Raw genomic sequence first — 57671 nt, forward strand, 5'->3', positions numbered from 1 at the left:
AATCCAGATTTCCCCCTACCTTAAGGAGGTGTCCATCTTCAACCTCCTTAACCAAAAAAATCCAGATTTCCCCCTACCTTAAGGAGGTGTCCATCATCAACCTCCTTAACTAAAAAAATCCAGCCTTCCACCTACCTTAAGGAGTTGTCCATCTTCCCCCCTACGTCCCGCGGCTTGTCCGCGGGATCCAGGATATTCAAAAAAAACCTTTTGAACTAACCTCTGTGGGAGAAAGGTGGTAATAAAGAAACTGTTGATTTGCAACTGAGCCAGTCAAAGAAAAAATTAATTTTTCCAATGTAATACAATTTCATATAATGCTGATATCAATCGAAGAAAAGGCATGTACAAATGATTATTGTAGTTTGCGGCACTTCCTCTTCAGGGAAGTCCACTGTGTGTCAAGAATTACAGAAGCGACTAGGTGACGGTTGGCTTAGTTTTAGTACCGATGGCTATTTAGGAATGCTGGGTGATAAATTTTTGGAATTACATCCCAACAATTCCCAGGTTTGTATTCCCAATGATATTTGTTATGCACAACAGCATGCCGATGGAACCTATGAAATTATTCCTGGGGCACTCTGTTCTAAACTCTATCTCACCATACCCAAAGTACTCAGACTGATTGCACAAGAGGGTTTCAATATCATCGTTGATTCATTTATTACGACTCAGGAAGATTTTGAACTGTACCAGAAAATTTTAAAAGAATATCAAATTGTATTTATTTATCTTGATGCCTCTGAAGCAGCAATCACTCAAAGGGAAGAAGCAAGAGGTGATCGGTTGAAAGGTTCCGCACTTCATTGGTTAAAAAGATTCGATTTTCAAAAACATTGTGACTTATGCTTGGATACTGAAGAATTAAGTATCCAGCAAATCTGTGATGAAATTTGCCGTATTGAATTTCCCCCGCCATCGCGGCAATGACACGGTGCTTCTGGTGAATACAAGGAACAATATGACACAATCTGATCATATTTATTCCAAATGATTTGTTTTATAATCGACTACTGCTAAAATGCTTCTCGCTTTCTCGGTAATGTTGAGAAGTAGTCTTTACTATTAAAAACAAGAGAGGTAGAAAATGGGTTTCAATCTATGGAATTGGGGAGCAAAAAACGTAGACAAAATGAAAAATGGACTTGAAGATTTGGCGAGCAACAACCCCAGGATCCGTTATAAAATTACTGAGTTAATAACTGAATTGACATCGGTAGAACGTGATCACAAAAGTGGGAATGAAATTCTTCCTGATGATGTTATCAATGCAGTGCAACAACTTAAAATTCAATTACAAGCGTCTGTTGACAGATTTGATAAAGAATTTAAACAAGGAATTCCCCTTTTCTTATTTAAGAATCGTGTTCAGCAAATGGCTCAAGAGTGCCGTTCATCCATTTATAGTTGGGAACCTTCCTTAACTGCAGCTCCAGGAATTCTCAATAAATTGAAAGCATACATCAATGCTTTCTTAGAAGAATACTTTGCCGTTACTTATTTCGAACCACAGAAAAATATCCTTGAAAAAAACAACAGGGAGTTTACTAAGAAATATAACGAAGTCAAAAATCACCTCACAACGGAAGTTTCTAAAGATTCTGAAGACATTTGTATCCCTGGATGTTTCTGATTGTGATTCATCTATAGAAGCTTCGGATTTCTAATCCGGAGCTTCTATATTTTCAAATAATTTTTAAATTAAAATTAAATAATATTTAAATTCTGTTTTTTTTTAATCACTGCTAATATGGAATAAATATTGATTAAAAAGGACTTTTCACATGTATCAGATAAGAAAGTTAACGCTGTTCCACTCCTTGAATTTCGGGGGTTAAGCTTATGAGCCGCATGCTTCTGTTTACCTCAGGATTAATCATATTATTTATTGTGGGTTATTTTCTGATCATTGGAAGTCATGTGCTTATTCCTTTAGTCATGGCTGTACTTATTTGGCATCTACTCAATACCATAAGTAACATCATTCAACAAATTCCTACTGTGGGATCCCGTCTGCCTAATTGGCTTAGTATGATTTTTGCATTTGCAATTGTCATTGTTTGCGTGTTTATTTTTATTAATATCATCACTGATAATGTGAGCAATGTGATCGCGGCGTCGAGTCGTTATCAGGAAAATTTATTAAAAATTTCGAGCAGTATTGATGAAAAATTTAATGTAAAAATATTAGCCAGCATGAACAACATGATCAAAAGTATGAACCTTCAGACTGTGTTTGTAAATGTCTATGCCGTTTTCACGACCCTTGCCAGCTCTACCGTTCTTATTGTGTTGTATGTGGCTTTTTTATTTGTAGAACAGCATTTTTTTCTAAAAAAAATTGATTCTTTATTCCCCACTTTGGAAGGTCGGCTATTAATAAACAACATCATCAGCCATATCGTGAACAACACTCAAACCTATCTGGGAATAAAATCCATCTTGAGTATTGCAACTGCCTTGGCGAGTTGGATTATTATGAAGTGGGTAGGGTTAGATTTTGCTGAATTTTGGGCACTACTTATCTTTTTTCTTAATTTCATTCCTAATATCGGAGCGATTATAGCAATAGCATTTCCCACGGCACTCGCAGCATTACAATTTACCAGTTGGATACCTTTTATAGAAATTATACTGGCTTTGGGCGCAATTCAATTTATTGTTGGAAATTTGATTGAGCCACGATACTTAAGTAACTCATTGAATTTAAGTCCTTTAGTCATCCTAATTGCCTTGGCAGTTTGGGGAGAAATTTGGGGAATATTAGGTATGTTCCTCTCTGTACCTATTACTGTGATGATGATGATTATTTTTGCACATTTTGAAAAAACAAGGCCTATAGCAATTCTCTTATCCCAAGATGGAGATGTCTTCAAAACCTATGAAGTATTGCCTATGGAAAATATGCCAGCACAAGATTGGGTTCAATTCTAAGACTATTTCAAGGCTACATTGATAAATTTAGTTCCTTAATGAGCATAATACAACCTACTATCATTAACCTTACACTATAATGAATTTATAGAGTTAAAGTTTGGATAGTTTATGTTTACCTGGACAAGCACTATTATTCCTCATGAATCCAATACAACAGCGGAAGCTTCTACTATTAAGCAGCTGAACAAATTACTTCATTTATACAATTCTCCCAATACAAAATTTAATACTGCTCAAGAACGTGCGGAATATAATCAAGGCATCTTAGAGGAAATTATTGAATTATGTGAACAATTTATTACAAACATCCCCGTAGAGGAACGTTCCATGCGAAGTGATTCCATTGATGTGTGGTATGAGAGTCTTTGTGTCGATCATCCCAATTTATTAACTATTTTAGAAATAGAAAAACAAGCGGTTTCAAAATACTATTTACCTGAAGCTGAAACGGATGCCAAAGCGCGTTGGCTGTTGTTAAAAGAGATTTTTGGCTTAGATTCAGGATCTGGTAAACCATTAGAAGAAGAGTATTGGGGAGAATTAAAATTTAATGGAGAAGTGGCCATTGTAAATTGGCTGAAGGAAGCCAATTATGAATCCAAAAATGCAAAATTATCTTTATATGAAGTCATACAAAAAGACCAAAAGACAGTAGGTGTAGACAAACAAGCGGTAAGTTATTTAGAAAATCCCAAAGATTTTATAACACGCTTTGATAATGCAGGGAATATATATTTTAAAGGCAAACTTTTAGATACAAGCCGAGCATCAGGATCAAATATTCAAAGTGGTGTATGTATTTTCGCTGCGGACGTGGATGGAACAGTCTATACAAATAATCCAGCATTTACTCTTTATTCTGATATGCACCACTCATCTTTTTTAAAAGGTAGGCCTGTGATGTGTGCCGGGACCTTACGTGTATCTAATGGTCAAATCACCGAAATAACCCTATTAAGCGGACACTACAAACCGAATAAAAAAGAGTTATTGAATTTTTTAAATCATCTCAGTACTCAATGCCATGTTGATCTCAGTAAAGTAACTGTCATTGATAAGCCGGACGGCGCCCCCAAAAATGCTTTAAAGTACATTAAAACTCTAGGGAATTGTTTGCCTGATGATGTCTCCCTTTTCTTTTATGAGTTGGCGGTAACAGCTTTTCGTAATAAAGACTGGGGTAGTTGTGAAAAATATTTAGAGCAGTCAATACAGCTAGGAAACAAAAAAGCACTTTGTGAAAAGGCAGGCCTTTTGCTCCTTGAAAAAAATATCTATCCTTTAATACCTGAAAATGAAAGAGGAGAAATAGCGAAAAATATACTTAATGATTTGGCTACTTCCGCACCACGGCAAATCGCTTTACAAGCAAGGCAACTTTTATTCCAACATTTTAATATCAATTCCTTTAATTGGCCTCTTGTTCCGGAGCAAAAGAAAATCAGTAGCGCTGAAAAATTATCCTCGCTCATGGATTTATTAAAACAATCTGAGGGGAAAGAATCGGAATTAGCGGACCAAAAGCCCGTATTCAACGAAATATATGAACTGATAACCAATCAAAACGGCATAAAAGATTTGCACTCATTATTTAGATTAGTTAAAAGTCATGAGGGTTTTATCAAACAAGACGATATTATCTTCAGGATCCAGCAAAGAGCGTTTGAACTAGCTAAAAAAGAACAAATTGGCATAACACCGACAGAAGAAAAACAATTACGTGAGATGTGGCGAGAACTTCTTTCTGAAAAATCCATGGCTCTAAGTTTATTCAAAACAGTATCTTTTGAGAAACAATTCGACGATTTAGTGCAAATAGGTCAGATAAAATTGGCCATTCCCAGACCATCAATGAATAAAACGGAGTAAAAAAGTTTTCTTCTTTTTTGATGCTTTATGGAGAAGAGACCGCATTCAATTTGCGCCATCATTCATAAAAAATAAACTTAAGGAATTTTTCTGTGTTAAGCTTGGCACATTTTAAAAGACAGGTTAACTCATGATTCATATAGGCCAATTTAATAAATTAAAAATGGTGCGGGAAGTCCCATTTGGGGTATATCTCCAAGGAGGGGAATGGGGGGAAATCTTATTACCTATTAAGTACGTCCCTAAAGGTGCTTTGGTTGGTGATGTTCTTGATGTATTTGTTTATTTTGATTCAGAAGACAAGATTATTGCTACGACAAAGCATCCTTATGCCGAATTAGGCCAATTCGCTGTTTTGAAAGTGATTGATGTCAATCCTATAGGTGCGTTTCTGGATTGGGGCTTAGAAAAGGATTTATTGGTACCCAAACCAGAACAACATCGCCCTATGGAAAAGGGCAAATTTTATCTCGTCTATATAAAACTGGATAATCAGGGCCGTATTATTGCAAGCTCAAAAATAGATTATTATTTGGACAAAAAAGAAGCTCTTTTTAAACCCGGAGAAGAAGTGAGTTTACTTATTGCTGACACAACCACTTTAGGCCGCAAAGTCATTATCAACAACAGCCACTGGGGATTAATCCATGCAGATGATATTTTTCAGGTGTTAGGCTACGGCAAAAAAATAAAGGGATACATTAAGAAAATACGTGAAGATGGAAAAATTGATGTGATGCTAAGACAGACAGGTCAAAATAATATTAATGAATTGGCACATCGGATTCTACTGGAGCTTGAGAAGTCGGGTGGCTATTTAAAATTACATGACAAAAGTTCTCCGGTAGAAATTCAGCAGACATTCTCTGAAAGCAAAAAAAATTTCAAGAATGCATTAGGCCATCTTTATAAACGAGGTTTAATTGATATTGAAGAGAACGGCATTAGGTTACGCGGAAATGAAATGAGTTGATAATTCCCTCCTGTATGATGGTAATTCATATTTTTATCAAGAATGCTTGGGTAGATAGAAAAAAATTCTTGAAGGCTCTTATAATTTTAGGGCAGTTTAATAATAAGGAACGAATCTAGGTTAGTTTGCATCACCGTCCCCCGGTGATGTTATCGCAGCGATGTTTCATTCAATCTCTTATTTCTTAAACATGCCTCTATTCTCAGACTGTAAATGAGCAGACTTATGCCGCTTCCTTTCCAGGAACAGCGTGACATATCAGTTCATTGATAACCAAACGGATGGTCAAATGAGAAAATTGACGACCTTGAAGAAAACGATGAATATAGGAAATCTGGTTTTCTGAATTATCCCATTTACCGGCTAAACGAAGTTTAACTTCTTTCATCGCCCGAATAACTTCACTCTTTAACTGAGATAAAGCCTGTGTAATTATATCATCCTGAATACCTTTCTTTCGTAGTAGATCCATAATGAAACGATTCCCTTTATGTCTGTAATGAGAAGCCAAAGTATTAGCCAATCGAACATCGTCAATCAAACGCTCCTCTTTTAATTGATTGATAACGTCCTCAATTTGGAGAAGAATATTTTTTGAGTTACCAAATTTACTCTCTAAAAAGGATCGAATAGTGTTTTCACTATGAAATTGCTCAGATAAGTACACAAGTGATGTATTTCTCATATTCATTTTAAACTCCTTATTATACTTATTGCGAATTATCTTAAATATCATCATACTAAAGTGACAAATAATGTCAATATTTTTATGACGAATATTAAAACACCATTCTTGTCACATTTTTATTAGGGACAAAATGACAATTATAATGTGCCATTTAAATCAATAGTATATAATAAATTTTGTCTAATACTGTTTCAAACTTGAAAAGTCACTCAAATTGGATGACGAGTAGAAAATATATAGCTCTTGTTAAAAATGAATCGATGTTAAGAAAGGATATAAAAAGCACCAACCAAATAATAAAAGCAAGACCATTCTCATCCAATGGAATCAGAACTGAATTTAATTTGCCCCTATAGGAAGCATTGTCAAATTCCTTTAAATGATCACAACATTATTTTGTTTAAATATTAAGGTGTAGAGTATTTAACTTTCAGTTTGTTTTTTATGATTAATCCAATCCTCATCATGAGCAAAAATATACTCGCATGCGCGTTGGATAAAAAAATCTTTGTATTGGATATTAGCCCAACGACAGTAGGCTTCAATTTCTTTTAAAACTAAAGAATGCATCCTAATGCGCAATTGAATTTTGTCATCCTCTTTTTCCTGAAAAATTAACATTTAAAAAACCTCATCGAAAATTTATCCCTATTTAAGTACAAGGCAATCAATTCATTTACAAACCAAATTTTAAATGCTTATAGTGTTTCTGTCTATTATGCTCCCCACTAAAAAAATAAGCCAAGGAGTAATCAAAACCGCCTTGCATTTCGGCAAATCATACAGACAATCTTGAAAATTTCCGTGTTGTTATCTTGTATTTACCAAAATATTTAGCAGCACCATATTCGCACTTTCCAGGTCACATAATAGATGGGACCTGGAACAAAGAATTATTGGTTATTAATTGAATATTTAACCTGTCCAATTTCTCTTGTTTTTTCTACAGCATAATCACTTTTAGGAGATTTGTCTGTATGCTCGCAAAAACCAGTTTTGTTCTCTATTGTGTACTTTATTTTCACTGTTTTACTGGGCAAAGAAAGTGTATGAAGATTAAATTCACCTTTCATGAGGACATTTTCTTTGCTGTGATTGACTGTGAAAACCTGCTCTGATTTACTGCCTAACTTTTCAAACATCCCAGGGTCAATGTCGGCTCCATTTAATTTAATAGAGGTAACGATTAAATCATCTGCTAAATTATTTTTTAATTTTATTTGAAACCCATCACAGCTTGGGGCTGCAAAGGCAGATCCAGTCACAATTGAAGAGACAAGCAATGCCATTTTTATTTTTTTCATTATGATCTCCTTTGTATACTTTTATTTGCACTTCCAATAGTATTACAACCATCCAATTAATGTCAAATATTTTATGACAACTAAAAATTATTTTTAAACTCATAATGCTTTATTTTTTTATTGACTTTTATGACATCAATTTTAATAATTTAGTGTATAAATATATTTGCCAAATCCATGCACTAAATTTATTCATGAAAAAGCAAATCAAAATTTTCCAAATTACATTTTGCAGCGAATAAAGGTTAAATATGTCTCGTACTTTTGTAATAGTGCATCAAGCTGTGCAGGCATTTGTTTTTAATTTTATTATTTTTTAACTTTATAAGGTCAATTTTGATTAAAAGAAAATTATTTTATTTAACTATTTGTGCTTTTGGTTTTGGATTAATCACGAATTTGCAGATTGCAAATTTAAGTACAATCTTGCAATTCGCTGGTTTTAAAGCCCACCTTATTAGTTATTTATGGCTTATCGCACCCCTTACAGGAACATTCCAACCCTTATTAGGTACTCTATCGGATAATATGAGGTCTCGTTATGGTCGCAGAAAACCCCTTTTTTTTATTTCTACTCTCTTAGGCATTTTTAGTTTAGTGTGCCTGCCTTATGCGCATAGCACCTTATTTATTATCTTATTAATTATCTTCCTTGATACTGGAGCCAATGGCAATGCACAGCTTTCAAGAGCTCTTATTCTTGATAGCACCGAAAATAATGAGCGAACCAAAGCTTTTAGTTTATCTACAGCACTTGCAGGATTAGGGGCCATGTGTGCAGGAGTACTTCCATGGGTACTTATAAATATATTTAATTTTTCCAGCAATATGGACTCTAATTCATCACTTCCTACCTATATTGAGTGTACTTTTATAATTGGAGCACTTTTTTATCTAATAACTTCACTGCTGACCGTGTGCATGGTTAAGGAGCCTCCCGTTAAAAAGAATCCAAAGAAAAAAGTAAATCTAAAAAATTTTATCACCATATTTTATAATTCAATCAAGGAGCTACCCAAAGAATTCTGGAAATTAAGTAATATTTCTTTTTTTGCTTGGATCGCGGTATTTTCTGTGTGGAATTACCTTAGCCTGGATATTGCACAAATGGTCTATCATATGCCTTTAAGTATTACAGATAATTTGGACAAATCCACTTCTTACCTTGCTAAAGCAAATGTACTCTGCTCGAATTATTTTGGATTGTTACAATTTTCCAGCATGATGTTTTCTTTATTCATACCTAGCTTTAATCGTTTTTTAAAAATCCAGCACATTTTTGTTCTAGGATTAGGTTTAGGTGGAGTGAGCTTAGTTGTACTCGCTTTTACATCACAACCATTCTATATATCCATATTAATTATTTTTTACGGAATTGGGTGGGCTACCCTATCAACCTGCCCCTATACAATGTTTGGTGAAATGATAAAAGAAAAAAATTTAGGTTATAATATGGGCATTTTTAATATTGCAGTTGTTTTTCCTCAAATTTTAGTGGGTTTAATTTTAGGTTTCATTTACAAGAAAGTTTTTATGTATCATGCCTCCTGGGTAATTTTAATGGCCGGGTGCTCGCTGCTCATAGCAACCTTTTTAGGCTTTAGAAATTATTTTAGCATTCAGGTGGATAATAAATTTTTACTCGATAATCAATCACCCAGTTAATATCAATCTATTTGAGATAATTATTAATTTAACCTCAGACCTGCATCGGAGAATTAGCTCATCCCGAGTGGCTAATTGAGTTCCTCGAACAAGCGCAATAAATCATAACTTGGTTAGGCTTATCTTAATCTTAGATGGAGGCAATTTTGCAATAATCATTCTGATATGAGGCCGCAGAAGATCTTTAAGGTTATAAAATTTGACGAGATAAAAAAGGCCATCCCTGGCCAATTCTTTGTTTTATAGTTTTTCTAAAGCCTTTTCGGCCTCTTGCCTGGTGTAACCGTAGTGTTTCTGAAGGGCTCCAAAAATTTCTTGATGGTTCCCCTCAATAACCTTAAAGTCATCATCAGTCAATTTACCCCACGTTTGTTTCATTTTTCCTTTAATTTCTTCCCATTCCCCTTTGAATATATCTTTATTCATAAGTTCTCCTTAAAACTGATTATTTACACTCAATATTAACCAGGCTATCACCCTCATTAGTGAGCCCCAGCTCAGAGTTTGACTCCATTTCTATAAAAATATGATCCCCTATTTTACTCTTGATGGTCGTATTTTGACCCTCGGGCAAAATTAATCCATTCACAATATTTTGGTTGTGTAAGGATACAAAGTTTATGGTGTGATCTTTTGGAACATCCGCACGTATTTGACAATCTATTTTCCTGGTGGAAAATACATTCCCTTTTAAAAGAACTAATTGTCCAGAAGGTAAGTCATAACGGTGTGTCAGAAGTTTTTCTGCAGATGCGACATGACTGCCTAACAACAATCCAAAACCAGTAATTCCCATAACAATTTTTGTTTTTCTCATATTAATCTCCTTGTTTTGTTTCAATTTATTTGTCTCATTTATGGATCCTAATGTCAATATTTTATTTACTTTTTTTTATCTGTATTTTATCTGTATTTGTCTATCATTGTTTGACATTTGTATTGAATTGCCATTAACATGGATATCTCACCAATGTGGCACAATTGCTGAGTCACTTAAATCAAGATGCTTATTCGGTGAAATAGCAAATTTCTGAGACAGCACTCAGATGTCCCAGTAAAAACAATTTAAAGGAGGTAAATTAATGAAATATTTCATGGCGTGGTTGCTTGGTGTCCCACTGAGTGTATTAGGGCTGATTTGGTTCGTGAACAATATTATTTAAAGGGGAGATAGACTTATGAAGAATGAACCCTATGTTATTCCCGGGCGAAGTGGAAAATTGTGTTGGTCTGCAGTTGTGTCAGGAGCTTTAGTAGCGATAGGAATTAATATTATATTAAATATGTTTGAAGCCGCTCTGGGGATAAGTACTTTTTATTTAAATGAAGAGGGAAAAATATTTTTTGATTTTGGAGGAACTCTAGGTATTTTAATTGGGATTATTGTTTCTATGCTTACCGGAGGCTACACTGCAGGTTACCTGGGAAGATATTTTTCAGAGAGTCATTTGGATCTATTGTATGGTTTTCTTACCTGGATTACAGCGATAGCATTAAGCTCATTTTTAATTCTCCCAATAAATCAATATGCCTCTTATGTATCAAATGAAACTTCCCGATCTATTTTTATGATTACTAAAGAAAGTGATACCAGCGCACAAACAACAACTGTTGAAACAAACCCATCCTCTTTAGAGAATGATCATAAAACAATTAAAATAACTGCTACACCTGAAAGTTTAATCGTAAGTGCTCATTTGATTTTTATCTTATTTTTCCTAGGCGCAGTATTTGCATGTATTGGCTCAAGATTGGGGATGAAAAATAAACGCCCGTTCCAAATTAGGACAGGAGATTTAAGCGAAATAAATGGGTAAAACCTTGAAATTATTTAATTTGATTGAGCTCATAAATGCGAACTAAAAAAGACAGGAGGGGTATGGCCCTGATGGGGCACATCTCCTGCTATGTTCCAGTAATTGCAGATAACTTACTGTATTTCTTGATAGATATAATCGAGGTAGGGAAAGCAATGGCAAAAGGTTCCACATTGCTTCCTTCCAACGTATCCGGTTTTAACCTGACTCTTACAATGAATTCCTTTCTTTGTAGCGGATCATAAAACTCCTTATCTCTTGAAGTTTTTAATGATACCTGGTGTACAGTATCAATAGGACTGGAATCACTGGCTAGCTTTGAATGATGAACGACATCAAATATTTCCAGGGTAAGATGAGACAACTGCCAATGTTGACCTTTAGGTGTAAATCCAAGCCGCCGCTCGTGTACTAAAGTCACTTTGTCAAAATCATTAAGTTTGACCTTATATTCAATGATTGGGTACTGTTTGGAAAGTTGGTTTAAATTTAAAAAATCCTTTTGCCTGTATGCAGTGTATAAGTTCATATAACCCCAACCATAAGTTGAATTCCATTCAGAACCTGATGATTCATGGTGCCCACCTGTAAATTCATGATAGGAATCATTAGAACCGAATTTATCATTGGAAACCCAAGAATCTGCACTATTAATAAGCAGCGCTTTAATCAGCATAGGATGAGTGATATGTGCAGAATGTAAGAGCAAAGCAGCAGCACCTACGTGAGGGGCAGCAGAGCTTGTCCCTCCCATCAATCGATAACCCTCTTTATACTGCATTCTCGCAGTATACTTGATGTTATATTTTTGTGGGTCGGGAGCACAGGTTAATGTGTTATTCCCTGGAGCTGAAATATCCGGTTTTTTTCTTCCTTTTAATGTAGGACCTCTGCTGCTTGAATGATAAATTTTATGTGTCTCACGTTTATTACTAAAGAGCCCATTAGGTCCTTTATGATAGATGTCCATATTTGTAACGGTTAAGCCATTATAATTATCCGCCGGAACAGTCATTGTTGAATTATATGGCCTGTTTTTTTTATGTGCGGCCTCTCCTTTATTTCCCGCAGAAGTGACCCAAAGTATATGGTATTTGTTGACTATATAATCGACAACCATCGCCATGCCGCTCCAATCGTTACAATGGGGACATGTTATTTTGCCATTGCCAAAACTGTAATTGATTACTGTAGGTTTCGTATTTGCACCTAAAAGCCAATTTAAACTTGAATAGGTGAGCCAAAAGTCATGGTCTCTTTTATTGCCTTCGCCCGCCAGGGTAGACATAATAATAGGAGATTCAAATGCAACGCCACGATGGGCTTGATTTTTTATGATTTGGTAACCGGCATAAATACAAGCAACCCCAGTCCCATGTGCCGTTCTAACTCCATAAGGATAGTCATGATAATGGGCACTAGATGTTTTATTGATAATAATTTTTTTATTTTGAAGTGCTGGATGATCCGGTGCAATCCCCGAGTCAATTAAACCTACAACCGTATTCTGTCCCGTGTATCCGTGTTTCCACCATTCAGATTGTCCTAGATGTTGGATTTCATTAAAATGCTGTAAGTTAGAAGTAAGCTCCTTTTCTCCTGCCGGCTTATTTAAAGCAATATAAAGAATATTTTTATCAGAAATTAAATTGAAATTTATTGGCGCTTTAGGCTCTAATGTAAGTATTGCTGCTGGCATAAAGTTTAAAGAATGAATTTTAACTTCTGATTTAGATTTCCATTTCTTTATAAAGATATCGCGCTCCCGATTGGTATTAAAGAAATAGATAAAGGATTGATAAGTGTGTTTATTTGTCACATTGTAAATAGCATTTTCCACACCCTTTTCTAAAAGTGGTAAGGCATAGCATTTTAAATGAATCAAAACGGATAATGTGATAAGAAATACTTTCATAAAGATAAAATAAGTTTCCTTTAAAAATTGTCAAAGGCTTACTTTGACAATGAAGACAATTAAATTTTAAAATATCTTAATATAAGATAAAAACATTTTTTTATACTAAGTAAAAACCAATCACTTCCATCAGGATTATGAGAACACATTTCAAAATAGTATATGGTTTTTTATTAATAATTCTTTTAACGTTGGCCATAGTTCGAATTTGTCTCCCCTCTCTGCTAATTTATTATGCAGAAAAAAAGATAAATCGAATCCCAGGATATCAAGTTACGATCCATGATATTGATGTTCATCTACTTGCTGGAAGTTACACAATTAAAGGTCTTGCCCTTAAAAAAGTCCCAGAGATTATTCCCGTACCTTTTTTTGCAGCTAAGGATATCATTCTTTCAGTTCAATGGAAGGCATTGTTGCACGGATCTTTTGTAGGGAAAATACATACAAATGATCCGGAATTAAATTTTGTTGTAGAGCCCAACAGCCGCAACCAACAACTTTCTATCAATGAGGAATGGCAGCAAGCAGTAAAATCTCTATTTCCAGTTAATATAAATCAGTTTACTGTAAAGAATGGAACTATTGCACTTCACAGCTTTCAAGGAAATCCACCTTTCTCTCTAAAATTAAACAATATTGATTTTTCTCTCGATAATTTACAAAAGGTTGAGAATATTGAAGGCTTGTTTTCTACTTTTAAAGGTAAGGGAGTAATCAATCAGGGCACTTTTACCATCTCAGGAAGACTAGATCCTTTTGCAGAAGAACCTACATTCATGATGAATAGTACGTTAAAATCGATGCAGATTAAGGGCGCCAATAATTTTCTCCGGCATTTTATTTCTCTAGATGTAACAGATGGACAATTCAGTCTTTTTTCAGAGTTTGGCGCCAAGAATGGAAAGATAAGGGGTTATGCAAAACCAATTATAAAAAAGCTCAAAATATTAAATCCTAAAGAGCAGCTTAACCCTGTTGAATTTTTATATAAAGGTGCCCTTGAGATAGGTGCAAAAATATTCACTAACCACAATAAAAAAACTCTTGCTACCAAAATTAAAATAGAGGGAAATATTGAAGATCCAAAAACAAGTATTCTATCTATCATAGGATATGTATTCAAACATGCTTTTATTCAAGCTTTATTACCCCAACTCGATCATTCCGTAAATCCGAGTGTATGATTTATCATGCCTTCAGTTAATGCGCATTTATTCGAGGTATTAATAAATTGGATTTAGATTTGATTATAACAATCAAAATGAACAGAGAATTCACACAGATATTAGGGTTATGACTCATTGAATTCGTGTGGATTCCCTGCTCATTTAAATTATCATTTCAATTGATATAAAAAGATGACCCATTAATTATTTCGTGTTTTCCTCTAATAGTTTTTGAATCTCTGCAACGAAATACTTAGGACGCGATTGGGTCGAATACATGCTTTCATCTTCTGCAATTAATTTCAATTTTATATCATCCAGCCAATTCTCCAGCAATTTAATTTTATCCGTTGTCGACAAACTGTTGTCTTTTTTCACCTCATCTGGATGTTTATAAAATTTTATTGGATTAGCTACTTTATCATGATTCATATGGCCTCCTTTACACCGATTCAGGTTACAAAAAGCTGTTATGATGTCTTCTACTTTTCTCCTGAGGAATTAATTTACTATTTCTAAAATGGCTTCTTTTTTATTTAGTGGTAAGGGAAGCAGTGAACACAACTTTTTTGATTGAAATTTAAATTTTTTATTTCTGAATATGTAATAAATAATTTGTTTTCAATTTCACTAAGTGAAGATAAGATAATATTTCCAAGGGGCGTGTTGCAGTGGGAAATGTAATTTAATGAATCATTAAACAATTCAAGCTCTTGGGCCAAGCATTGGATGTGTGCAATAGCACTTTGTAGCTGTTCGATGTTTAGATTTATAAATTTATTTTCTTTCATATGGAACTCCTTATACAAATACAACAATAACTTCAACTAATTTAAGTTTATTCCTTGTATCCCTGTATTGAAAAATGACTTTGACATCATTAATCCACTCACCTGATGCCTTCTATGACTTTGGTTTTTTAAATTGACACCTCCTTTTGCTAATTCATACAATCAAATTTCCTAATTTTTGACTCAATTTATTTGTCTCATTTATTGATAACTTTGTCAATATTTATTTTCTAATTTTAAAGCAACAAGAACTCTTTTATTATGCACTTATTATTTGACATTTTTAATTGCCTGTCCCTTCTTTCCTTTCCAAATTTAATGGGACTGTACTACTTGCCCGGGTCATGGGCAAAGCACGGGGGTAATTTTCAACGATATATTGAATGACTTTTTCTCGAATTTCGCAGCGAAGATTCGATAAATCATCAGCATTTTGTGCGCTGACCAATATTCTTACCTGCATCACATGTTCTTGTAGGTCGTAAACCTGAATTTTGCATGTCTTCCCGTCCCATAGGGCTGATGACTTTAATATATCGGTTACTTTGTTACGTAATTTCGCGAGAGGTAAAGTAAAATCAACATAGAGAGACACGGCCCCTATTAGGTTATTAATTTCATTTCTGCTCCAATTTTGAAACGGTTTTTCCAAAAAATAATGAGTAGGAACAGTCAAACGTCTTAAATCCCACAATTTGATGATTACACTTCTAAAACTAATCTCCTCAATGGTGCCAAATTCATTTTCTATCATGACTAAGTCCCCAATTTTAATAGGTTGTGTCCAAGCAATTTCTAATCCAGCAAAAACGCTGCCCAGGGAACGTTGGGCTGCAAAAGTCACAACTAAGCCAAAAATTCCAGCCGTAGTTAATACGCTCGCACCTAAAGCACGTACATTATCAAACAACATAAAACTCGCACCTAAAGCAAGCAAGAAAATAAGCCCTGCCAAAAACCGCTTCATAATCAGTATTTGTGTTCTTATTTTCCGTGTATTGGCTCCAATTTCAGATTTATTATAATGTTGAAGTAAAAGGGCACTAATCACATCTGATAACCTTATTAGCAGCCAAGCCAGTGCTGCAATAATGAGCACGGAACTGATTTTATTGAGAAAATAAGATGTGAGGTCCGAAGTAGGGGCATATTGAATAAAGAGATTAATCGAAATGAGCCAAAAAATGACTCTCATTACTGTAGAAATAAAAGGGAATATAATCCTTAAGGATAGATGCCCTGAAAATATGGAGCCATGGCTGAATAACTCATTACTTTTATTTAGAACCCGTATTAACAGCCAATAAAGACCCAACATGAACCCTATCCAATAAGTATAAAGCTCATATGTAGCAATTTCGCCAAATAAATCACGAAGATATTTTATGTGTGACGAGCCTAGATTGTAAAACAAATGAAGGAGTGAAATAAATGCTAAAAAACAAATTGGAGGAAAAGCTACCCCTTTTATTTCCTTAAGGGTAGAAAACTCAGATGAAATGATTCCAGTTTGGCTGTTCATATTTGCCCCCTAATAAATCAAAAACATTTCTAAATGCTGTAGAGATTGCTTTGTGTGCAAAAAATTTTTTGAAAATTTACAAGATACTTCCATATAAGAAATTGACCAGATAAAACTAAGTGGATCCAAATTTTGAATTGCTTTAATGGGTTTCTAAATAGAAGTAGTCGATGTATTCAGAAATTGGTTAGAAATAAAGTGTCTTGAACACATTTTAAGGATGGAATAAGTTGTTTTTTCATAAAAATCTCCTGGTCACATCAACATTCATATACCCTCTATAAAGTTGACATATTCAGCATACAAAAATTTTTTTATACTTGTCAATATTAATTTGACAAATACTTAATTAAATTTGTCAAATTTGTAAAGGGGAGATATTGGTAAAATTGAAGAACAGGCTTATTTTATATGTTCCAGGACTTTATCATCCCTTTTATGTCCGCCCAAATGACAAAAACCACCCGAAGGTGGTTTTCGCAATAGGAAGGACTAGGGGGCAAGCCCGAAGTATCATCCTATACTTTAAATATAGCTTCTATTTCTTAATTGTCAAATTATTACACATGCAACTCATCCTCGGCCATGCCGGTAGATTCCAGTGGATATGGACGAATTATAGTCATAATTACCGTATCTTTGTGGTAAGATGAAAAGGATTTCGTTCTAAAAAATATTAGAACTCAACTTGTCGAATCCTGTTTTCTCCTTGCATGAAAAAATATAACTTATCCGTCAATGAATTAGCCCTACCCTCTCCACGGGAAGGAAGTATCGATACATACTCAGGGTTAGGGCCTACATCAAAATTAGCCATCAAGGCGCATCAAAAATTTCAAGCCATCCAACACAAACAACACGCACATTATTGTTCAGAAGTGATCACCCTGCATTCAATCCCCTATAAAAGATTCGTTTTCAATATATCAGGACGGATGGATGGGGTTTACTATGGAGATCCTGTTCGCATTGAGGAAATAAAAACCGCTTTCGAACCACAAAAACTTATCGAGCTACTCGCTGAAAATTATTTCACCCATCCTTATTGGCTACAGCTGCAAGTCTACGGTTACATTCATTGGTTAAAAAGTAAAACTATTCCTAAATTAAATTTATTAATTATTTCGCTGCGTCACCATAAAACTCATTCTCTCTCCCTGGATTTTAATATAGAGCTTTTTGAGCAATGGCTAGATAGACGTTTCAGTGAATTAGCAGCAGACATTCATGAAGCCAAAAAAAGAATCGAGCGTCGTAAGAAACACAGCGCAAAACTCATTTTTCCTTTTGAACAACCAAGGGCGCATCAAAAAGAACTTATCGAATCCGTAGTTCAGGGCATGCATTATAAAAAGCCGATGCTCATTCAAGCGCCTACTGGATTAGGAAAGACAATGGGCATACTTTTCCCTACTTTAAAAGAATCATTGAGTAGGGGTCAAAAAACGATATATGTTACCCCTAAAAATACGCAGCATCAGATTGCATTAAATACCGTTCGTCTTTTGCAGTCTAAAAAAGTTGCCTTTAAATCATTAACGCTTACTTCGAAAAAAAAATTATGCATGAAAAACGAACCGATATGTAACAGTAAGAAGTGTGAATTTGCGGAAAATCATTATTCTAAATGCGCAGCAAATAACTTGTTAGAGCAAGCGAAAAAACAAAAGAACTTAAATGCTGATTACTTTAAAGAACTCGCGAAAACTTATTACATCTGTCCTTATGAATTACAAATGGAATGCATCCCCTATGTTGACGTAGTTATTGGGGATTACAACTATGTCTTTTCGATAACACATGCCAATTCACGGATTGCTGCAATCCCCCTGGGAGAAGTAGAAAAACCCAATTTGGTCATTGATGAAGTCCATAATCTGCCCGCTAGGAGTATGGATTATTTCTCTACTCAATTGGCAGTAAAATTTTTTGAATTCTATCTCAATGCATTAGATAAATACCCCCAACCTTTTCAACAAAAATTGAAAAATATTGTTTCTCAATGCATTAATACTATTCATCAATGCGCAGTCCCTGGGGTTCTGAAACCTCACCTCGCAAAGGTTAGTGAACGGGCGTTTAAGGAGCAAGAGGAAATATTAAACCAATTTTTAAGTGAGTATTTAGAATCTGATATTCGAATTGAAGCTGAAGATCCGATCTTAAAACTATGCAATTATTGGTCTGAATTTACTGCTGCGCTAGAGTTTGTCGGTGAGGGGCATGAAGAATTTTTTATTTTTTTTGATCCTTCAAAAAATATTTTGAAAATTAGTTGTTGTGATGCCTCCAATTACCTAAGGGAACATTACCCCAATTTTCAACAAATCATTGGTTTTTCCGCTACTTTAAAACCGTTTGCTTATTACAGTCAACTCATTGGCCTGAATCAGCCCAACCTTCAAACGAAAGAGTTCTCGTCCCCATTTTCCCAAAAAAATCGTAAACTCATATTTATCCCGCAAGTATCTACTAAATACAAAGATCGCCAATCCAATTATTTAAAAATTGTGGAGGTCATAAAGCGCATTACTGTCTTAAAGCCCGGAAACTATTTTATTTTTTTTCCTAGTTTTGAATTTTTAGAGCATGTATTTCGCCATATGATAACTCCACCCAATTTTAAATTGATTCGCCAAGAACGACTCATGAATGCTGCCGAATCAAGAAGCCTGCTTAAAAAACTTCACCAATTAGATACAAATCATTTATTTTTCGCAGTACAAGGAGGGATCTTTTCAGAAGGAATTGATTATGTGGGTGACTTAGCCATTGGTGCATTCATCGTGGGGCCGCCACTACCAATTTTTGATTGGGAGCGGGAACAAATGAAAAATTATTATGATGCCCGTTATAAAGAAGGGAAAGAATATGCTTATATTTACCCCGCGATGGCTAAAGCCATTCAAGCAGCAGGTCGAGTCATTCGCACAGAAACAGATAAAGGGTTAATAGTACTCCTGGATAATCGGTTCCTTCATCCCACCTACAGTCAATGCATGCCCAAGGATTGGTTCGACCAGACACCAGGAGAACTTGTGTCGCAATCCATCCTTAAGGAGATAGCCTCTTTCTGGAACCAGGAACAGGAGAATAAGACCAGTCTTTAAAAGGTCGAAATGACTCTTTTTGACTTTATTCTTTTGTTTCATTAAAGTCTGTCCCTTAAGCAATATCGTCTTTTTCATCTCTATATGCATGAGTTGTCACAAAAAAAAGTTTTAATCATAGATTGCCAAACCACGGGGATGCATCCAAGCAATGGATTTTTATTGCAATTGGGATGGAGCATCATCAATCCCCAAAAAATACATCCCTTAAAGATTGAAAAATGGACGCTCAAAATACCTGAGCATGAACAAATCCCTGCAAAAATTAGAAGGTTACTGCAAATAACCGATGAAGAGTTAAGCCAAAGTATTGAACCCTCTAGCGTATTTGGCAAACTACAAAGTACTTTAAAAAAACTAGGACCTGAACCTATTGTTATCGCGCATTATGCCCAATTTGAAAGCAGCTTTTTAAAGCAGTTCTATAAAGAACACCTTGGCACAGATCAGTTTAATTTTGAACTATTCTGTTCTCAAAAAATTGCCAAACGTTTGTTTCCAAATCTGCCGAGTCATAATCTAAAAGCCATGGCCGGCTTTTTTAAAATGCCTAATACACCCAAAAATGAAGTAAGCTCTCATGTCGCCATGACGGCAACCGTATGGAGTGAATTAATTCCTGTGCTGATATCACAAAATATTTTTTCCTACAGCAGCCTTTCAGGTTGGCTCAGCACAAAGAGCAAAGCCATAAAACCTTACCAATTTGAATACAACATTGAGCGGTTAATGCGTTTAGAAATAACAACCAAACCGGGTGTATATCGGATGTTAGCAAAAGATAAAAGTATTCTGTATGTAGGAAAAGCAACCTCGCTTAAATCCAGGGTTAACTCATATTTTCGCGGCGTAAAAAATAGAGATCGACGCAAGCTGGAAATGTTGGCGCAAGTCTGGGATATTGAAACAATAGAATGTGAAACGCCCCTTGAAGCTGCTTTACTTGAATCAGATGAAATCAAAAAATGGAACCCTCCATACAATGTTTTATTAAAAGCTGGCAATAGAAAAATCATTTTTTATAACTATGAGTTCACCCAGTTCTCCGAAAATAAAGACGCTACTTTTTTTAATGGACCTTTTAAACCATACGATGAACTCATGATCTTACTCGAACTCATCGAGGCTATTGAAACAAAGAAATTGCTCACTTATTCAGAAGAAGGCATGACCGCAGATGTGATGAGCGCAGCATGGAATATATTTCGTTCCACCTATGAGCTGGAGTCCTTGAAAATAGATCGTACTAATTTGAGAAATATCTTATTCATTGCTTATAAAATGTTACAGGGTTTTGAAAAGATTCATGGTAAAGGTGGTTTTCAAAAATGGTGGGTTCATGAAAAAAAGAAAAATCTGGAAGATGAGCTAAGTCTGGAACAAAAATTTGCAAATAAAATTGCCCGAATTTTTATAAGAGCGGCGGAAACAAAACGAAAAAGCAGGCAACTGAATCTTTTATATAATTCTTCCATAATGATTTATTCAACCCAAAAAAAAATAACATTAATCAATGGAGAATTCGAGGATCATCTTAACTCCAGGCCGATAAAAAATAATGGCTTTAATTTACATCATTATGATCGATTATCGCTTTTACTTTCAGCAAAAATTAAAAAAGTAATCGTTTCCGAATAAGTAAACCAATCAATTCATGGATAACAAAATCTTGTTCCTGGGTAGTTTCCTAACAAAGCCATGAATTCACTGGATGTATGGATTCCCGCCTGCGCGGGAATGACAAGGAAAAAGCATTTTTCTGTATTTCTATTTAATCATGGGTTTATTGAAACAAAGTATCACTCTGTGTAAGCAAGAATCTGTCAACAAAGTCAGGAACTAGTAAAACGGTGTGATTCTGGACTAACAAAACGGTGTTATTCCCGCGATGGCGGGAACCCTGTCGCCAGCACGGCTATGGATTATCCTGTTCATGCGGTGAATGACGTCATATTCTATTTCTTTGTTTCCCAGAATGCGATATGAGCACCTGTAGGATCTTTTATAATTGCAAAAAGTCCCATATCGCCAACCTGGGTTACTTCTTTCATTTCTTGAGCGCCGTTCTGTTTGGTTTCAAGGGTTTCTGCAACATCATTGACTAAAATATAGGCCATCCAATGGGGTGGAATCTCATTTTGTAAATCGTTTGGAATCTGCCAAATACCCGCAAATTCCCTATCGTTGTTATGAATCAAAGTGTAGGTCATTTCACCGGTGGAAATTTCTTTAAATTTCCACCCTAATACTTTACTATAAAAGTCTTTGGCTTTATTCACATCTGCAGTTGCTAATTCATTCCAGCAAAATTGGCCCATAGAGTCTTCTGACATGATAATTCCTTATTTTGAATGTTTTGAATAAACTTATCTTCTCATAAGAAGTTATGAATTAGAATGGTGATAAGAAAGAAACTCCAAAAAGAGTGAGCCTTCTAACTTATCGACTTAGAATTTCATTAAAATGAGTGATGATAAACTGTATTACTATAAAAAAAACCACTAAGAATATCGGTACAAGAAGCGATAAATTACCTCTATTTATTGGTTTTGAGCCACTGTTTACATTCACATTGATAGTGTCTGAGTTTGTTGAATCATAAAAAGTATCTTTATCCACTACAATAGCTTGGGGCGGTAATTGTTCCGATTCAGTTTTGGTACGATTGGTTTTTTTTACAGCAGTTCCTATAGCTAGAAACTCAATTAAACCATTACCTATTTGGTACACATAAGTTTTTATGCCTACGACATCATCTGCTCCTATAGATTGCGCTTCTTCATTGATAATTGCCAATGCATTTTCACGGGCATGATAAATCATTCGGGTTAATTCATTAATTTCTCCACGAACAAATGATTTAATCACTGACGTAAACCCACCTATCAACCCCAAAGAGTAAACCGAAGTTCCCAATAATAATTTGACAGGAGCATACCCTAAGCGAGCCATATTCCACATTTCAATGTTCGTCATATCACTTGTGGCTACATCATTGCTCGAACCAGTCATTAATTGTGGATTTCTAGAGGCAGTACCAATCATAAGCATTTCATTAACGCCGCCAAACGGCAAAACTGTCGTTTTAATTCCTAATACAGCATTGGCGTTGTACTGTTTTGCGTGAGCTATAATACGATTTAATGCCAAATGCCTGGTTTTATTAAAAATATCGGAATATTCCTTAATCTCTCCACGGCCTAAAGTTTTCAAGCTGCCGATAAACCCGCGTCCTAACCCCATGGAATAAGCTACATTACCAAAAGAGAAACATATCGGTTTATAACCTGCATCAAGTTGGGCATACAATTCCTGACCATCTGCCGATGTCGAGAATTTGTCTTTATCCGCACCATCTTCAGCATAGATTACCGAGCCGATAGATAAAAACTCAATGTTTGTCCCGTGAAAAATGAGTTGACTGGTTACTCCGGTAATACCTGTTGCATTTTTGCTTACAGCCTCTTCTAATAATCGTTTGTATGCGGTTTCTCTCCCCTCTTCTATGAGTGAGGTTACTTGTGTTAGTTCCCCCCCCAGCATGGCCTTAAAACCTGAGCCTACACTACCGATTATACCCAAAGAATGGACACTGTTTCCGACAACAATAGAACCAGGAGAATAATTTTTTAGTTGCAGACAAAATATTTCATTTCCAGATAATCCTGTAGTCACTGACATAATTTCTTCCTTGAGCATCATTCTTTATTATATTGAGTGTAGTTGTTTTTTCTACTCAAAGTAAAATTGTAGCCCGCTTATAAATATGCATTATCTAATCGCCGCCTATGTCAATGAGTAACAAGGCATATTTGGGTTTTCTTCTATTTGCTGAGGATCAAAAATACGATAAATTTCTTGAGGAACATTATTTTTGGATTGCAGTTGTTTTTGATAGGCATCGTTCAATCGATAGACGGTATAAATAAGGGTCAGGCCCAATGCTACAGGCCAGGATGCGACAGCTGCAGTAATAATGAATGCAATTCCTCCTGCATTAAAAAGTAAGCTTTTCCAAAATTCCTGGTATTGTTTGTTACACTCCTCTTTCAGATGGCCTAACAATTGTAGATGGTGTGCATCATCAAGTATTTTGGAGTTCTGTACTTCACGCCGTAGTGCAATAGAAGATTTTTGATATTTTTTATACTCTTCAGCAGTGTTATAAAAAGCATTACCCAGTAAAGCCAGTAACGCCAGTCCACCTAATGCAAGCGGACCTGTACATAACATACTCATGGCAAAGCTGGTTGCGATGATGTTTGCACCCACGATGTTTATCACAAAAAAACTGCATTGTGCCTCCCATTCATCATTAAGGATATCCAGCTGACGCTGGATCACTGCATGCTCCAATCCTGAAGCTGTTTCTAACTGAATCTCTAATTCCACGACGCGCACCTGGTGTTGGTTTGCTTCGAAAATCCATTGGGCAAACAGCAATAAGGTATCAAAAGTAAGAAATGCAACGGTGATGATCGGAACAACTGACTCTGAAATCTTAAAAAAATTATAATAGGTAGTGAGTAATCCGATCACGGCCCAAACCAAGTCATTGGCCAGGGTAAAACCTCGCTTTTCCAATTCTTGTTTCCATATTGTAAGTACTGCTAATTCATCTTTTTCTAAGGCTTCAGCAATATGTTTGATTAAAAGAAATAAATTGATAAAAAAACGTAGGGCATACAGTAGAATTCCTAAATCGGTAATGGCTTCGCGTGATACATTTAAAAAATGAATGCCTTCTATAAAACTGTATGGATTGTTAATAATTTGGTTAAATTCTTCAATTATTTTTGAAATCGAGCTCTTTTGAAGGTAAACAATCAAATAATTTGCTAAACCACGACTGTAAGAAAATTGGGAGCGCTTGGTATTAATGTTTCCAATATATTGGCGGAGTTTGGAAATACTCATAAATGAAGAAACATAACTCAGTATATTCGTCTGTAGTTCGTCAAATATAAATACAAGAAAACTATCAATGAATTTTTGATCCTCCTCCACATCTGTTTTACCATAATTCTCTACTTTTTTTCGGATTTGTTTTAATTTTTCTATTTCAGAGCAAACATAATCCAGCTCATAATATTGAATCAGCAAATCACACAATAATAATAAATAAAGAACTATCGAATCGTGTTCCATCCAGTGCGATTTATTCGACATAAGAATTAAATTCATCGTAGAAAGTTCATACTTCAACTGATTTAAATCAAATTCTTTTTCTTTGAAGGAAAAATTATTCTGTTTGGGGGAATGATTAAAAAAGCTTTGTTTTATGAGACTAAATTTTGAATTTCCCATAAAAAACATCCATGAATTGAATGTAATTTTTTCAATTGTACTATAGCTTTTTAAAACAAATTAAAACAATAGTGTTAATTTTCAGCAAAAAAATAGTTAAAAATTGGAATGGTATTCCTCGAAAGGACAAAACAGCCCCCTTTTTTTTCTAAATACATATTGATACACTCATCCCCCAAATATCCCTAGATCCGAGATATCAAGTTGATTGGTGATGCAAATAATCATTCTGATTTCATGAGTAAAAATTCATCAGAGCAAGAGAAAGTAGTCATTATAATACCGACGCATAATGAAGCGTCCGTCATAAAAACCACGGTGGAGCAAGTATTTGCCTCGGTAGCCTCATTAAATCAATATGATATTCATGTATTAATTTTTGATAGCGCTTCTACTGACGACACCCAAGACATTGTGGCCTCATTGCAGGAAAAATACCCCCAATTGCATTTACAAAATGAATCCATCAAATCAGGACTCGGATCGGCTTATCTCCAAGCGATGAATTATGCATTAAAAACACTACATGCGGATATTATTTTTGAATTTGATGCCGATTTGTCCCACCAACCCAAGTACATTGCCCCCATATTAGAAAAATTGCAATCCGCTGATTGTGTATTAGGAAGCCGCTATGTTAAGGGTGGAAGTATTCCAAGTAATTGGGAGTTTCATCGTAAATTATTTTCTATTCTAGGTAATATTGTTGCTCGAGTTACTCTGACACCAAAATATAAAGATTTTACCAGCGGATTTCGTGCCACTCGGAAGCAGCAATTGTTACAAGTTTTACCGAATCATTTTCTTACAAATCACTACGCATATAAAATGCAGTTATTGTGGCTTTTGCATAAAAATAAGGCCAAAATTTTGGAACATCCCATTGATTTTATAGATCGAAATGAAGGTTACAGTAAGTTACCTAAAAATAGCATTATCGATTCACTACGTGTGGTATTCAAGTTGCGCTATTTTGAAATCAGGCGTTACTTGAAAATGTGCCTCGTCGGTTCTTTAGGGATACTGGTCCAGTTCCTGACCTATAATGTATTGCGAGAATACATTAAATTATCTCCTTTTGAAGCATCGCAATTTGCGGTATGCGCCGCGATCATAAATAATTTCATATTAAATAGTAAAATAACCTTTAGCTCAAAGAAAAATTCGCCTTGGACTCAAAAGCTTAGACGCCTATTCTTTTTTACACTCTATTCCATACTGATAATCAATTTGCAAAGTTACTGGTTGCGGATTGGGGTTCTTTGTTTTGGTGGTGGGCCAGTACATGAAAATGTCATCATGGGAATTGGTATTGGTTTCATGTCTCTTTTGAATTATTATGCTTATTCACGTCATATTTGGTCTGAAAAGATAGTTCCTGTTAATTCATGATGAAATGGGCTATGGTAAGGAATTGGAAAAAAAATATCTCCCTTTGGCGCCCCAAAAATAAAGAACATCAGGCAAAGGCGTTACCCCATAGGACATTCAGTCGGTGGGACTTTTTTAGCTCACGAAACATATGCCTGGGTTTGTCTTTATATTTTGCCATTCTCTTTTTTTTAGCACCTATCAATATATTATCGCTCGATACCTATTATTATTGGGATTGGAGCCGACATCTGGCTATGTCTTATTACGATGGCTCACCCATGATAGCCTATTTCATCAGGCTTGCTACTGCTATATTTGGAGATAATTTATTTGCTTTGAGTTTGGTGGGAATCAGTGTCATCGCAATCACCAGTGGGGTTATTTACAAAACTTGCCGTTTTTTTTTATCGAGAGAAGCAAGCACGATTGGAACCTTATCCTGGCTATTCTCCCCTCTTGTGACTTTTGATATTTTAAAACAGACAACCTACGATACCCCTCTGATCTTGTTTTGGTCATTAACCCTGTACTACACCATCAAATTTATTAAGACAGATAGGATAGTCAACATCTATTTTATCGGAATTAGTGCTGGACTGATGATGTTATCTAAATATTCAGGCATCGTTTTAATCCTGTCTCTACTCATTTTTTTAACATTCAGTACTTATCGTACAATTTTTAAAACCAAACATTTTTATATTGCAGTAATGATAGCTATTTTGATTTTTAGTCCAGTGCTTTTTTGGAATTACCAAAATCAATGGCAATCCTTCATCTACCAATTGACTACTCACAAAATCAACCATCAGGTAAACCCTTTATATGCCGCGGTAAAAACTTTTTTCAACTCTTTTGTTCCCTCCCTTAATATCATGCTTCTCCCCCCTTTTCTGATACGAAAGCAAAACAAGGATGAAAAAAGTAGTTTAATCATAAGCTTGTGCAGAACTGTTTGTTTTACTTTCCTCTGTTTTTATTTATATACATCCAGTAAAGCTGAAATTAGAGAATTTTGGTTGACGCCTTATTTAATCTGCAGTGCCATATTATTCGGTTACTGGATTTCCTCACAACATTACCGTCGGCTGGCCCTGTTATTGATTATTTCATATGCGGCAATTAGCCTGGGTGTTTTAATCGATAACACTTCTCGATTTAATGTTGTTCCATCAAAAAAATTTGTTTATTATCGTTTAATTCAAAAATTTAATACACAATTCCCCCAATTACCTGATACAGTCTTTACTTCAGGCTGGTTTCAAGCACGTATGCTCTTTTTCCTTAAAAACCAACCTATGATCCACACTTTGGGATGTGGGAACAGCGCTCAAAACCAATATGCCTTATGGGGTGCTGATATGAATCAAAGAGTTGCTGCTAAAACTTTAAAAGATGCGATATATATTGACCGTTACGATAGGAAAGACTGCCTGGAACAATACTTTGATCAATGTCAAAAAATTCCCACAGATACGTACACTTTTCGGCATAAGGAATATGCGCTCATTGTGTATCAATGTAAAAACTTTAGTTGAAGCGGGCTATCTTTTTTAACGTATTAGGCAAATTATGTTACTATCATTTTAGTAAATTTTGATAAGGACTATCGATGTTTAAGTTACTCTTTCTATTCACTGCGTTGTTTTCTTCTGTTTGTTTTGCTGAAGAAAAAGAAATTGCGATTACTATGGATGATCTGCCTCTTGTTGCTTCAAGAATGAATACTCCAGGAAATCGCCAGCGTTCGACAGAGCGTTTCACACAAATTGTAGAGACTTTCCAAAAATACAAGGTTCCTGTGATTGGCTTTGTTATTGCTGGTGCTATAGAAAAAGGTCAATGGGATTTTCTGGAACAATTTCGTAAAGCCGGATTTATGTTAGGAAATCATACCTATTCGCATTACGATTTAAATCATGTCGGGGTTGACAAATACTTAGCCGACCTGGATCGAGCGGATAAGGTTCTTACTCCAATCATGACGGAACCAAAATACTTCCGTTATCCTTATTTAGCAGAAGGCAACAAGGAAAAGAAACAAAAGGTATATGATTATCTAAAAGAACATCATTACACCATTGCTCCTGTCACCATTGATACTAAAGACTTCGACTTTAATGCCATGCTTTATAAAGTCCCCTATCGCTCAAGAATCAATTACATTCAAAAATTAAAACCCCGTTATTTAGCCTATATATGGAAACAAACATTAAGAGCAGAAAAAAATGCCCATGGAAAGAATGTCAAACAAATATTATTAATACATGCCAATCTACTCAATAGCTATGTCTTGGGTGATATTTTAGAAATGTATCAAAAGAATGGATATAAATTTATTAGTTTAACAGAAGCATTGAAAAACCCTGCTCCTGTTATCCAATTTTCTCCTACCTTAAAAAAAGATACCTTAGGTGAGGAGCTCGAAAATGAACTTCTGAATTTACCAAAGCAAAAAGAAAATTATGTGACACCTGAATAAAGGGTTCGAATCGCAACAGTTTGTCACGACCAGGGCAATTTATAGAGTGAATCCCCAACTTGATTTCTGGAGAAATGAAACTCTTGCCATACCCAATGCCAGAGCACATGCTGAAGAAAAATTATAAAGAGCCCTGATCTAAAGGACTTGATAGTGATGATCTCCAGAAAATAATCCTTATTCTTTTTCAAATCGAATGTTTAAACGCTCACGAAGAGATTCAAGCAACTCTTTTGGTGCTTTTTCTGGGGAGCCCGAATTAAAAGGCGGCTCAGGATCATATTCAAGTCCCAACTGTAATGTTTGAGCCACATTGACATTAGTAAGCTTTGCAGCAAGATAAAACGCCATATCAATTCCTGCTGAAACACCGGCAGCGGTCATAATTTTTCCATCGGTAACAAATCGCTTGTGGGTCGGTAGTGCTCCCCAATTGGCTAAGCGATTCATGACAGCCCAATGCGTGGTCGCTCTAATTCCTGATAAAATCCCAGCCGCACCTAATATCAAACTTCCAGTACATACAGAAGTTGTCCATAAAGTATGTTCATGAATTTTTTTGATCCAAGCGAGGATGTCAGGGTAATCCCGTAAAGCAGTCGCATTGCCAGCACCCGGGACTAACAAAATGTCCGTATGTGAAATATCTGACAGCGCATGTTCCGCTATTAAAGTCAGGCCCGAACAGGTACGTACGGAACCACCGTTTAAACTGACCCTTTGCACTTCAACATCGGGCAATCGCGTAAGTACCTCATAGGGACCAATTGCATCCAGGGCAGTCATTTGTTCATAAAATAAAAAAGTTATGTTCAGTTTTTTCATGGAGGTATCTCAAAATAGATGACATGATGAATGAGAAGGAATATTTCCCAAGCCAGTTAATTATTCTTATATCTAATGACCAACCACTGTACACATCAATTGGCGTCCTTGTGCTCGAAAGCGATGCTCATAGAGGTAAATTCCCTGCCAGGTACCCAGAGCCAGTTTTCCATTGTGTATTGGAATGGTTAAACTGGTTTGAGTGAGGATAGTTCGAATATGGGCAGGCATATCATCTTTACCTTCCTCCACATGTTTAAAAAGCGGATCGCCGTCAGGAACTAATTGTACTAAAAAGTTTTCCAAATCAACCCGAACCTGAGTATCGTAATTTTCACAAATCATTAATGAAGCACTCGTGTGTTTGAGAAATAAATGGCATAAACCTTCGTTGACGCCAGTATTTACTAAGAGCTTATCTACTTCTTCAGTGATATTTTGGGTACCGCGTCCAGAAGTTTGAAAGAGGATGGAACATTGTTCGATTTTCATATTTAGATTTTTGATAATATGTTTTCTTTACTATCGCAAAATTTTCTTTGTGATTCAAAGTAAATCATCAGGTATGATCGCATCTCCAAGGATTTTCAGTACTTTATGTCTGGATTTATCCCCGCGAATTAATGAAACCTGTTTTAAGGGCACCTTAAAGAGCAGCGCAATAAAATGTATCAAAGTCTTATTTGCCCTACCCTCAATAGGTGGTGCATTAAGACGGATTTTAAGTTTACCATCATAGATACCTACAACCTCTGTTTTTTTAGAACCGGGTTGTATAAAAACATAGAGGGTTAAACCTTTCGCATCGCGTTGATACCACACAGTTGCTGAAATCCCTTATCCATTATATCGATGTATCATACCGGAAAGCTCATTTAGCTTGAAATGCTCAAAGAACGCCCAGCTTTCTCCATATTCACCAAGGTACTCTCATAGACCTCATCGAGTAAGGTGGTTTCTTTCTTCAGTTTACTTCGGGTAAGTTCATCCATCTGTTCTTTTGTTTTTGCCATTTCATTGAGGTTGGTGAAAAAAGATTCCGCATGAGATGCAATGCTTGTTTCATGTGTTCCAACTTGAGATTGGAACCAGGACTTCACTTTCGGAGCAGGTTTTTCCTTGGTGATGAGACGAACTGGAAGTTTTCCATCGCTTAACTCCTGAGATAAATTGTCTCCCGCTGCTTTTAGTTGTTCAAGTAAGCTGGGATCATCAGATTGTATTGCATATCGGATGGTAGCATCACGCAGGATTTGCAGCATTTTATTGTGGTTTTCTATTTTAGCTTTAGCTGCATTGTCGCGATTTTTTTTAGCGGTCGCATAAGATAATTTATTCCCATCGAAAACGATGCGGGAATCGTCAGCAAAAATTTGTAAAATATCAGGGCGTCCTGTGGATAAAATGGCGCCAACAGTGGTTTGTGTCGACTCTGAGCTGGAAGGATCAAAAATAAGATTAGGTTGATTGGCAATCCATTGAATTAAATCTAGAGGTGGGGTCAATAAAAGGACAAGCCTCACAAGCAAAGTTCTGCCATTGGCGTTTACTGCATTGACCAAATCTGGATGTTCGGATATCAGCACAGGTACTTTTTTATATTCTTTTTTATTTATCGCGTCCCATAATAAAATTTCATGAGCTGATTGCATTTTAATCTCCCTATCAAAATAATTGGACACATTATATCAAAAAATAACCATGATGTCATTCCTTAATCCAATCTTTGGCCAAATAGACTACAGGCTTATATTATTTTGAGAGATATTCAGGATAGGAATAAATGAAGCAAGACTGGATTTTGCTTGATTCAATGGTTCATAATCTAGTCCAAAATCACAGGCTTCACAAATTTTTTGGATATGAGAAGGACTCGCTTTATCGTATCCTATAGATTTTGCCTCCTTGATTAGGCCTTCGATTTCCTTTATTTTAAGTAACATTTCAGGCTCGACTTCTTCATTCAAATCACTTAAAACCTGAGATAATTCTTTTAGAAGGGACTCATAATTGCGCTGTTTTTCTGAATCAAACAGGATAAGCTCTGTCTCATCTCTTAGTGTGTTCATGAAAAATCGATAGCGGTGAAAGTGTGCTTGAGCATCTTCAGTAGGAGGATCAACGCCATGTTCCTTCGGATTCAATTCTATAGGTACAACCGCTGCTGTATGAGACTGAACTTCAATAGGCTCTTTTGATAAAGGAAAAAGGGCATCATTTTTTTCAATTTCATTAGAATGAACTAAACTCTGCTCCTGAGTCAGATTCTTTAGGGATGCCATTTCGGATGTTTTAGTGAGATTTACTTCTTCAGATGTTATACCAGAGCTAAAACTTTCCTCAGGATTAGCTGATGTATGTAACAAGTTTTCAATTAGTGTGATTTCAGATGCAAAACGTATCTTGGTATCCTCTGCTAAAACAGGCGCAATAATAGTTCCTATGGTTTTCAATTCCTTATGACATTTATCTAATAAGACCTGAAGCGTTTGATAATTGCCAATTGTTTTAAGTTCTTTTTGGCATTCCTTTAACTGGTTTAATCGAGTATCCAAAAGATTGATTTTATCTTCATCCAAATCATCAACTGGACATTGTTGTATCTCATTGATTAATAAATTCAAACTCTTGTCTATATCCTTTAAAGCATGATGACGTGCATTCTCGTAATGCATTACATGTTCATGTATCTCCTGCTCCCACTCTCTTTGAATTGCCAGGCTTTCCCTTTTAAAATGATTTACTTGAGTATGATGCACCTCATAAATTTCTTGTAACCCAGGTACTTTGTGGCGTGCTTTTTCAAGAAACGCATCAAAATTTTGATGCGCTGATTCGAGTTGCTCCTGTTTTTCTTTAAGATGTTTTCCGAGGCTTTCTTCCTGGTCATGGATTTCGTCCAATTGATTTATCTTATAATAATGCATCTGGTCTTTTATAACGGTTAGTTCTTTTAAAAGGCTTCTGGCTTCGTCTTTCATCTCCTCGTCAATATTTTCATCTTGTTCTATCAGTTGAATTGTTTGTTGTACCAATTGCATATGCTCATCAAAAGAGTATTCAATGTGGTTGATGTGCCTCACATGGTAAAAATAATTGATGCGTTTTATCTCTTCTTCATAATACTGATACAATTTCATATGAGTTAAACCAAAAAGTTCTTTTTCCCATTCGGATGTAGGGGGTATGAATTTAATTTCATCAGTTTTTGAGATTAATGCGTCTTTTTTTTTGGATAACAAAGCCAAATGATGTAGGTTTGCGTCTATAACTTGAGCCTGTTCTTTTTCAATTTTATCAAGCAATGCTGTTTCTTTTGGAGGTAAATCTTTATCTTTAAAAAGAGAACGAATGATATCAAATCGACCAGAAACAGTTAGAAAAAAGATGAGATTGTGTTCACATAAATAAACAAACTCATGAATTAATCGTTCATTTTGCTGAATGACATCTCTTTTACTTTTAATTGAATTAATCTTTCTGAGCCATTCTAGATACGAAATCAAAAGAGGATAAGTTGTTTCAGACAACTCTTTTTGCTTTAAGACCGCATGACTTGGATCACCCATAACTTTTTTTAATATTTCTTCAGGTGATAGATAAAGACTCACCATCATACTTTTCCCTGTATGTTTCTAATTAAATAAAGTATAGTATTTTTTGACTTTATTGCTCATAATTTGTTTTGTTTGATTATTTTTCGAACCGACAATGGGAAAGAGACAGAGTGATTTAACATCTACGAGAAAAAGAAATAATTTTTAATGTCTCACATTTTTAGGGAGGTAATTCATAACACAGTAGCTCAAACACTTGGTATTTGTAATTTCAAGTTCACGGAAATAAGTTAATTCATTTAAATAAAAATCAAATACCTCCTGTATTGCTTCAAAATAACCTTTGATAACGACTGAATAACGCATTTTTTCACAATGATGTATTTCAAGCAGTTTAGAATATAAAAAGATAATTTCAGAAGAACATTGGGTATGTGTTGTAAATGCAATATCAAAGCAATTTACTTGTAGCAATTTAGTTTTTAATTTATTGATATTCACTAGAATTTTAGATATGAAAAAATTAATTTTTTCTATTTTATCTCGATAAACATCTCCTAAAACCTCAGGAATGGAGTGAACCATATCACGTAAAAAATCCAAATCAGCAATGTAATTTCCCAAGACAGTGTTTTTTTTCATTTCAATGAAACGTGATTGCCATTCTACCAAGTGCATGACGATTCTTTTATAGGCGAGTAAATCTTTAGTATTATCTGCACTTGGTAATGAACTGGTCGCTTTCAAATGCTCTATATGCCCCATAACCAAAAAGCAGGCATTTTTAATGTCTTCAAACATTAAAGATGCAAAATTACTGGTCTCAATTTTTTCACCAATATTATCAATTATTTTTACTACATCTGGAGATAACATTGTAGTTCCAAATTGACATGACCATAATCTGATTATAGATCAATATTTGCACACAAAATAAAGTGAAGGGAAAAGATTGAGAATGGATGACAACTTACTTTCATCTTGAATAATTTTTTGGCGCGCTGAGATTCAGCGCTATCAGCCATCATAATGCAAAACTAATTGACTCATTATGGAGTACATTTTTGATTTGCGGGGGGATAATTTCATCTAATGTTTTAGGTTCTGATTCTTTATGTGAAAGAGCAGCAACTTTTCTGGCTTCCTGATGCTTATTTATCAGTATTAATTGAGATTCAAACTCGAACAGCTCAGCCATACCATTAATCCGCTTTACGTAGAAACATTCTCTTTTTTCTTCTTCTTTGATCGCACCATCGATAAAAGAAATTTGTTGTTTTAGGGATTCCACTTGACCAGATATTTGTTCACGTAATTGTTCGAGTTGTGTCGCAAGAAGATGCCAATTTTCATTTAGATTGGGGCCAAAATTATTTTGCAATTTTTGATTTGGCCTTTCTAGTAGCATGTCAAATTCACAGCGCCAGTCTTCCATATTTTCGGGTGTTATTAGATAGCTTGAAAAATAGGAAGAAATGTTACCAAAAATCGATTTCGGTTTTGTTCCATCGACCATTCTTTCATGCAAATCTCTAAAATTAATTTTTAGTATAATATCCTGAATTTGATCAATTTCTTCTGATTTTAAATTCGGAAAATTAAATTGTTTCATTAATTCCCTATCAAGGAAACACTGACGAATTTCATCAGAAAAAGCGCTCAAATCATGAGGTAAATCAGCAGTTATCCATGCTTTTATAGTCAGGATTTTTTTTATTTCTTCCTGAAATTGTTCGGGAAATTGCTCAGCATTTACAGCAGCTTTGGATTCTAATTTAAGAAGAGGTAATTTTTCTTTAATAACCTTTTCTATCTTCGAAAGTTGCTCCATTGCCTGAATCAATCTTAACTCTATCACCTCGCGTTCTTTTGAAAGCTCCTGTTTACGTGAATGATATTGTGTAAAATCCTGGAGTAAAGGGTGGGAACCAGAACCTTGAATAACTAAATCAAAATAATCACGATATCCATTATGGCCCTCCTCAAAGTAAACTTCACTCACTTCAAAACCCTGAAACCCCTTAAGTTTTTCTTTAAAGTTCTCCGCTTTTTCAATTAAGTATTTATTTGGATTTTCCCATTCTGGGTGTTTCTGGCTGAATGTCTCACAAAGGATACGGATTTCACCTCGTAGCTGGATCACCTGTTTATGTAATTTAGAACCTGTTCTGGATAATTCAGCAACCTTCTGTGAGAGATAAAAATATGCTTCATGAAAAGCATAGATTGTCTTGTTGCCGCTTAGCGTGCTGTTTAAAGTTTTTTTAATCACGTCCCATTCATCATCATTTTTTAAAGTTCTGTCTTCCTTCTCCATGGTAGTAATCGTAGTGTGCATTCTATCTACCATTAATCCAGAGAAAGACTCTTCTTTACACCTTTGGATGAAGTCGACATCCAAATCGCTTTCGGAACCCAACGCGGTTACCTGATTGAGGGTTGTTAAAGTTTTTTTAATGAGCGTACGGGTATTCTTATGGCCAAAAGAAAATATCCATAGCCCTTCCAGTTTTGATTCATGTTTGGCTAAAATCTGGTATAAATTCTTAATTGCCAGTTGTCGTTCCTGAATATTTGCTTTTTTCACGATATGGGTAGCATGCAATATTTCGTTGGCCGCAGCAGTCACCGCAGAGCGTTCAAGCAAATAGCCTAAGCCCCTATTTTCCTTCATGGCCCAAGAAAGCGAGTGTTCCAGATCATCGACAATTTCTTCGATTACATTATCAAAATAGAATTTTTTTAAATCTTTGATATCGGTTGTTTCCTCAAGCCCCACTTCTTGGTAAACCTTTAACAATTCCTGAATTATAGGTTGCATGGCATATTTTTCTGAAAAGCATGCTTCTGGTAGGTATCGATTACCGTAATCCACTAAAAGACCCACAAGAACTTCTAAATTGGGAGCATTCATAGCTTGTTCCGCTAAAATTTCCCGGATCGATTTTTTTAAGTAGCGGTTATTCTTAATGATATGGGTCATGTCTGCAGCAAATAATTTCACCTGGCTTGTCGCAAAAGCTGTGCGGTTCGTTTCAACATCACCATCACCGAACCGCAACATGGCTCCGCTGACTTCCATTCCGGATTCAAGATATCGTCGCGCTTTTTTCTTCTCGGCAAGACGAACTTTTTTGCTGTCTCTATGGGTTAATCGATGTAGTTGAATTTGCTCTCTTAAAGACACCCCATCCAAATAGCGGCATCGCAGATCATTAATAGAGTCTGCTACAATGACATTTTTGGCTTTATTTTTTAAAAATTCCCGCTGTATCTCCCAAAGAGAATTCACGCTGATTTCATAAATCGCCAGGGCCTCATCTAATGCCCCAGTCTGGATTTGTTTATTGGCATCCCGGCATGCAAAAGCATGTGGATATCCGGAGGAAGTCAGATGGCGACAGTTGTCCCATTGCTCATTCAAAGAAAGAATAAATTCATTTCTTTTCCTTAAGAGTTCCCCATCCAATAAGCTCCATTCTGATTTTGGATAAACAAGATGCAAAAACTCCTTCCATTCTTGAAATTGTTCTAACACGACTTGCTGTATACTGGAAACCCTTTGCAAATAATCATGCGCCACTGCAAGATCTTCATCCTGCAGCTTTTTTAGTTCTGCTGTTTCAGCAATCATTTTTTTACGATCGCCCTCTGTTTCATAATTCCAAAATTTTGTGGTGAATGAACCTTGTTGATCATAAAAGACAACGTGCTTACCCGGTCTGTTTTTTCCCGAAATACAGTGAATGATTTGTTCCGTTGTCTCTGAATTTTCCAAGTCGGTTTGGATTGATAAAAACCCTTCAGGGCATTTCGTTTTAAACTGAAGACGCGCTACCACATCTGAAGAAACGAGAGTTATTTTATTGTACTTTCCTGAATGGTTTTTAACCCACTTTTCAGTGTCCAAACCAACTTTATCACATACAGAAATGTCCTTTTCAGGGAAAACAGCTTTCAATTTTTTCTCAATCTTCCTTAGTTCTTGAGGGTTCTTTGTAATAATAATTACCGGTTGATTACTTTCAGCGCAAATAATATATTTTTTTATGGCATTCAGAGAAGCTTCTGGATTAGTAATATTTTTCCGATGTAAGGCTGTATTTTTGCTATGAACCTGCAATTGAAAGCCACCATTCACGTCGAGCAGCGCACAGTGTTGCGCTATCTTTTCTTTTTTGCATAGATCTTTGGAAAGATAAATAATACGTCCCTGCTTTTTATAATCATCAGTTAAATCTTTAAAAGAAACTGAATTGACAATAGTTCTTTCTGGTTCAATATCAAATTCCAAACCAGAATATTCTAATCCTAAGCGAGCCGCTAAAAATTGTTGCTCCATAAAGCTCGTGTGAGTCTGTGGATTTTTTTGAGACAGGGGGATTGCAACATGGTGTGGTGTTTTTGAGGGTATAATAACAAAATCTTCCCCTTCAATGTAAGTTTGGGCTGTAATCGCTGAATTTAACCATAAATGATATTTAGTTTCAGACAGGAGGTTTAATTGTTTTTTCTGCCATCCTGTCTCTGCCTGCAGGTATAAGAACTCCTTTAACTCAGTAATATCCTTTTCTTCGCTCCAAGCATCTGTTTCATAAAGTGATCTAAATTTTTTTTGCTGAATAAACTGATTTACCAAAGGATAAACCCAGGCATAGGGATTATCATTTTCTTCATCTTCAGTTCCAGATGTAAGATTAAATAATACTCTCTCGTCAAATTCTGAAAAATCGGCTCCATAAAGAATTAAGTTACTGGATAAAACACGTCCTTCTTTGTACGCCGTTAAGTCTTCATTTTCCTTTTTGGCGCGAGATCGATATAAAGCCAAATCACCTGGAGTAGAATAATTGATACCTCCTACTTGATAAGTACCTTTGGGTGATCCCGCTTTAATGCTGCTCGAAGTAATACCCAGGGAAGTAAAAAAATATTGGTCTTGGTTTAAAAAAGTTTCGTCCTGTATATGTTGACTGGGAGCACAAACATCGACTGTGCCCCCATCCGCTTGTACCCATTGCATTACGGCAAATAAGGCAGCCGAAATGTGATTACCCTCTTCATCATCGATTTCCATCAAAAGATTTTTTTGATTCTTTAAAGAAATTAAAATGGCGAGGATTTGGGTAGGTTCTGGAAATTTTCCTGTAGCCCGAAAATATTGTTCCCTCAATACGGCAAGCAATTTCAACTGGTTCTTTAACTTTTCATGATTATCAGAATTTTGTTTTCTTAGTGCAGCAATCAATGTATTGGATAATTCACGCAGCTCAGCACGGCTAACTTGAGTTAAGTTTTTATAAATTTTAATTGGGCTTGTTGCTGAATCAGTCCCTACACATAATGAGAAAGGTTGCTCTTTCCCTATTGCATTCACATAAGTTAATTGCTGTGCTAAATCATATTGTTCCTGGCTATTCAAAGGAGTATCTTCAAATATATTTTTAATTTGGGCAATGCTTTGTTTCATTTTTGAAGATTCAAACTGCTCCTCTATAATTTGTGACGAATCTTTTAAAATGATACCAAAAGAATTGGTTTGCGGGGCACGTCCTGATTTTGGATCTTTATCAAACCCATTCGCATAAACAGGGATATCTTTTACATAACCATTTAATATTTTTATAAATGATTTCAAATGGGGGTATGGCGGAAAATCAAATAAATGAGTCAACTCATCGAGATGCATAGGATTTAATTCAAGGCCTGCTTCCACATCCAGCAACAGGTGAATATTGTTTTCCGATGTCCCTTCTGCAAGTTTAAGTAGTATTTTTGCCCATTTATTTAATTCAGAATCATTTAAATCTTTCAATGTATCAAGAATATGATTGTATCGAACCAACTCATCATGACTTCCTTTGACACATGTTCTCAACAATAAAGTTAGTAAAGGCACCCGTGTTAACAGGGTGGTCTTCGTTTGAATCATCATTGAGGTTTTATCAATGACTTTCTTCAATTCCTGACCATCGATTTCAGGACCAGCTGCTTTGATGACATCAATTAACGCAGTGAATAACTCCTGGGATTCCTTTTTATCGATTTCAGGAAAAGACTTCATTCCTATTAACTGGTTTAATGGAAGTACCGATTTTTGGGATAGATTATGAGCCACGGAACAATGCAATAAATTAACATAGGCTTCCTGCCCAAGCTCTTCTTCAAATGTCGTTAAGTATGCAACCTCGTTTAAAGTATCTTCTAATTGTTTTTGCGAATATTCGGGGATTGTATTTAATAGGTGACTAATTATTTTTAGGGGAGACACGACTGAGATTGGGGTTCTTTGACTTAAGCTTAAGAGTAAATTATTGATATGTAACGGAGAGAAATCAATGTTTCTGGATTTGAGTACCTTGGTTATGTCTGATAATAATGGTACACATTGATGATATTCTATATTATTTTCATTTTTAATAAGGATGAGGGTACTGATCAAATGATTCACATGACCGATTTGCTGCTCTAAATCCATCAATACTTTATCATTAGATAAATCAGTTTCAAAACCTTTAATAGAACCAAGTAAATAGTCCACGAAATCTACATCGTTAACATGAAGCGACTTTAAAGCAGTATTTAATTTCGATTGACAAAGGGCCTTAAGCCGGGCCTTCAGAACAGTCAAGAAAGATTGCTTACTAAAAAATTCACTTCCCAAGAGTTGCGTCATTTGTATTTTTTCTTGGGGGTATCCTGAGAGCGTCCAGGCAAACCATCTGCTGTTTAAAAGTTTCTTTACTTCTTGCTCTTCTTCAACCAAAGCATCGAAGACAGCACTGGGAACAACAGGTTTTCGTCGCAAATAATACAAAACAACTAGATGTGCTTGCATCCAGGGTTCGATATAACTTTTTAATTTTTCTGGAAAAGCCGCAAACTTATCATCAAGCTGCCATTCTTCATAATTTTGTAGCAATAGATTGAAAAGATTGATTTCTGTTTCTTTTTGGGGTTCGTGCCCTATCTTCAAGTCAGGTAATTCTGTTTGAATGATATGTAAAATAGCAGCCGTTTGATGTGGGACAGAGGGCATGGAATTTAAAATTAGATCAGCCTGAGCCACTTTATTCACTGTACTGATTAGTTGATCCAGGGTGGGTAAGCGATAGGAATCTTCTATTTTGATGTTTGTGAAAATCGAAAGCACTTGCTTGCGACGCTCGGCAGGTATATTTTGCAATTCCTGAGCCAAAATTTTGATTTTTGCCTCAAATTCATTGTCTACTTCATCTTGTGTCACTTCGGGTATTTTATCATTTACCAAAGACAGAAGTGTTACAAACTGAGATAAAGGTTCCGGTTGGTCGTGAAATCGCTCTGATAAAAAATGATTTAATTTGGAAGGTGGAATTAAATGGTTTAATAAATGGGACAAAGCAAATTTTTGGATAGGTAGGGCTTTTGTTTTCTCAACAGCAAATCGGTTTTCATAATTATCTAAAATCGCATAAGCCGCAGGTCCATAAATTGCAATAACATCCAATACAAGTTCAATTTTTTTCTGAAACTCATCACTCATTTGTTCTGAATCAATCCCTTTGTTTTCCCGCGTCCGTAACAATGATTCGATTATTCGTACGAATTCATCCGCAGACGGCATAGATTCCCAACTGAGGTGCGCTAAAGATCTTGCAAAAGTGTTAAGTATTGGGAATAGATAATGATTCAAATCCACATTCAAGTCATTTGAGGCGATTAATTGGCTTATTAAAGTTTTAAATTGAAGGCAGGGGTCCTCGAGTTGAGAACATGCGTGCTTGCCTGTTGTCAAAAAAAGAGCAATATTCAATAATAATGCTTTATTTTTATGATTGAATTTATCGTTTTTGCTAATTTCTTGCTCAATTCTTTGATATACTTCATGTTGAAAGGCCCACTCCTGAACACCGACAAACCGATAAAAACGAGTCAGACATTCATCATATGGAAGATCAATCTGCACTAACCAGGCATAGACATCGTGGGGATTCCTTGGTACCGAAAAATCAGGGATGTCTTCTTCAAGTCTTAATAGATTCATTTCTCGTGTAATGAGCTGATAATGATTACGGCTGGCGAGGCAAGCAGCATCAAGATCAATGTCATCTAAATAAGTGAGTTGCTCTTCAGGATCACTGCTGTTGTGGATAAGATAAAGAATACAAGCCAATGAATGCTTCATATGCCCTTTATTTTTTACTCTGCAGGCTAAAGGTAATGTCAGGTTCTTTTGATCTAATTGGTCAAGAAAATAGGAATAGGCAAGAAATAAATCATCAAATTGTGTGGGAATTCCAGCAGCTTTATGGAGGGAAACTAAATGAGCCCACCATGTGTGTTGTTCGTTACTTAACGCCGTTAATTTTTTGAGACTGTTTAAGCCTTCTGTGGACACAATGGTTAGATAGTTTTCCGGTTTATCTAAAAAAAGATCATTAAAATCCTTGAAAAGTTCTTTATCATGTAATGCTTTAAATTGTTGTAGTAAAAGCAAAACACCATCGGCCCCTGTATGGAGTAACACTTGGGCCAGTCCTTGATAGTTTTGATCAGATAGAGGCAGTGTCTGTAATAATCTAATCCATTTCAGTTTAGAGGAGTCATACCCCGTAAAATGTGATAAAAGAGAAATGAAAACAGATTGACGTTGCTCAGGCAATGTTCCGCTATCGAGCAAATCATGAAACTCTGTTTTAAACCGGCGTCTTTGTTCCTCATCCTTCCATGCCATTTTAATCTGATGATACGAACCGGTTATAGGACGTACATCAAGCGGAGATAGCTTAAGATTGTCTGTCAAAGGAGTATTTTCTATAGAATATTGATTGTGGGGTTCCTCTTCATTCTTCCGCTTTCTTGGGATTGCCCTTTGCTTTTGATGCTCCGTTTTAATGGTGTAAGGTGTTGGATATTGAAGCTGTAATGCAATACGTGGCGCATAGGTTCCTTCAACCCAGTTTTTTTTGGTTTTTCGAATACTGGGGGGATGGGTTGAAATTATTGATGGGCCAGTTAAATCGATGATTTGTTTCTGGAATTCATGAGAGAATTTTTGTCGTTTACAGATCAGATATAAATTATCAAAAGTTAACTGATATTCTGATTGTTGTGGAGAAAATTCAAACCTGTAGAGTAAAGGGCGCTCTGGATTTAAAAAGAATTGAGCCAGCTCATTAAAATTTTCTTGGGAAAATTCCTCTAATTCTAAAAGCAGGGTGACTTCACCAGAAAATAATTTGTCGTGCTCGTAGTTGGTTTGCAAGTAAACTAAAAAGTCTCTGACATGATTAAAGTTATTGTTGTCCAGAGTGATTTTCATGAAACCCTATTCCTCCAAATAATCAATATTAAGAGCTTATTATTCAAATAATGCTCAAAATATATCAGGATTTTGATAAATAAAATATGAAAAAATATAGGTTTAGTTGAGAATTGATTAAAATACATCTAAAACCGCATTCAAGAGCTGTTGCGTGTAGGGTTGTTTCGGAGATCTAAAAATAGTTTCGCATTGCCCAGCCTCAATTCCTTTCCCATTTTTCATGACTAATACTTCATCTGCAATATAGGAAACTACCCCCATATTATGCGTGATAAATAAATAGGAAATTCCAGTTTCCTGTTGTAATTCTTTTAATAAATTTAAAATCTGAGCCTGCACCGATACATCCAGGGCACTAGTGGGTTCATCGCAGATTAAAACATCGGGTTCTGTAGCAAGAGCGCGGGCAATACAAATTCTTTGTCTTTGACCACCGGAAAATTGATGGGGGTAGCGATGCAAACTACCGCTAGGCAGATTCACCTGATCCAGCAATACTTTTTGTCTTTTCTTGATTATCGAACGCTTTAGCCCTTGTGCATGCATTCCTTCTGCAATAATGTCACCAACAGTCATCCGTGGGTTCATGGAAGAAAATGGATCTTGGAAAATAATTTGCACCTTTTTTCTGTACTCTCTTAATAAACGTCCTTTTAGTGTCAAAACATCCTGTCCTTTATAATTGATTTCCCCGCTGGATATAGGCAATAAACGCAACAAAGCACGACTTGCTGTCGTTTTTCCACATCCTGATTCCCCCACTAAGGCTAATGTTTTTCCTTTCGATAAATGAAAGGACAGATCATCTACTGCCTTAAAATTTGTTTTATTATGGCTGAATATCCCTTTTTTCTGAACAAAAACAACAGTGAGATGATTGACTTGAAGTATGGTTGGAGTCTCATTAGTTTCGTCCTTCCAGCCTATTTTATTTTTTTGCAGAGGCGGTAATTCCTCCAGTTCGGGATATAAATGACATCGCACCAATCTCTCTTTTTGCTCCTGAAGTTTCGGCTCCTCCAGAGAACAACGTTCAAAAGCATAAATACAACGAGGATGAAAACGGCAACCTGAAGGCATGTCATCCAAAGCGGGTACAAATCCACGAATGATAGAAAGCTTTTCCTCACGTTTTGCCATAGATGGTATCGAAGCCAACAACTGTTGAACATAAGGATGTTGTTTTACCCGCGAAAAAAAATGATCGACAGAAGCTTGCGCCACAACTTGTCCGGCATACATAACACAAACGCGAGAGGCCATGGCCTTTACCACGCCTAAATCATGGGTTATCAGCAATAAACTCATTTGATGCTTTTTTTGTACTTTTTTAAGCAAAGAAAGAATTTGTGCCTGTATCGTTACATCTAAAGCGGTTGTAGGTTCATCGGCAATTAAAATATCTGGTTTACACGCTAAGGCCATGGCAATAACCACGCGTTGTTTCTGTCCTCCCGATAATTGATGGGGATATTGGTGTATTTTGACCTCGGGTTGCGGCATTTCTACCTCAGAAAGCACAGATATCAATGCTTCATGCAACTCTTTTGCAGTGAACGTATGACATTGGAGCAAAGCTTCTGAAATCTGTTCGCCTATCGTCATGACGGGATTAAGCGCAGTCATTGGTTCTTGAAAAATCATGGCCATTTTGCGGCCTCTTAATTGCCGCATCATTTGTTCGGGTAAATCAAGTATGTCTTGGTCCCCGACATGTATCATACTATTGACGCCATAAACTCCGGATTTTGGCAGCAAACGCATTAAAGCCAAAGAAGTGAGTGATTTACCACAACCGGACTCACCTAATAAAACCAAAGTTTCACCAGGTTCCAAATTAAAGCTGATCTCATCCAAAGCAGACACCGTATGATGGTGGTTTTGAAAAGCGACAGAGAGTTGATGAATTTCAGCACTGTTTTTTTGCATATATTTTCTGTTTCACCTGGATGATAAATACACAATAATCCAGAAAGCTTCTTTGCTTTTCCCGGATAAAGCATTGCTGAAACCCGGGGGTTAATAATAACATCCTGATCTCTCCACTTGCACAGGAGTGGATCTTTATAATAGATTTACAAAAGGAATTTTCGTCTTTCGCCTACTGTATCATAATATATGGTAAAATAAATCCAACTTTTATTTGAGAAATATCCATGTCAGAAAACTATACTGCCCAAGCAATTGAAGTCTTAAGTGGACTAGAACCTGTTCAACGACGTCCAGGCATGTATACCGACACGACCCGTCCAAACCATTTGGCACAAGAAGTGATTGATAACAGCGTGGATGAAGTCTTGGCTGGCTTTGCGAGTAACATCCGCGTCACACTTCATGAAGATGGCTCTATTGAAGTGGAAGATGATGGCCGGGGTATGCCCGTTGATTTACATCCCCAGTTAGGCTTGAGTGGGGTTGAGGTGATTATGACTCGACTTCATGCGGGCGGCAAATTCTCAGATAAAAACTATAGTTTTTCAGGGGGATTGCATGGAGTAGGTGTTTCAGTAGTGAACGCACTCTCTGAACGTCTTGATGTGACCATTAAACGGAATGGAATTATTTATCAGATGTCTTTTGCCAATGGTGAAAAACTCTGCGAACTGAATGAAACGGGTGTTACCAAGAAAAGGGATACCGGGACGATTATCCGTTTTTGGCCTAATGCAAAATATTTCGATACTACCCGTGTTTCTTTGAAACATTTGATGCATGTGCTTCGAGCAAAGGCTGTCCTATGCACTGGCTTATCCATGACTTTTATTAATAAGGCCAGCAATGAGGAAACGCACTGGTGCTACGAACATGGTCTTGTGGATTATTTAAACCAATCATTACCTGATGGGGATTACTTACCTGAAGAACCCTTTAGCGGGGAGTTTAGGAGCGACGAAGCAACTGTAGATTGGGCTTTAGTGTGGTCTGGCGGCGGCTCGAGCGGTTTTAATGAAAGTTATGTCAATCTAATTCCTACGATTCAGGGCGGCACCCACGTTAATGGCCTTCGATCCGGATTATTCGATGCGATGGCTGAGTTTTGCGAACTTAGAAATTTATTGCCTCGAGGAGTAAAGCTTACAGCAGATGATCTTTGGGAGCCTTGCCAGTACGTATTATCCGTTAAAATGAAAGAACCCCAATTCGCAGGCCAAACCAAGGAAAGACTCAGTTCACGCCAAATTTCTGCATTTGTCAGTAATGTCGTCAAAGATGCTTTTGCTTTATGGCTTAATCAACACAGAAATCAGGGAGAAGCGATTGCCTCTCTGGCAATAGAACGGGCACAAAAACGTTTAAAACAAGCCAAACAAGTAGCTCGTAAAAGAGTAAGCCAAGGTCCTGCCCTTCCTGGTAAATTGGCTGACTGCCTCCAGACTGATTTGACTCAAGCTGAATTGTTTTTAGTAGAAGGGGACTCCGCTGGAGGATCAGCCAAACAGGCACGTAATAAAGATTTCCAAGCCATTTTACCTTTACGGGGTAAAATCCTTAATTCCTGGGAAGTGGATTCGTCTCAGGTACTGGCCTCTCAAGAAATTCATGATATTTCTGTTGCAATCGGTGTAGATCCGGGATCTTCAGATCTGAGCAGTCTTCGGTATGGTAAAATATGTATTCTTGCTGATGCTGATTCAGATGGCGCACATATTGCCACGCTAATTTGCGCTTTATTTGTACGCCATTTTAAGCCATTAGTCCAGGCTGGGCATGTATTTGTAGCGATGCCGCCCCTATATCGAATTGATGCAAATAAAGATGTTTATTATGCATTGGATGAAGAGGAAAAAAATCGTATTTTAAATAAATTGGCACAAAAAACACGAGCAAAAGCCAATGTTCAACGTTTTAAAGGTTTGGGGGAAATGAATCCTCTGCAACTTCGGGAAACGACAATGGATCCGAATACTCGAAGGTTGATTCAATTAACCATGGAAGATGAGGCTGGTGCAGAAGCAATAATGGATATGATGTTGAATAAAAAAAGAGCTGGCGATAGAAAACTCTGGTTAGAGAACAAAGGTAATTTGGCTGAAATTTAAATTTGATTGTTCGTAATCAAAATACGGTGACGGCCGAGCATCGTTGTATGCTCTAGCTCACCATTTGAATAATGGAATTAAATTAGAATAATCATCTGTCCATAGAAACTGTTCATTGCTTGCATTGAATTTCCAATTCGTTTCTTTTAACAGTTGCAATGCCAGATGCTCATTAGAAGTTAAGAACGCCCATTCCGAATTAAATTGACCTAATTTTAGATTCCCTGGATTATGGACATATAAGACCATCAACTCTAAGGTTCTACCCGCTGCATTAATGACTGGCAATAATTGCAAGTGCCGATTACTTAAATGAATCAAAATACCCCCTTCCTTCTTCATTTTTCGCTGGTATAGGATAAATGATTCAAGAGTTAATAAATGAGCGGGGATTGCATCTGAATTGAAGGCATCAATCACCAATAAATCTTGGGAGTTGTTGGATAAATGTTCTACAGCCAATCTCCCATCTTCTTTAATAAGATCTACCTTTGCGGGACAATCTCTTAGGTAAGTAAATAATTGATCATTTTTAGCAAGATCAATCACTTGTTCATCAATCTCTACGACTTTGACTTGATCCTCTTTCCGGAATTGGCAAATCATGGTCCCGATACCGAGGCCAATAATAGTTGCTGACAAAGTACTCCTTGTCTGCTGCATGATGGCAACGATTGGCTCACTCACCCCATAATAAGAGGTTAAGCCACTTGGTTTTTTTTCCCCCATGGCTTGTAATCCGTGAATTGTTGACTGACTCATCAAGACATGGATGCCTTGTTTATCAATCACCTTTTTTACTCCGTAGAAATTTCGAATTTGTAATAAAATGGCATCCTCCTGTAATAAGGGAGAAAAAATAAAAGTAAATAAAATAAATAAAGATAAAATCAAACTGCTCTTATTGTTTTGCCATATCACAATGACAATGAGTGCGGCAAGAGCGCATACTTGGAAAGAAGATAGCCCTCCTGGCCAATGGATCCCGATAAGGCTGTAGTGCAACAGCAGAATAACCAAAACTGCCAAGGGAATCCAAAAATTATTACCTTTTGATCGCTTCGGTAAAGCAAATAAACTCAATAATATAGCCAAAGGATATTCATAAATTTGATCAAACCAATGCGGAGCCAAAATTCCATTAAATATTCCAGCGAGTGCCCCACCCAATGCAAGGCAAAAATAATATAAAGTGAGCCATTGAGGTTTAGGCCTGCTGATGAATAATTGACGATGGCAAAGCAGAGATAAAATAAAAAAATTTAATAAATGAAACAAAATGTTATGCCAAACTTTCATTTGTCCTGAATTTAAAATAAAACCAATCATGGGAAAAATTAGAAAAAAAATACAGTTTCGTGAAATCCAGGGCAAAGTAACCCATGACTTTTTTTGAAATACCAGTACAAAAGTGAGCAGATACAAAGCCAAAGGCAAGACCCAAAATAAGGGTGTTGCCGCAATATCCGTAGTGATATATAGAGTTACTCCAAGCATTAAACTGCAAGGAACAAAGCTTAAAAAAACCCAATAGAAAATACTTTGCCAAGGCCAGGCTTCTGATACCCCTTTTTGCTCTTTCAAGGGTTGATAACGATAGATGCCAATGAGACAACATAACAAAAGGACATAAAGAACATACCCTATATTCCACAAATAAAATTGTTTTTTTAATCCAATAAAACGCTCCACCATCCAAGGGTAAGCTAATAAAGACAACAAACTCCCTAAATTAGAAGCTGCATATAGAAAATAGGGATCAGCAGCATCTTTTTCCTTGGTCTGGCTGTATGCAAATTGTAATAAAGGAGCTGATGCACCAATAATGAGTAGAGGCACTCCTAATTGGGCCAGTAAACTGGAGAGGATGCTCCATTCAGGGGATTCATGAAGATATAAGGGGTGAAAAGCAAGAGGTAAGGCAAATAAACTCAGGACTACAAGTACTATGTGTGTGATGCGCCATATCAGAGGATTATAAAAAATTCCCAGCACTGAGACATATCCATACGCGACTAATAACAGGATTTGAAAAAAAAGCATACAGATCGTCCATACGGCAGGACTCCCTCCATAAACGGGCAACAAAGATTTAGCTACCATAGGCTGAATGCTGAATAAAAGAACGGCGCTTAAGAATAAACTGATGGGGAAAAGAAACCGCACGAAGTCATCCTTGGGGTAGATAATCCTAATTAATAGAAACATTGTATGATTACGCTATTGGATATTCAACTTAGCCACATCATGATTATTTCCTTTTTAAACTTTTAAAATAGAGTCCTACCGGTTATATTTATTATTAGATCTTTCACCGGAGTAACTATGGACGGTTTTCCCGATGTCGATGTGACCAATTATGAACAGATAAGAAACTCTATTAAAACAGGGGACCTTCTATTTGCTTCAGGAAATTCATTAATGTCGACCATGATTAAGGGTGCTACGAACAGTGTGTGGAGTCATATTGCCTTTATTGTACATTTAGTTGCGGTGGATCGAATAATGGTTATGGAGAGTGTTGAAACCGTTGGGGTGCGCACTGTTCCCCTAAGCAATTATGTCCGTAATTACAATGGAAGCGGCCAAGGTTATCCAGGAAGGCTCATGTTGGCTCGTTATCAAGATTTTCCAACAGACTCCCTACACAATCTTTCCAAACAAGCAATTGATTTGCTGGGGTTTCCTTACAATACTGAAGAAATACTTAGGATTGCTGCACGAATCGGAATGCACGCCTTTGGTTTTGATAAAGCAAGCCCAGAAGTCATTTCACAAAAAGCATTTATCTGTTCTGAATATGTTTATATCTGCTACAAATCTATTGGCATAACAATCGATTACGATAAGTCAGGGTTTATTGCACCGGCAGATTTTGCACGTGCCCCTAAAGTGAAACCTCTAGGCTATATCACTACTCTGGCAAGTTAAATCCTGAAAAAAATATAAGGCAAAGGTAATTAAATAACAATACAGCGACAACTGGAAGAGGTGCTTTCTTTTTCCTTTAGCGAGAGATATTGGATTTCGTCCTTTAAAGCGATAGGGAGACCGTTAAATTTAAGGTTACTTTTAGTGATTGCAAACATGGACAATCGAGACAGAGGGGACACTTGATTCAAAATAAAAAAGTTTTCAGGTGACAATTGACTGCATCTTTTTTCTGATGCCGGTATCTTTGGAGGATCAAATTTTTCATCAAGCGCCTTTAAGTATTCAAAATAAACAGCTAAAGTATAAGACGCATAGGGAGTTATATATAAAGGGCTGTTGGTTGCTCTCTGAATCACTGGCAATACCAACATCCAAACCTCGGAATATTGTATTTGCTGACTTTTCAGGGCTTTTAACGCTTTGTGATAGTTCTTAAGCCAGTCCTTACTTCTTTCAATATATCTTTGATAGGTATCCCCTCCTACAGAAGAAGGGGAAAGAGTTTTGTATTTAGAAATTTGAAGCGAAACCACCATGTTTAGGGCGCCTTTAATCATTTGCTCTAAATTTAAATAGGGGCAAAATTCTCGATGTTGTAAGAAGAAAATCATCGCTTCGAACACATCCATATTCACTTCACAAGAATGACGTGTTGACTTAATATCGCCATGGAGCGCCTGAATAAATTTTTTAGAAAAGAGTTCCTCTAATTCAAGTAAGTTATATTTTTCCGTCATAAAGCCCCAAAATTTTGAACAACACATTCCATTGGGAAATAGGCCTGCATTCATAAGCCGTGGAATCGAAAAGTCTGTTTTTATTTTTCATCTGAAGCGGACTCCCCTATGCTTTTACAATCCTTTTCACCAAAAATAGCGGAGTAAAAACGGTAGTGCTTAAATTCCAATAAATTATTACTGGGATCTTTTAAGAAAAAGGATTGATGTTCAATACGAGTATCCTTAAAACGTGTTTTCAATGGAATTTCAAAAGAAATACCATTTCTTTGAATTCTGGTTTGAAAGTCTTCAAATTCATCCCGCTCTAGAAAAATTAATCCAAAATGCCGTGGGTAAATGCCATCTTGTAAGGGTGGTAGCCTTTCAATTTGATGCGCCACAATTTGATGATTACCAAACTCAAAAATGAGGGCATGATGTGATTCCCTTCCTAAAGAAAAACCCAATTTATTTTGATAAAAGTCTTTGGCCAGATTAAGGTCGTGCACTGGAAAAGCCAGATGAAATAATGTATTCATAGGATTCAATGTGTTATTTAGTTATATTTTTAGAATTTTTACTCGTACTTTCTACTGAATTCATAGCAAACTCCTATTGTTGTTTTATTCTATAATGTAAACAAAGTCAGGCAAAGCAATATAATATTTATGTTAATTCATGAATAAGTATGTAAAAATATTTATTTTTTACCTTAGGTTTCCAGATAAAATGCATTTAAGTACAGTATTTAACTCTCTGATTCATATTGATGTTTACTTGAATACGATTGTATCCACATATGGGTTTTGGACCTATTTACTATTGTTCGCAGTCGTTTTTTGTGAAACGGGTTTGGTAATCACACCTTTTTTACCTGGGGATTCGCTACTTTTTGCTGCAGGCAGCATTGCAGCGCAACCTGGAAACCCATTACAAATTTCCTTTTTATTCCTCTTATTATTTCTTGCATCCGTACTAGGAAACCAAATTAATTTTTTAATAGGGCGATTATTGGGACCCCGTATTTTTGCGACGGATAAATCCTGGCTACTTAATAAAAAACATTTACAGGATACCCATCAATTTTATGAAAAGCATGGGGGTAAAACCATTATTTTTGCCCGTTTTCTTCCTATCATTCGCACATTTGCCCCTTTTGTCGCAGGTATAGGTACCATGCGTGTGGTCCATTTTTCCCTATATAATGTATTAAGCGCGTTAATCTGGATTTTTAGTTTGTTAAGTCTTGGGTATTTTCTGGGTTCAATTCCCTTGGTTAAAGAAAATTTTGCCCTAGTAATTTATGGAATTATTTTCCTTTCTCTTTTACCTCCTATTATCACTTTGTTCCATCGAAAAAGAACCTGGGGTGAATAGATGCATCCCCACTCCTTTATTGAGAGTCTACCAGGTAAAACACCGAATCGAACACTTATAAAATAAAGGATAATTCATGAGTGATAAATTCCTGGTGGAACCTTGCTAATAGATTCTCATAATGTTTAGAAACATCATTTAAATTTTTCTTGGTTTCATTCGTGTTAAGTATTTCTTTGAATAACATCGTCCTGAAAGAATGTGGATGGGTTTTTCCATTACTATTATTTTCCAAAAAATCAATTAAATATTTTTTAGCTTGATCAAGATCTTTCATATTTGAAAAATCGATGCTAAATTTTCTGGCTCTTATTCTACCCTCTTCACCATGCCGATGGAAAAATGAAAAAACTATACCCTCACTATAACTACAATAATCAATTACAGCTCGGTTCACTAACCGAATCAATTGATTTAATTCGTCCTGATTTTCTTTTGATGTAGGCATCTGAGCAGAGGTTGTTGATAATCTTTCTATGTACTCCTGCTTGTTTAAAGATGGGGTTTGCTTGGGCTTTTCTTTTTGTTGGGGCGAATCTGGCTGCAGAGTTGTACTCGGCGCATTTTTTAACGGCTTTGGAGCTGTGGATAAATCAGTTGGCCTGGTGCTAATCAGAGGAGATATGGTACCTAAAGAAGTTCTGATTGGTTGCTCGATTGTGTGGGTCAATTGTTTAGATACTCTAACCCGTGTCGTCCAGTGTATGTTACTTTCATTTCTTAAGGTAATTACTGGATAAGCGGGTTTGTCCTGTCCATCCAGATGTCCTATGACATGTAGATTGACATGAAGCTGATCTGCTATTTCTTTCAAATCAGAATGAGTAGCCCATCTGCCTTGTTCTTTAATCTTTTCGACGCCTTTTAGTATGACTGAATCTACATTGGCTTTATTGGCAAATATGATGTCTTGGTAAAATATTTCCTTCACATAAGCAATTTGAATTTGGCGTGCTTCTTTTTCATCTTTTTCTTGAATTTTGGGTAGCAGAGATTGAGCTGCCTCAATTGCTAATTCCTGAACTTCTGAAGAAAAAGCTAATTCGTTAAATTGGCTTATCTTCGCTAATGAATCCCCCCTACCTAAATAATAGTCCACCAATTCGATGAATTTGCCGAATAGAGAAGTTGCTTCAATATTAGCTCGTCCATCTCCGATACTGGCTTCCGTTATAATACGATTGATGGGGTCATTTTGATAAATAATACAGGCTATGCTTCTCAAAGACATTTGTAATTTGAATAGAAGATCTTTCTTATAATGCCTTGGGGAACGAGACAATTGTTCTAAATCAATCTCAAGAATTTCTTGCAAGCTTGTGTTTTGAAGACCTTGTATGACCCATTGATCATAGGTTTTGCTTTTTTCAAAAAGGCTACATTCTTTTTGAATGGTATCGATTAAACCTATAGAAAGCGCATAAAATCCGCAATCGCCACCACCTGGATTATCAATTAACAATTCACATATTTCCGGTGAAGAGTTATCTTTTCTGACTTCAGAGCTCCCCTTAATCCTTGGGTGATCTGTGCCAATATCAGTTTTGGTTACAGCCATTAATATGCTCCAGTTGCATTCTAAGAACACAAAGATGTTCACATATTATGCTACGAGATAATTTAACTCGCAATAGAATAATTATTTTAAAAATAATGGGTTAATTATCGATCAATATTTGTGAAATCATGCCATTTTGTATCCATCCTTTGAGAAGGGAGGCGGCCTTCATGCCTACTTCCTCAGGATTTATCCATTGACATAGTCCTTCACAAATTATTCCAAAAGACACGCTATTGGATAAATTATCTAACGCCCAAGCTTCTTCCTGAGACATACTGTAAAATTGAGTGATGTATTCAGGGGTGCGCCATATAACGCATGAAGTGGATATGGCATTTTGTTCTAATTGAGGTAGTTCGTGATCATGAGTCAAGGCACGCCAAAGTGGAACGGTATTACATAAAAAATTCACTCGCTGCAAGGAAGGATGAAGTACAAATTGAAGATTAGGCCAGGATTCGGGTAAGATAGCTGCCATCTCTTCCACCTGTACGACAGGCTCATCTACTGCATCGAAAGCCAAGCTCATTTTCCATTCAAACTCGGCAAGCTCTGCCAAGTGGGGATATTGTGGATAATTCAACTTGATAAAATCAGATAATAAATCACCAAACCAACGAATAGAGCGATAATTGGAAGGATGCGCTTCTATATAATAGAGCGCTAGTTTGTTAAATTCTTCCGTGCCTAAATAAGCATATAAGGCTGGGAAATTAGTGCTCAAACTTTCAATCAGTCGGATCCTGTAAGCATCCCGATAAATTCCTAAACGGGTATCCACTGAAACCAGACCAGTCCCTATTATCGAATCATGGATGGTACCATTCCCTGATAACAGAAAATTTTGAAACTGATCTTGCAACTGGAAAAGCTCACTCATTCAAGTACCTCTTCTATCAAAATTGATGCAGCAATTTTTCGAGCATGATTCACCTCATTGAGCAAATCCGCTAAAGGGGGCATGTGGTCATCACGCTCTATCATGGAGGATATAGGGCCTAAATATTGCAGTGTTGCAGCATAAAGATCCCAAACGGGTTTTATGACCGGGGCATCATGCGTATCAATAATGTAATTTCCATGATTTGAATGTCCCGCTAAATGAATTTGTGCGACACGTTCTGCAGGCAGGGAAGTAATATAATCCATAGGATTAAATTGGTGATTCACAGAACTGACGTAGATGTTATTGACATCTAATAAAATATAACAATCTGCTTTCGCTGTTATTTCTCCGATAAATTCCCATTCCGTCATTTCAGATTGTTTGTATGTCAAATAACTGGATACATTCTCAATGAGTAGCGGACGACCTAAAAAATCTTGCACTTGCTGAATCCGGGATGCAATATGGTTTATGGCCTCCGATGTATAAGGCACGGGTAATAAATCATGGGCATTTATTCCATTCACTCCAGTCCAGCATAAATGATCAGAAATCCATACAGGCTCAACTCGGGCAGCCAATTCCTTCAATTGTTTCAAATACTGATAATCTAAAGGGTCGGAACTGCCTAATGAGAGGGAAACACCATGCATCACTATAGGATAATGGGCGCGGATTTTATCAAGATAGTAAAGTGGCTTTCCGCCAGGAACCATATAGTTTTCAGTGAGTATTTCGAACCAGTCCAACTTGGGTTTTTGCGCTAATATTTCTTCGTAATAATCCGGTCGTAACCCCAGACCAAAACCTAGAAAAGGCAGTTTTTTTGTTTCGTTATCCTTGGGAAAAAAATCCATATGTCATCCGAGAAAAAATGAAAACCAGGCATACACTACATGCCTGGAGTAATGCGGAAACTTTTCGAATTATTCAACAACAGTGCCGCCAGCTTTTTGGCAGTCTTCTTTGCTCATTTCAGCCATTCCTTTACCTTTGCAAGAATTTTGGCCTTTACAAGCGTTATCAGCAGTTTTGCATGCGCCTTGTCCTTTACATGCATTAGCGCCTTGGCATTTTACCATACCAGAAGAAGCATCTGCAGCAACAGCAGGAGTTAGAGCAAACATTGAAGCAGCACCGATTGCTAAAGCAACGCCTGTTAATTGTAGTTTGTTCATTTACATAATTCCTTTTAGGGTTAGTTAAATAATCTATAGGCAAATAATAAATTTAGCCCAGTGCATTTTAGAAACGAATAATTAATTTTGTCAAGATTCACCATTGAAAAATAAAGAATTTGCTCGAAATGGATTAAACGGGAGTTTCACCCGTTCCTATGGATTAACAACAATCTTGATTCGGAAGTTGAACAACCATCACATAATGCAGAAAAGAGAATACCGCATTAATTCAGCAGCAGAACTTCATACGACAGGACATTTGAGTTTTATTCGCGCCACCTGCTTTGATCGATTGCTCAAATTAATCCCGAAAGGTATTCTATATTTTTAGTTACACTTTTGTTTCATGAATTAAAGGAGTTCTAACAAATGGAGCTACCTAGCCTGCATTCAATATTACTGTACATCCAACATAGCATCTCGTTTTGTGGCGTGCTTGTAATTTTATTTGGGGTATTAACTGCTTTGTGGCGATATTCCTCCTATCTCTTTTTTGCGACAAAGGTCACCAGTATTAATCAAATTCGATTGCGGCTTGGAAGAGTATTAACCTTAGGATTAGAATTTATTGTAGCTGCTGATTTAATAGGAACCACTACGGCCCCTGATTATTATTCAATAGGTATTGTGGCGAGTATTGTTTTAATAAGAACCTTATTAAGTTATACCCTAAACCGCGAAATTAACGAGCTTAGCCAGCAAGAAAACATGGAAAGTTAAGCGTTCTCCTAAATAAATTAGATTCTTTGAGAATTTTTATCAACCGCAATAGAATGCCAATTTTGTCTTTTAAAATAATTTAACTTGCAGGCCCTCTACGTCTGGCGTGGAGACTTTAATTCAACTTTCATAGAAATAAATCCACATGCATGAGCAAGTCCTGACCCATAGATGCTTGCATCACTTCCATATGCAAAGCGCCCCTCGATAAGCTTTAAATTTCTTTAATCACTCACTTTAGCGGTGACGCCTGCATGAAACATTTAAATTAATTACAAAATATTACTTTTTCTTTTAAATCTTCATTTTTTTTAATTGAACTAAAGTGCATGTCATTGGCTTTCTTGCAAAATTTACTTGGTTTTAAATCGTACTCAACCTCAAGCACAGCTTTATTCGCATTAATAAAGGGTGTTAAATGATTGCATTCATTATATTCAAAACATTGTTCATTAATGGCAAAATCAAAATAGGGTAATAATTGCTCCACTTGGTCTAGATCATTTTTCAAACCAACCGCAAGGCCTGCTTGATGCGCCATATTAGCCAAAGAGGCATTGTAGTAGGCTTGATCAGAATCTTTTAAAGGAAAACCTGTTTTATTGGTGTACCCATCAACATTATCAAATTCAACAGCATCAAACCCCTTTGCCTTGCACATGTCAATACGTGCTTGCATAATAGGTAAGAGGATGGATGTTTGACGAATATCAAGCCACTTCTCCCCTGGCCACCCATTTGATCTTCCCTTAACAGATGCGGGAAATTGTTTCGCATCGGGACGCCAATTTTCCCACGATCCCGCACTGATATAACAAACCGCCTTATTACCCTGAGTATGAATGGTGTTCACTGTTTGAGAAGTACTGCTAAATCCATCAATATCATAAATATCAGCTAAAACGGAGAATTTTGGTGTTTCAGAGAGAACGTAATTCCATTTTGCTCCCTGAATTATTTGTCCCGTGCAGGATTCACAAGATACTGGCGAAGGCAAGACTGTATTTTCAGCAAAAGAAGACGGTATCCCGGTAAAAAAGGCTAGGAATGAACATCCTATTATTGTTTTTTTCATAATGAATCATCCTTTTATAATTTGATATACAGCTGTCCTTGGTTAATTAGAATTGATAAACCATTAACTTTACTGTAAATGATAATAATTCTTCTTGCACATATAAGGCAACAGTGGTTTCGCGAACTTTGGAAGCACTCCTATTCACAAAGTACTTGATAGCGTACAAATCCCATATTGATACAGTACAAAGATCGAATATTCTAGGCCAATGTCCAGGCTGCAGGAAACACTAATTACCCTCCAACTTTATGTGAAAGATCTCACCTTTCAATTTAATCGTATCTCCAGGAACTATCTTTTTTCTTTTCTGTTTTTCTATGATGCCGTTTACCAATACAGTGCCCGAAGCTATCATTTCCTTAGCTTCTGCCCCACTCGAGGCGATACCTTCAAATTTAAGAATTTTAAAAAGTTCAACATATTCTTTATTAATGAAAACATCCTTCATTATTTATTACTCCGGTAATTATAAGTTGTCGCAATCTTTACTTTTTAAGGAGGTAAGATAAAGGGTTTCAACTTCACTCCTTGCCCATGGTGTTTTGCGCAGGAATTTCAGG

The 57671-nt window shown here is 36.3% G+C and carries 48 protein-coding genes (1 of these 48 running past the window's edge); 18 read left to right on the top strand and 30 right to left on the bottom strand.

The features are described from left to right. Positions 1–351 precede the first annotated feature (351 nt). From BU07_RS0105345 to BU07_RS0105365, 5 genes are all read left to right on the top strand, one after another. The gene (locus BU07_RS0105345; protein WP_031564067.1) at positions 352–933 is read left to right on the top strand and encodes a phosphotransferase-like protein; all 582 of its coding nucleotides are present in this window, start codon (positions 352–354) and stop codon (positions 931–933) included. 157 nt (positions 934–1090) lie between these two features. Next, entirely contained in the window at positions 1091–1636 is a 546-nt protein-coding gene (locus BU07_RS0105350) for a hypothetical protein (protein ID WP_031564068.1), read from the top strand. Between the two features lie 209 nt (positions 1637–1845). Continuing rightward, positions 1846–2937 carry an AI-2E family transporter gene (locus BU07_RS0105355; protein WP_031564069.1) on the top strand — a complete coding sequence of 364 codons (1092 nt, stop codon included), beginning with the start codon at positions 1846–1848 and terminating at the stop codon, positions 2935–2937. Positions 2938–3048: 111 nt separating this feature from the next. Beyond that, positions 3049–4809: a hypothetical protein gene (locus BU07_RS0105360; protein WP_031564070.1), complete on the top strand. Its 1761-nt coding sequence runs from the start codon at positions 3049–3051 to the stop codon at positions 4807–4809. Positions 4810–4939: 130 nt separating this feature from the next. After that, positions 4940–5782: a CvfB family protein gene (locus tag BU07_RS0105365; RefSeq protein WP_031564071.1), complete on the top strand. Its 843-nt coding sequence runs from the start codon at positions 4940–4942 to the stop codon at positions 5780–5782. Positions 5783–6005: 223 nt separating this feature from the next. Here the strand turns inward: BU07_RS0105365 and BU07_RS0105375 are convergent, their stop codons facing one another. From BU07_RS0105375 to BU07_RS0105385, 3 genes are all read right to left on the bottom strand, one after another. Then, positions 6006–6473: a regulatory protein RecX gene (locus BU07_RS0105375; RefSeq protein WP_031564072.1), complete on the bottom strand. Its 468-nt coding sequence runs from the start codon at positions 6471–6473 to the stop codon at positions 6006–6008. 420 nt (positions 6474–6893) lie between these two features. Continuing rightward, positions 6894–7091, bottom strand: coding sequence for a hypothetical protein (locus BU07_RS0105380; protein WP_031564073.1), 198 nt, complete (start codon positions 7089–7091; stop codon positions 6894–6896). Positions 7092–7363: 272 nt separating this feature from the next. Further along, the gene (locus BU07_RS0105385; protein ID WP_031564074.1) at positions 7364–7774 is read right to left on the bottom strand and encodes a hypothetical protein; all 411 of its coding nucleotides are present in this window, start codon (positions 7772–7774) and stop codon (positions 7364–7366) included. A gap of 336 nt (positions 7775–8110) precedes the next feature. Between BU07_RS0105385 and BU07_RS0105390 the strand changes: the two genes are divergently transcribed. Next, the gene (locus BU07_RS0105390; protein ID WP_031564075.1) at positions 8111–9439 is read left to right on the top strand and encodes an MFS transporter; all 1329 of its coding nucleotides are present in this window, start codon (positions 8111–8113) and stop codon (positions 9437–9439) included. A 240-nt stretch (positions 9440–9679) separates the two neighbouring features. Here BU07_RS0105390 and BU07_RS0105400 read toward each other — a convergent pair whose 3' ends face one another. Both BU07_RS0105400 and BU07_RS0105405 read right to left on the bottom strand, forming a co-directional pair. After that, the gene (locus BU07_RS0105400) at positions 9680–9865 is read right to left on the bottom strand and encodes a CsbD family protein (RefSeq protein WP_031564076.1); all 186 of its coding nucleotides are present in this window, start codon (positions 9863–9865) and stop codon (positions 9680–9682) included. Between the two features lie 19 nt (positions 9866–9884). Continuing rightward, on the bottom strand, positions 9885–10256 hold the full coding sequence (locus tag BU07_RS0105405) for a hypothetical protein (protein ID WP_031564077.1): 372 nt from the start codon (positions 10254–10256) through the stop codon (positions 9885–9887). 361 nt (positions 10257–10617) lie between these two features. Between BU07_RS0105405 and BU07_RS0105410 the strand changes: the two genes are divergently transcribed. Then, on the top strand, positions 10618–11256 hold the full coding sequence (locus BU07_RS0105410) for a hypothetical protein (RefSeq protein ID WP_051635481.1): 639 nt from the start codon (positions 10618–10620) through the stop codon (positions 11254–11256). Positions 11257–11344: 88 nt separating this feature from the next. Here BU07_RS0105410 and BU07_RS0105415 read toward each other — a convergent pair whose 3' ends face one another. After that, positions 11345–13171 (bottom strand): S8 family peptidase, encoded by a 1827-nt coding sequence (locus BU07_RS0105415; protein WP_035899004.1) that lies wholly within the window; start codon positions 13169–13171, stop codon positions 11345–11347. 137 nt (positions 13172–13308) lie between these two features. Between BU07_RS0105415 and BU07_RS0105420 the strand changes: the two genes are divergently transcribed. Further along, the gene (locus tag BU07_RS0105420) at positions 13309–14358 is read left to right on the top strand and encodes a DUF748 domain-containing protein (RefSeq protein ID WP_031564080.1); all 1050 of its coding nucleotides are present in this window, start codon (positions 13309–13311) and stop codon (positions 14356–14358) included. Between the two features lie 186 nt (positions 14359–14544). Here BU07_RS0105420 and BU07_RS0105425 read toward each other — a convergent pair whose 3' ends face one another. From BU07_RS0105425 to BU07_RS0105435, 3 genes are all read right to left on the bottom strand, one after another. Further along, a complete protein-coding gene (locus BU07_RS0105425; protein WP_031564081.1) occupies positions 14545–14772 on the bottom strand; it encodes a hypothetical protein in 228 nt (75 codons plus the stop codon). Positions 14773–14876: 104 nt separating this feature from the next. Then, complete coding sequence (locus BU07_RS0105430) at positions 14877–15131, bottom strand: hypothetical protein (protein WP_031564082.1); 255 nt, start codon at positions 15129–15131, stop codon at positions 14877–14879. Between the two features lie 283 nt (positions 15132–15414). Then, positions 15415–16653 carry a mechanosensitive ion channel family protein gene (locus tag BU07_RS0105435; protein ID WP_051635482.1) on the bottom strand — a complete coding sequence of 413 codons (1239 nt, stop codon included), beginning with the start codon at positions 16651–16653 and terminating at the stop codon, positions 15415–15417. Positions 16654–17366: 713 nt separating this feature from the next. On the opposite strand from BU07_RS0105435, the gene BU07_RS0105440 reads away from it, so the two are divergent. Both BU07_RS0105440 and BU07_RS16695 read left to right on the top strand, forming a co-directional pair. After that, positions 17367–19763, top strand: a complete 2397-nt coding sequence (locus BU07_RS0105440) for an ATP-dependent DNA helicase (protein WP_031564084.1) — start codon at positions 17367–17369, stop codon at positions 19761–19763. Between the two features lie 84 nt (positions 19764–19847). Continuing rightward, positions 19848–21401, top strand: a complete 1554-nt coding sequence (locus BU07_RS16695) for a GIY-YIG nuclease family protein (RefSeq protein ID WP_051635483.1) — start codon at positions 19848–19850, stop codon at positions 21399–21401. Positions 21402–21718: 317 nt separating this feature from the next. Here BU07_RS16695 and BU07_RS0105450 read toward each other — a convergent pair whose 3' ends face one another. From BU07_RS0105450 to BU07_RS0105460, 3 genes are all read right to left on the bottom strand, one after another. Beyond that, complete coding sequence (locus BU07_RS0105450) at positions 21719–22096, bottom strand: VOC family protein (RefSeq protein WP_031564085.1); 378 nt, start codon at positions 22094–22096, stop codon at positions 21719–21721. Positions 22097–22202: 106 nt separating this feature from the next. Further along, positions 22203–23444: a heavy metal-binding domain-containing protein gene (locus tag BU07_RS0105455; protein ID WP_031564086.1), complete on the bottom strand. Its 1242-nt coding sequence runs from the start codon at positions 23442–23444 to the stop codon at positions 22203–22205. Between the two features lie 105 nt (positions 23445–23549). Further along, positions 23550–25070, bottom strand: a complete 1521-nt coding sequence (locus tag BU07_RS0105460; RefSeq protein WP_051635484.1) for a hypothetical protein — start codon at positions 25068–25070, stop codon at positions 23550–23552. A gap of 204 nt (positions 25071–25274) precedes the next feature. On the opposite strand from BU07_RS0105460, the gene BU07_RS0105465 reads away from it, so the two are divergent. From BU07_RS0105465 to BU07_RS0105475, 3 genes are all read left to right on the top strand, one after another. After that, a complete protein-coding gene (locus BU07_RS0105465) occupies positions 25275–26462 on the top strand; it encodes a glycosyltransferase family 2 protein (RefSeq protein ID WP_035899005.1) in 1188 nt (395 codons plus the stop codon). 11 nt (positions 26463–26473) lie between these two features. Beyond that, positions 26474–27982 (top strand): glycosyltransferase family 39 protein, encoded by a 1509-nt coding sequence (locus tag BU07_RS0105470; protein WP_035899009.1) that lies wholly within the window; start codon positions 26474–26476, stop codon positions 27980–27982. 74 nt (positions 27983–28056) lie between these two features. After that, on the top strand, positions 28057–28926 hold the full coding sequence (locus tag BU07_RS0105475) for a polysaccharide deacetylase family protein (RefSeq protein ID WP_031564090.1): 870 nt from the start codon (positions 28057–28059) through the stop codon (positions 28924–28926). A gap of 177 nt (positions 28927–29103) precedes the next feature. Here the strand turns inward: BU07_RS0105475 and BU07_RS0105480 are convergent, their stop codons facing one another. From BU07_RS0105480 to BU07_RS0105515, 8 genes are all read right to left on the bottom strand, one after another. Further along, positions 29104–29751 (bottom strand): DJ-1/PfpI family protein, encoded by a 648-nt coding sequence (locus BU07_RS0105480; protein WP_084157800.1) that lies wholly within the window; start codon positions 29749–29751, stop codon positions 29104–29106. A gap of 72 nt (positions 29752–29823) precedes the next feature. Further along, positions 29824–30243 carry a secondary thiamine-phosphate synthase enzyme YjbQ gene (locus tag BU07_RS0105485; protein ID WP_031564092.1) on the bottom strand — a complete coding sequence of 140 codons (420 nt, stop codon included), beginning with the start codon at positions 30241–30243 and terminating at the stop codon, positions 29824–29826. Positions 30244–30297: 54 nt separating this feature from the next. Continuing rightward, a complete protein-coding gene (locus BU07_RS0105490; protein ID WP_031564093.1) occupies positions 30298–30573 on the bottom strand; it encodes a DUF167 domain-containing protein in 276 nt (91 codons plus the stop codon). Between the two features lie 53 nt (positions 30574–30626). Further along, the gene (locus BU07_RS0105495) at positions 30627–31403 is read right to left on the bottom strand and encodes a hypothetical protein (protein WP_031564094.1); all 777 of its coding nucleotides are present in this window, start codon (positions 31401–31403) and stop codon (positions 30627–30629) included. A gap of 87 nt (positions 31404–31490) precedes the next feature. Continuing rightward, on the bottom strand, positions 31491–33368 hold the full coding sequence (locus tag BU07_RS0105500) for a hypothetical protein (protein WP_051635485.1): 1878 nt from the start codon (positions 33366–33368) through the stop codon (positions 31491–31493). A 144-nt stretch (positions 33369–33512) separates the two neighbouring features. After that, positions 33513–34184 carry a hypothetical protein gene (locus BU07_RS0105505; protein ID WP_031564096.1) on the bottom strand — a complete coding sequence of 224 codons (672 nt, stop codon included), beginning with the start codon at positions 34182–34184 and terminating at the stop codon, positions 33513–33515. Between the two features lie 148 nt (positions 34185–34332). Further along, positions 34333–42612, bottom strand: coding sequence for a hypothetical protein (locus BU07_RS0105510; protein ID WP_031564097.1), 8280 nt, complete (start codon positions 42610–42612; stop codon positions 34333–34335). Positions 42613–42729: 117 nt separating this feature from the next. After that, a complete protein-coding gene (locus tag BU07_RS0105515) occupies positions 42730–44544 on the bottom strand; it encodes an ABC transporter ATP-binding protein (protein ID WP_031564098.1) in 1815 nt (604 codons plus the stop codon). A 227-nt stretch (positions 44545–44771) separates the two neighbouring features. Here BU07_RS0105515 and parE point away from each other — a divergent pair, with 227 nt between their 5' ends. Beyond that, positions 44772–46655 (top strand): DNA topoisomerase IV subunit B, encoded by a 1884-nt coding sequence (gene parE / locus BU07_RS0105520; protein WP_031564099.1) that lies wholly within the window; start codon positions 44772–44774, stop codon positions 46653–46655. 57 nt (positions 46656–46712) lie between these two features. On the opposite strand, the gene BU07_RS0105525 is transcribed toward parE, so the two are convergent. Then, entirely contained in the window at positions 46713–48863 is a 2151-nt protein-coding gene (locus BU07_RS0105525) for a spermidine synthase (RefSeq protein WP_035899006.1), read from the bottom strand. A gap of 117 nt (positions 48864–48980) precedes the next feature. Between BU07_RS0105525 and BU07_RS0105530 the strand changes: the two genes are divergently transcribed. After that, on the top strand, positions 48981–49586 hold the full coding sequence (locus BU07_RS0105530; protein ID WP_031564101.1) for a YiiX/YebB-like N1pC/P60 family cysteine hydrolase: 606 nt from the start codon (positions 48981–48983) through the stop codon (positions 49584–49586). A 29-nt stretch (positions 49587–49615) separates the two neighbouring features. Here the strand turns inward: BU07_RS0105530 and BU07_RS0105535 are convergent, their stop codons facing one another. Together BU07_RS0105535 and BU07_RS0105540 are read right to left on the bottom strand one after the other, a co-directional pair. Next, positions 49616–50326 (bottom strand): hypothetical protein, encoded by a 711-nt coding sequence (locus tag BU07_RS0105535; RefSeq protein ID WP_115262266.1) that lies wholly within the window; start codon positions 50324–50326, stop codon positions 49616–49618. A gap of 80 nt (positions 50327–50406) precedes the next feature. After that, entirely contained in the window at positions 50407–50847 is a 441-nt protein-coding gene (locus BU07_RS0105540; RefSeq protein ID WP_031564103.1) for a VOC family protein, read from the bottom strand. A 190-nt stretch (positions 50848–51037) separates the two neighbouring features. On the opposite strand from BU07_RS0105540, the gene BU07_RS0105545 reads away from it, so the two are divergent. Next, positions 51038–51685, top strand: a complete 648-nt coding sequence (locus BU07_RS0105545; RefSeq protein ID WP_031564104.1) for a DedA family protein — start codon at positions 51038–51040, stop codon at positions 51683–51685. Positions 51686–51740: 55 nt separating this feature from the next. On the opposite strand, the gene BU07_RS16955 is transcribed toward BU07_RS0105545, so the two are convergent. The 4 genes from BU07_RS16955 to bufA2 all read right to left on the bottom strand — a co-directional run bounded on the left by BU07_RS16955 (position 51741) and on the right by bufA2 (position 55310). Then, a complete protein-coding gene (locus BU07_RS16955; RefSeq protein ID WP_051635486.1) occupies positions 51741–53243 on the bottom strand; it encodes a hypothetical protein in 1503 nt (500 codons plus the stop codon). 100 nt (positions 53244–53343) lie between these two features. After that, entirely contained in the window at positions 53344–54126 is a 783-nt protein-coding gene (locus tag BU07_RS0105555; RefSeq protein ID WP_031564106.1) for an HvfC/BufC N-terminal domain-containing protein, read from the bottom strand. Further along, entirely contained in the window at positions 54123–54989 is an 867-nt protein-coding gene (gene bufB / locus BU07_RS0105560; protein WP_031564107.1) for an MNIO family bufferin maturase, read from the bottom strand. The genes BU07_RS0105555 and bufB overlap by 4 nt, the downstream gene beginning before the upstream one ends. Positions 54990–55058: 69 nt before the next feature. Further along, positions 55059–55310, bottom strand: a complete 252-nt coding sequence (bufA2, locus tag BU07_RS0105565) for a BufA2 family periplasmic bufferin-type metallophore (protein WP_031564108.1) — start codon at positions 55308–55310, stop codon at positions 55059–55061. Between the two features lie 103 nt (positions 55311–55413). Here bufA2 and BU07_RS17380 point away from each other — a divergent pair, with 103 nt between their 5' ends. Together BU07_RS17380 and BU07_RS0105570 are read left to right on the top strand one after the other, a co-directional pair. After that, positions 55414–55644 carry a hypothetical protein gene (locus tag BU07_RS17380; RefSeq protein ID WP_115262265.1) on the top strand — a complete coding sequence of 77 codons (231 nt, stop codon included), beginning with the start codon at positions 55414–55416 and terminating at the stop codon, positions 55642–55644. 38 nt (positions 55645–55682) lie between these two features. Next, positions 55683–56033: a DUF1622 domain-containing protein gene (locus tag BU07_RS0105570; protein ID WP_031564109.1), complete on the top strand. Its 351-nt coding sequence runs from the start codon at positions 55683–55685 to the stop codon at positions 56031–56033. Positions 56034–56301: 268 nt separating this feature from the next. On the opposite strand, the gene BU07_RS0105575 is transcribed toward BU07_RS0105570, so the two are convergent. The 3 genes from BU07_RS0105575 to BU07_RS0105585 all read right to left on the bottom strand — a co-directional run. Then, positions 56302–57108: an endo alpha-1,4 polygalactosaminidase gene (locus BU07_RS0105575; protein ID WP_051635487.1), complete on the bottom strand. Its 807-nt coding sequence runs from the start codon at positions 57106–57108 to the stop codon at positions 56302–56304. A gap of 232 nt (positions 57109–57340) precedes the next feature. Then, positions 57341–57559 (bottom strand): RNA-binding S4 domain-containing protein, encoded by a 219-nt coding sequence (locus BU07_RS0105580; protein WP_031564111.1) that lies wholly within the window; start codon positions 57557–57559, stop codon positions 57341–57343. Between the two features lie 18 nt (positions 57560–57577). Continuing rightward, positions 57578–57671: the 3' portion of a VF530 family protein gene (locus BU07_RS0105585; protein WP_031564112.1), read on the bottom strand. The gene runs 143 nt beyond the window's last position; the window shows 94 of its 237 coding nt (coding positions 144–237); its start codon lies off the right edge, out of view — the gene reads right to left on this strand; its stop codon occupies positions 57578–57580.

The organism is Legionella wadsworthii DSM 21896 = ATCC 33877, from assembly GCF_000701265.1.
GTDB lineage: Bacteria > Pseudomonadota > Gammaproteobacteria > Legionellales > Legionellaceae > Legionella > Legionella wadsworthii.

Excerpts from the sequence above, each read along its gene's own strand:
- BU07_RS0105555 (WP_031564106.1), bottom strand. The coding sequence starts at position 54,126 with ATGAGTGAGCTTTTCCAGTTGCAAGATCAGTTTCAAAATTTTCTGTTA.
- BU07_RS0105425 (WP_031564081.1), bottom strand. The coding sequence starts at position 14,772 with ATGAATCATGATAAAGTAGCTAATCCAATAAAATTTTATAAACATCCA.
- BU07_RS16955 (WP_051635486.1), bottom strand. The coding sequence starts at position 53,243 with ATGGCTGTAACCAAAACTGATATTGGCACAGATCACCCAAGGATTAAG.
- BU07_RS0105495 (WP_031564094.1), bottom strand. The coding sequence starts at position 31,403 with ATGCAATCAGCTCATGAAATTTTATTATGGGACGCGATAAATAAAAAA.
- BU07_RS0105440 (WP_031564084.1), top strand. The coding sequence starts at position 17,367 with ATGAAAAAATATAACTTATCCGTCAATGAATTAGCCCTACCCTCTCCA.
- BU07_RS0105355 (WP_031564069.1), top strand. The coding sequence starts at position 1,846 with ATGAGCCGCATGCTTCTGTTTACCTCAGGATTAATCATATTATTTATT.
- BU07_RS0105375 (WP_031564072.1), bottom strand. The coding sequence starts at position 6,473 with ATGAATATGAGAAATACATCACTTGTGTACTTATCTGAGCAATTTCAT.
- BU07_RS0105385 (WP_031564074.1), bottom strand. The coding sequence starts at position 7,774 with ATGAAAAAAATAAAAATGGCATTGCTTGTCTCTTCAATTGTGACTGGA.
- BU07_RS0105350 (WP_031564068.1), top strand. The coding sequence starts at position 1,091 with ATGGGTTTCAATCTATGGAATTGGGGAGCAAAAAACGTAGACAAAATG.
- BU07_RS0105470 (WP_035899009.1), top strand. The coding sequence starts at position 26,474 with ATGGTAAGGAATTGGAAAAAAAATATCTCCCTTTGGCGCCCCAAAAAT.
- BU07_RS0105450 (WP_031564085.1), bottom strand. The coding sequence starts at position 22,096 with ATGTCAGAAGACTCTATGGGCCAATTTTGCTGGAATGAATTAGCAACT.
- BU07_RS0105575 (WP_051635487.1), bottom strand. The coding sequence starts at position 57,108 with ATGAAAAAAACAATAATAGGATGTTCATTCCTAGCCTTTTTTACCGGG.
- BU07_RS0105420 (WP_031564080.1), top strand. The coding sequence starts at position 13,309 with ATGAGAACACATTTCAAAATAGTATATGGTTTTTTATTAATAATTCTT.
- BU07_RS0105430 (WP_031564082.1), bottom strand. The coding sequence starts at position 15,131 with ATGAAAGAAAATAAATTTATAAATCTAAACATCGAACAGCTACAAAGT.
- BU07_RS0105540 (WP_031564103.1), bottom strand. The coding sequence starts at position 50,847 with ATGAATACATTATTTCATCTGGCTTTTCCAGTGCACGACCTTAATCTG.
- BU07_RS0105455 (WP_031564086.1), bottom strand. The coding sequence starts at position 23,444 with ATGTCAGTGACTACAGGATTATCTGGAAATGAAATATTTTGTCTGCAA.
- BU07_RS0105510 (WP_031564097.1), bottom strand. The coding sequence starts at position 42,612 with ATGAAAATCACTCTGGACAACAATAACTTTAATCATGTCAGAGACTTT.
- BU07_RS0105410 (WP_051635481.1), top strand. The coding sequence starts at position 10,618 with ATGAAGAATGAACCCTATGTTATTCCCGGGCGAAGTGGAAAATTGTGT.
- BU07_RS0105480 (WP_084157800.1), bottom strand. The coding sequence starts at position 29,751 with ATGAAAAAACTGAACATAACTTTTTTATTTTATGAACAAATGACTGCC.
- BU07_RS0105505 (WP_031564096.1), bottom strand. The coding sequence starts at position 34,184 with ATGTTATCTCCAGATGTAGTAAAAATAATTGATAATATTGGTGAAAAA.
- BU07_RS0105515 (WP_031564098.1), bottom strand. The coding sequence starts at position 44,544 with ATGCAAAAAAACAGTGCTGAAATTCATCAACTCTCTGTCGCTTTTCAA.
- BU07_RS0105500 (WP_051635485.1), bottom strand. The coding sequence starts at position 33,368 with ATGATGGTGAGTCTTTATCTATCACCTGAAGAAATATTAAAAAAAGTT.
- BU07_RS0105400 (WP_031564076.1), bottom strand. The coding sequence starts at position 9,865 with ATGAATAAAGATATATTCAAAGGGGAATGGGAAGAAATTAAAGGAAAA.
- BU07_RS0105415 (WP_035899004.1), bottom strand. The coding sequence starts at position 13,171 with ATGAAAGTATTTCTTATCACATTATCCGTTTTGATTCATTTAAAATGC.
- BU07_RS0105525 (WP_035899006.1), bottom strand. The coding sequence starts at position 48,863 with ATGTTTCTATTAATTAGGATTATCTACCCCAAGGATGACTTCGTGCGG.
- bufB (WP_031564107.1), bottom strand. The coding sequence starts at position 54,989 with ATGGATTTTTTTCCCAAGGATAACGAAACAAAAAAACTGCCTTTTCTA.
- BU07_RS0105535 (WP_115262266.1), bottom strand. The coding sequence starts at position 50,326 with ATGACGGAAAAATATAACTTACTTGAATTAGAGGAACTCTTTTCTAAA.
- BU07_RS0105545 (WP_031564104.1), top strand. The coding sequence starts at position 51,038 with ATGCATTTAAGTACAGTATTTAACTCTCTGATTCATATTGATGTTTAC.
- BU07_RS0105485 (WP_031564092.1), bottom strand. The coding sequence starts at position 30,243 with ATGAAAATCGAACAATGTTCCATCCTCTTTCAAACTTCTGGACGCGGT.
- BU07_RS0105380 (WP_031564073.1), bottom strand. The coding sequence starts at position 7,091 with ATGTTAATTTTTCAGGAAAAAGAGGATGACAAAATTCAATTGCGCATT.
- BU07_RS0105360 (WP_031564070.1), top strand. The coding sequence starts at position 3,049 with ATGTTTACCTGGACAAGCACTATTATTCCTCATGAATCCAATACAACA.
- BU07_RS0105475 (WP_031564090.1), top strand. The coding sequence starts at position 28,057 with ATGTTTAAGTTACTCTTTCTATTCACTGCGTTGTTTTCTTCTGTTTGT.
- bufA2 (WP_031564108.1), bottom strand. The coding sequence starts at position 55,310 with ATGAACAAACTACAATTAACAGGCGTTGCTTTAGCAATCGGTGCTGCT.
- BU07_RS0105530 (WP_031564101.1), top strand. The coding sequence starts at position 48,981 with ATGGACGGTTTTCCCGATGTCGATGTGACCAATTATGAACAGATAAGA.
- BU07_RS0105580 (WP_031564111.1), bottom strand. The coding sequence starts at position 57,559 with ATGAAGGATGTTTTCATTAATAAAGAATATGTTGAACTTTTTAAAATT.
- BU07_RS0105435 (WP_051635482.1), bottom strand. The coding sequence starts at position 16,653 with ATGAACAGCCAAACTGGAATCATTTCATCTGAGTTTTCTACCCTTAAG.
- BU07_RS0105345 (WP_031564067.1), top strand. The coding sequence starts at position 352 with ATGATTATTGTAGTTTGCGGCACTTCCTCTTCAGGGAAGTCCACTGTG.
- BU07_RS16695 (WP_051635483.1), top strand. The coding sequence starts at position 19,848 with ATGCATGAGTTGTCACAAAAAAAAGTTTTAATCATAGATTGCCAAACC.
- BU07_RS0105570 (WP_031564109.1), top strand. The coding sequence starts at position 55,683 with ATGGAGCTACCTAGCCTGCATTCAATATTACTGTACATCCAACATAGC.
- BU07_RS0105365 (WP_031564071.1), top strand. The coding sequence starts at position 4,940 with ATGATTCATATAGGCCAATTTAATAAATTAAAAATGGTGCGGGAAGTC.
- BU07_RS0105405 (WP_031564077.1), bottom strand. The coding sequence starts at position 10,256 with ATGAGAAAAACAAAAATTGTTATGGGAATTACTGGTTTTGGATTGTTG.
- parE (WP_031564099.1), top strand. The coding sequence starts at position 44,772 with ATGTCAGAAAACTATACTGCCCAAGCAATTGAAGTCTTAAGTGGACTA.
- BU07_RS0105460 (WP_051635484.1), bottom strand. The coding sequence starts at position 25,070 with ATGGGAAATTCAAAATTTAGTCTCATAAAACAAAGCTTTTTTAATCAT.